Origin of the sequence: Streptomyces sp. NPDC002935, assembly GCF_040611295.1 — a bacterium.
Lineage (GTDB): Bacteria > Actinomycetota > Actinomycetes > Streptomycetales > Streptomycetaceae > Streptomyces.
This window is the reverse complement of sequence record NZ_JBEXNW010000022.1, coordinates 1-57671: the sequence shown is the minus strand read 5'-3', so window position 1 is coordinate 57671 and position 57671 is coordinate 1. Positions and strand designations below refer to the sequence as shown.

The window sequence follows — 57671 nt, the reverse complement described above, 5'->3', positions numbered from 1 at the left end:
CTCATGGGCCCCTCACACAGAAAGCAGAGTTTCCGACACATAAATGCGTCCTAACGTCTGCTGAATGCAAACCGAGTCCGCCATCGAAAACCATGCCCAGGTGCGTGGCCGCCGCCGCAAACGCGGCAGCGGGGCCGTGGACGGCCCCGTGTTCGTTGACAACTCCGGGCGCCGCGCCCGCCTGCTGCGCAGAATCGGCACGCTGGTCGGCGTCGTCTGCCTCGGCTACGCCGTCGTGCTCGGCATGGCCTTCATGGGCTATGGCACCTCGCTGACGCCGTCCTCACTCCTCCCCTTCGACGGCGGCCGGGCCGGCTCCGCACCCGGCGGGGGTTACGGCACGCAGCAGGGCGGCAATGCCCCCGGCGGCGCTCCGACCGGAGTGCCGACGGGCGCGCCGCCGTCGGGTGCGCCCACCGGGTCCGCGCCCTCCTCCGCTCCCACGACAACCGCCGGGGCGTCCGCCTCCACCGGCGCCAACTGACGGGGACGCACCCACCTCATGGCTACGAAGACGCCCGCACGCGGCCGTCGGCGCGCCCCCTCCAAGATGGAGCGGGCCGCCGGCAAGGCCGCGGCGCTGCAGAAACCACGTGTCATCCTCGCCCTGCTGCTCCTGCTGGCGCTCATCTGCGTGATGCTGCTCGACGGCTATCTGCGCTCCGAGATCGGCAACGACGCGCGGGTGCGTGACGGCGCGGCCTACGACAAGGTCCCCGAGAAGATCCTCGACGGCGGGCCCATCCTGAGCTTCGTCAACGGCGCCGCGAAGACGCAGTCCGTGCCGAAGAAGACCATCGTGCTGACCTTCGACGACGGGCCGACCGCGAACTGGACGCCCGAAGTCCTCAAGGTCCTGGAGGAGAACGACGTCGAAGCCACCTTCTTCATGGTCGGCTCGATGGTCTCCCGCTATCCGGGCGTGGTGAAGACCCTGGTGGACCAGGGCAACGAGGTCGGCATCCACACCTTCACCCACGTCGACCTCTCCTACCAGAGCACCGCGCGCCTCCAACGTGAGCTGAAGCAGACGCAGTTGGCCCTCGCGGGTGCGGCCGGCGTCACCACCACCCTGTTCCGCGCCCCGTACTCGTCGGAGATCAGCGCCGTCGACAACTACAGCTGGCCGGTCTACAAGGAGCTCGGCAGCCTCGGCTACACCAGCGTCTTCGTCGACACCGACAGCGACGACTGGAAGAAGCCGGGCGTCTCGAAGATCGTCCAGTGGGCGACACCGAAGAAGAATCAGGGCGCCATCGTCCTCTTGCACGACGCGGGCGGCGACCGCTCGCAGACGGTCGAGGCGCTCGGCGCGTACATCAAGAAGATGAAGGCGAAGGGCTACACCTTCACCACCGTCAGCGGCGCCCAGGCCAAACTGAACCGGTCCGCGGCCCAGGCCTCCGGCACCGGATCGGCCAACGGATCGGCCACCGGATCGGGCAACGGATCGGCCACAGGGTCGGCCACAGGGTCGGCCACGGGGTCGAACCTTCCTCCCGGTCAGCAGGCGGGCGGCGGGCAGGCGAACGGGCAGCAGGCGGGCCCCGGTTCGGCCGGCGCGGGCGCGAGCGGCGCCGCGCAGGCCGCCCAGCGGAAGGCCACCGGCGCGACCCTCTACGAGGGCAAGGCGCTCGTCTACGCCGTGGCGGTCGCCGAATGGGTCGTACCGGCGCTGTCCTGGTTCCTCGTCGTCGTCGGCGTCGCCGTCATGGGCCGGTTCGGGATGATGCTGATCCTGGCCCGCCGTCACTACCGGCAGCGCAACCGCAGTCGCGGCCCGGGCGGGAAGTTCAGCTGGGGGCCGACGGTCACCCGGCCGGTGACCGTGATCGTGCCCGCGTACAACGAGAAGGAATGCATCGCCAACACCCTGAAGTCGCTGGCGAAGAGCACGCATCCGATAGAGATCATCGTGGTCGACGACGGTTCCGAGGACAACACCTCCGAGATCGCCGAGTCGCTCGGCATGCCGAACGTCCGCGTCATCCGGCAGGAGAACGCAGGCAAGCCGGCCGCGCTCAACAACGGTGTCCGCAACGCGAGTTACGACATCGTCGTGATGATGGACGGCGACACCGTCTTCGAGCCGGACGCCGTGCACCAGCTCGTGCAGCCCTTCGCCGACCCGGAGATCGGGGCGGTCGCCGGCAACGCCAAGGTCGGAAACCGCGCCACCATGATCGGCGCCTGGCAGCACATCGAGTACGTGATGGGCTTCAACCTCGACCGCCGCATGTACGACCTGCTGCGCTGCATGCCCACCATCCCCGGCGCGATCGGCGCGTTCCGCCGGGACGCGGTGCTGGAGGTCGGCGGCATGAGCGAGGACACGCTCGCCGAGGACACGGACATCACCATCGCCATGCACCGGGCGGGGTGGCGGGTCGTCTACCAGGAGCACGCCAGGGCCTGGACGGAGGCGCCCGGTTCGCTCAAGCAGCTGTGGTCGCAGCGCTACCGCTGGAGCTACGGCACCATGCAGGCGCTGTGGAAGCACCGCAAGTCCCTGACGGACAAGGGGCCTTCGGGCCGCTTCGGCCGCGTGGGCATGCCGCTGGTGGTCCTCTTCCAGATCGTCACACCGGTCTTCGCGCCGCTCATCGACGTGTTCACGCTCTACTCGATGATCTTCGTGGACTTCCAGGCCGCGCTCCTCGCCTGGCTGGCCGTCCTCGCGGTCCAACTGATCTGCGCGGCCTACGCGTTCCGGCTCGACCGAGAGAAGTACCGCTACCTCGCGATGCTGCCGCTGCAGCAACTCGCCTACCGCCAGATGATGTACCTGGTTCTGATCCACTCCTGTGTCACGGCCCTGACCGGCGGCCGCCTCCGCTGGCAGAAGCTCAAGCGCACGGGCGAGGTCGGAACCCCGGCAGGAGTGAGCTAGATGAGCTGGGGCGCGGAACAACCGGGGCAGCAGGGGTACGGAGACGGGTACGGCCCCGGGTACGGGTACGGGTACGGCCCCGGGTACGGGTACGGCCCGGGGTACGGGTACGGCCCGGGGTACGGGCAGCAGTCCGAGCAGCCGGTGCCGTACGGGCCGCCCTACGAGCAGCAGGTGCCGTACGGACAGCAGCCCGAGCAGCCGATGCCGTACGGGCATCCCGTCCGGTACGAGGAGCCCGTCCCGTACACCCAGCCGGTGCCGTACGAGGAGCAGTGGCAGTACGGTCCCGAGACCCCTCGTGAAGGCGGTCCCGAGAGCCTTGCTGCAGAGGCTCCCGAGACCCCTCCCACGAATCCTCCTGACGACTCTCCCGAGGAGCCTTCGGAGGAGTCGCCCCCGAAGCCGGGAGCAGGGGGCCGTGACCGCTACTTCGACGCCCTCCGCGCCGTCGCCCTGGTCCGCGTCGTCACCTATCACACCTTCGGCTGGGCCTGGGCCGGCATGGTCTTCCCGTCCATGGGCGTGATGTTCGCGCTCGCCGGAACGCTGATGGCCAGGTCCCTGGAACGCCCCGCGGTGAAGGTGGTCAGAAGCCGGATGCGGCGACTGCTGCCGCCGTTCTGGTTCTGGGGCCTCTTCGTCGTGGTGGCGATGATGATCCACGGCTGGATGCCGGGCTGGCAGATCGTGTTCTGGATCGTCCCGGTCGGCGACCCGCCGGGCAACCAGTGGGGCGTCCAGGCCTGGGAGATCCTCTGGTACCTGCGGACGTACCTCTGGTTCGTGCTGCTCTCCCCCCTGCTGCTGAAGATCTTCCGCAAGGCCCCGATTCCGGTCCTGCTCCTCTCCCTCGTCCCGATCGTGGTCTTCCAGTACGGCTGGCAGCCGCCGTACGACCGCCTCGGCAGCGCCCTCACGGACCTCGCCACGTACCTCTTCTGCTGGCTCGTCGGCTTCGCGCACCGCGAGGGCGTGCTCCAGCGTCTGAAGCCGGGTGCGGTGGTCCTCGCGTCGCTGGCCGCCCTCGCCTACGGCGGCTGGTACGCCCTCGCGCACCAGGCGGATTTCGGCACCTACGACCTCGACGAGGTTCCCCTCGCGCAGGCCTTCTGGTCGGCGGGCTTCGTGACGCTGCTGATGTACTTCAAGGCGTACTACGACGTCGACTTCGCCTGGCTCGCCCGCTTCAAAAGGCTCGACCGTACGGTGACGATCTTCAATGGCCGAGCGGTGACGATCTACCTCTGGCACGAAATCGCGCTGATCCTGGCCGTCCCCTTGATCGACCAGTTCTGGAAGGTGCCCGCCTTCGAGAAATGGCTGCCGCTGGAGAGCCAGTGGTTCATGTTCGGCATCGGCTGGGTGCTGATCTGGATCGCGATCCCGCTGTTCGGCTGGGTCGAGGACGTGGCCGCCCGGAAGAAGCCGAAGCTGCTGCCGTGACGACGACGGCGGGCGGCCCCTGAGCCGGCCCCTGACGCCGCCCCCGACTTCCCCCGTCGGGCGAGCGGCACGGGTGAGGGGCCGACTGGACGTGGCCCGGCCGGTATCCGAGTGAACCTCGCCCCGGTTGGCCGTGCGAGGACGCGTACAACGCGCCGGGCGCGATCTTGGTTACGGAACATGAGGACAAATCCCCCACAGAGAGGCTGACGTACCTCATGCGTCGTTCCCTGCTCGCCGGCTCCACCGCGGCGACCGCCCTCACCGCCGCCTTGTCACTGGCCCTGAACACACCAGCCGCCGGAGCCGCCGCCGGCGGCGGGCATGAGCCCGAGCCGTGGGTGAAACGCAGCGCCGTGATGCGCACGGACGCCCGGGAGTTCCATTCACTGTGCCGTAAGCCGAAGGACGGGGTGCCCGAGGTCCGCACGTTCCCTCTCTTCAAGCACGGCAAGGGCTTCACGGCGATCGAGGACTTCAGACGCCTGGAACCGAACGGCACGGTGTTCTGGTCCGGCCATGACCCGAAGCACCCCGAGAACACCATTTCCGTGTCCGTCATCGGAGCCTGCACCGCCGGGCCGGTCACCCTCTCCGGCGAGATCGAGGCGGGCTTCCGCCAGTATCTGTACAAGCCGCTGGCCAAGCGGCCGGGCAGGTACCTGCTGCAGGAGATCGATGCCCTGAAGCTGCCCCCGAGCGGACAGGGCGTCGACACCGTGACCGCGGCGCCGACCCGGTCGGTCAAGCCGCACAAGCCGGGTCTGCGGATCGCCACTCCCGACAATCCCGCGGCCATCGACATCGTCGTCGCCTACACCCCGGCGACCGTCACCGAACTCGGTTCGGTCGCGGCGGTCCAGAGCCGGATCGACTACGGCGTGAACCAGCTCAACAAGGCACTCGCGACCAGCTTCGTGCCGGCCAGCGTGCATGTCGTCAACACCTACCAGACCCAGGCGACCGGCGTCGCCCGTGAGAACGCCGGAACCCTGCTGAGCATGATCAGCAACCCCACGAACCTGACCCTCGGTACCACGGCCGCCGCCCAGCGGGCCGCCTTCGGCGCCGACCTGGTGGCGCTCATCGCCGCCATCCCCGCGGAGGACAGTTCCGGCCAGGCCAACCTGCCCACCCCGGCGGGCCCGACGACCAGCAACAACGCCTTCTCGGTCACCAGCGCCTTCTCCATCACGGCGTGGGAGAACCTCGCGCACGAGATCGGCCACAACTTCGGTCTCAAGCACGACCGCAAGACGGTGGTGGCCCAGGGCGGCACGACTCCCGTGGGCACCGACAACTACGGCTGGGTCACCGCCGACCAGCGGCACCACACGATCATGGCCTACTCCAGCGCCTGCACCCTGGCGTGCACGGTCGTCAACCAGTACTCCAACACCGTCAACCAGCTCAACGGCCAGGCCCTCGGCGACGAGAACAACAACAACGCCGCCAACGCGACGAGGGCCGCCGAGTTTCTGGCGGGCTATCGGACCTCCCTGGTCACCAACCGGGTCTCCCTCACCATGGCCTCCAGCCCCGTCGCCGGAGGCAGTCTCAGGCCGAGTGAGTACGGCCCGTACGACCCCGGTGCGCAGGTCACCGTCACCGCCGAGGCAAACCCCGGCTTCCAGTTCAGAGGCTGGCAGGTCGACGGTGTGCTCCAGGCCGACACCACGCTCAACTACACGATCACGATGAACGCCAACCACACCATCACTGCGCTCTTCACCGAGATCCCGGAGCCTCCGCGGTAGTACCCGGCCGACGGCAGAGCCCGTCGGGCCGACGGCAGGAGCCCGCCCGACGGCAGGAGCCCGCCCGCCCGACGGCGGACACCGGAGCGCCGGACAGCGCCGCACCCGCCCCCGTGGTTCACGGGGGCGGGTACGGCGCTTTTCCCGTGTGCGGGGAACAGAGCCCGATTCCCGGCCGGGCGCCGGAGAGTCGTCCACCCCGTACTGCCACAATGGGGACCGTGACCCGCGCATCCCTGGACAAGCAGCCGCACGAAGTCGCCTCGATGTTCGACGACGTGGCGGAACGGTACGACCTGACGAACGACCTGCTGTCGCTCGGCCAGGACCGGGTGTGGCGCAAGGAGGTCGCGAAGGCGGTCGACGCGCGCCCCGCGCAGAAGATCCTGGACCTGGCGGCCGGTACCGCGACCTCGTCCCTCCCCTTCGCCCGCACCGGCGCGTACGTCGTCCCCTGCGACTTCTCCCTCGGGATGCTCCGCGTCGGCAAGCGGAACCACCCCTGGCTGCCGCTGACGGCCGGTGACGCGACCAAGCTGCCCTTCAAGGACGACACCTTCGACGCCGTCACGATCTCCTTCGGGCTGCGCAACGTGCAGGACACCGACACCGCGCTCAGCGAGCTGTACCGCGTGACGAAGCCCGGCGGACGCGTCGTGATCTGCGAGTTCTCGCACCCCACCTGGGCGCCGTTCCGCACGGTCTACACCGAGTACCTGATGCGCGCGCTTCCCCCGGTCGCCCGCGCCGCCTCCTCCAACCCCGAGGCGTACGTCTATCTCGCCGAGTCCATCCGCGCCTGGCCGACCCAGCCGGAACTGGCCCAGCGGCTGCTCAAGGCCGGCTGGTCGAAGGTCGCCTGGCGCAACCTGACGGGCGGCATCGTGGCCCTCCACCGGGGCTACAAGCAGGCCTGAACCGCCGGGACCGACCGCCTGGACAACCACCCGCGACCTGACGCCGGTGAACCCGAGGGCTTCCTACCTGAGGACCTCGAACGGGTCGCCGGGCTGGTCGAGTTCGCGGCGCAGCCCGCCCGACGGCGGACAGGGCGGCCGCGGTTCGCGGACCCCGGCGCCGCCCTCCGCGTCCCCGAGGTCGAACCACACGGTGACGACGGCTCCGCGTGGCACTTCGGCCCCGGGCTGCGGAAATTGCCGTACGACGTAGTCGACGACCGTCCGATGGAAGTCGGGCCGGTCGGGCGCGGCGAGCAGCACACCTCGCGCCTCTGCCGTCTCACGCGCGTCCACGGCCATCAGACCGACGAGCCGCGGTACGCGCACTTCGGGTGTCTTGGGTGTTATGCGCACAGACGTCACCCCCAGCGGTACCGGAAGGGTAAGCCTCGCCCGTGCCCTTCCGGAAGCCGTGAGAAGACCTGCGGGACTCCGTCAGAGGGCCAGCCGGTAGCGGTGGCCCTCCTGCCGCGACGAGGGCAGCGTGAACCGCTCGGCGAGCTCCATGCCGAGCCGCCGCGTCACGGCGATGGAACGGGCGTTGCCCGCGTTGACCATGGCGACGACATCCGTGACGCCCGCCGCGCGGACCCGCTCCAGGGTGGTCCGCGCGGCCGCCGTGACGTACCCCTTGCCCCAGTGCGCCCGTCCCAGCCGCCAGCCGATCTCGATCTGCCCGGTCGGCCCCCAGGCGTGCGGCCACGGCTGCGCGCCGGTGAAGCCCAGTACCTCGTCCTCGGGGCCGACCATCGTCCACAGGCAGAACCCGTGCTCCGCGTCGTGCCGCCGCTGGCGCGCCGTGAGTTCCTCATAGACGGACCGCTCGGCCGCGCGGCCCCCGTGGAACTCCATGACCTCGGGGTCGTCGAAGACCCGGTGCCACGCGAGAGCGTCCTCGTCGGTGGGGACACGCAGTCGTACTTGGGGGAGAGCTCGGTTCACGGGGCAGCCCTTCAGCCGGGTGATCGGTACCGCTGCATAGACTGCCCATGTCCAGTGCCCGTCGGCACGTTGATTTCGAGTCTTGGGGAGACCCCGCCGTGACCGAGCCCCAACCCCTCTCCGAAAACACCGCCGACGTCATCGTCGTCGGGGCGGGGCCAGCCGGTTCCACCACCGCGTACTACCTGGCGAAGGCGGGGCTCGACGTCCTGCTCCTGGAGAAGACCGCGTTCCCGCGCGAGAAGGTCTGCGGCGACGGTCTGACACCGCGCGCCACCAAGCAGCTCGTGTCGATGGGCATCGACATCTCCGAGGAAGCCGGCTGGCTCCGGAACAAGGGCCTGCGCATCATCGGCGGCGGTGTACGCCTCCAGCTCGACTGGCCGGATCTCGCCACCTTCCCCGACTACGGGCTCGTGCGGAAGCGGGACGATTTCGACGAACAGCTGGCGCGGCAGGCGCAGAAGGCGGGCGCGCGGCTCTACGAGCGCTGCAACGTAGGCGCCCCGATCGTCGACGACCGCACCGGCCGCATCACCGGCGTCCACGCGAAGCTGGGCGACGCCGACTCCAAGGAGAAGCGCGAGGTGACCTTCCACGCCCCTCTGGTGGTGGCCGCCGACGGCAACTCCACCCGCCTCTCCCTCGCGATGGGCCTGCACCGCCGCGAGGACCGCCCGATGGGCGTCGCCGTCCGTACGTACTTCACCTCGCCCCGTCACGAGGACGACTACCTGGAGTCCTGGCTGGAGCTGTGGGACCGCCGCGGCGCGGAGGACCGCCTGCTGCCCGGCTACGGATGGATCTTCGGCATGGGCGACGGCACCTCGAACGTCGGCCTCGGCGTCCTCAACACCTCCGACTCCTTCAAGGAGCTGGACTGGCGCGAGGTACTGAAGGCCTGGTGCGCCTCGATGCCGGAGGACTGGGGCTACACCCCCGAGAACATGACCGGCCCGATCCGCGGTGCCGCCCTCCCGATGGCCTTCAACCGTCAACCGCACTACACCAAGGGCCTGCTGCTGGTGGGCGACGCGGGCGGCCTGGTGAACCCCTTCAACGGCGAGGGCATCGCCTACGCCATGGAGTCCGGCCAGATCGCCGCCGACGTCATCGTCCAGGCCCACGCGCGCGCCACCCCCGGCCAGCGCGAACTGGCCCTCCAGCGCTACCCGCGCGTCCTCAAGGACACCTACGGCGGCTACTACACCCTCGGCCGCGCCTTCGTGAAGCTCATCGGCAACCCGAAGGTCATGAAGATCGCCACCCAGCGGGGCCTGACCCACCCGATGCTGATGAAGTTCACGCTGAAGATGCTCGCGAACCTCACCGACCCGACGGGTGGCGACGCGATGGACCGCATCATCAACGGCCTCTCGAAGGTGGCCCCCAAGGCCTGACCGGAGTAGCCGCCCGAGCGGTCACCGGGACAGCTCCGACTCCTCGGCGGCGCGACGGGCCACCACCCGCTCGCGCCGCCCGGCCATGCCTTGCCACCTGCCACCTGCCACAGGGCGTCGCGGGGCGTACGCGGACAGCCCGAAGGACCGCTCCCCGCACAGGAAGCGGCCCTCCGGGAAGACACCCGCGGGTCAGAGCACGCGCACCGCGCCCGTCGCCGGGTAGCCCGAAAGGTCCTGGATCACGACGCCCTTGGAAGGGTTGGCCGCGTCCAGGTACTGACCGTTACCGATGTACACACCGACGTGGTACGCCGAACCGGCAGAACCCCAGTACAGGATGTCGCCGACCTGGACATTCGACAGCGAAACCGGCGTACCGGACGTCGACTGGTCCTGCGAGACGCGCGGCAGGTCGACGCCGACCTGCTTGAACGCGGCCTGCACGAGACCGGAGCAGTCCCACGCGTTGGGTCCGGTGCCGCCCATGACGTACGCGTCGCCGACCTGCGCCTTGAGGAACGCGACCACGGTCGCGACGCTGCCGCTGGCCGGGGCCGCGACGTTCGTGGACGTCGATGCGCCGGCGGAGAGGACGGTCCGCGCCGAGGAGCGCGAGACGGCCTCGGCCGCTGCGGCCTTCCGTGCGGCCTCGGCGGCCTTCTTCTTGACCTCCGCCTTCTTCTTGGCGTCGGCCAGGTCGGCCTTGGCCTGCTTGGCGGCCTTGGCGGCGGCCGCGTCGCGCTCCGCCTGCAGCTCGTAGTTGGCCGCGGCCTGCTGCGTGGCGTCCGCGGACTCCGCGACCTGGGTGGCCAGGTCGGCCGTCAGGGTCGGCAGTTCGAGGGTCTGCGTCACGGGCTCGGCAGCGTTCGCCGAACCCGCCGCTCCGGCCACTGCCAGGGTGCTGAGGACGCCACCGGCAACTCCGGCGCGCATCGCGAGCGACGAGGCGTTGCGGCGGGGCTTCCGGTGGCTGCGTATGTGTGCGGTGTGGGACATGGGTACTAGCGGTACCAGGGGCTCCTCCATACCTTCAAGAAACGTGTGGTGCGCCACAGTTGTTCAATCGACGGCCGAATTCGTCGCGCGTCACTCTTTATTGACGCCGTAACGGGCATTGCGGACACCGTCCACCAAGCCCGTGATCATGGCCTTTCAGCATTACGTCCGAATTGCCCGCCACCTACCACCGGTTGAAGCCGATGGCCAAGCCCGGCTTATCTGACCCATAGGTAGATGTGGCGCAGGTCACGGAACGGTCACCCGGGCGGTCGCGTCCCGCGCGTGGACCCGGGCCGCTCCTCGCTCGTGAACGCGTGCACGTGTCCACACCCGTCCGCGGACCACCCCGGAAGTGTGAACGCGGTCCTCTATCAAGGGGGTGTGCCCAGCGCCAATTTGCATGCGGAGGAAGTCTCTTGATATTGAGACGCCCCCCTGGGCCTGCGGCGATGAGCGAAAATGTCACATCTGGTGATCGACCTGACGCTTCGCGTGTGAAGATCACTGCTCATCCGACTTCATGATCGTTCGTCAGGTGGTGGAGATCACAAAGCTTGTGCAATACCCCGTGTCGCAGATCACAGACCGCCGGGCATAAGATGCGAGGCAGTTGGGCTTGTGACCTGCTTCACATGTCCGCGATCTTCGCCGGGACGGGTGGGGTTCGTGGCGCTGACGAGGCAGGAGCGCAGGCTCGTCGAACCGCCACCAGTCAGTGCCGACTGAGAGGAGCGAGGAGCGTGAACGCGTATGCGCCGATCCTCGTACTGGGAGCCCTCGGGGCAGGCTTTGCGATCTTCTCCGTGGTCATGGCCACGCTGATCGGTCCGAAGCGGTACAACCGCGCCAAGCTCGAAGCGTACGAGTGCGGCATCGAGCCGACCCCCACGCCGGCCGGCGGCGGGCGGTTTCCCATCAAGTACTACCTGACGGCGATGCTCTTCATCGTCTTCGACATCGAGATCGTCTTCCTCTACCCCTGGGCCGTCACCTTCGACGCCCTGGGTGTTTTCGGGCTCGTGGAGATGTTGCTCTTCGTGCTCACCGTCTTCGTGGCGTACGCATACGTATGGCGGCGCGGCGGCCTGGAATGGGACTGAGGGGCCTTTAAGACATGGGACTCGAAGAAAAGCTGCCGAGCGGATTCCTGCTGACCACCGTCGAGCAGGCCGCGGGCTGGGTGCGCAAGGCGTCCGTCTTCCCCGCGACATTCGGACTCGCCTGCTGCGCCATCGAGATGATGACGACCGGCGCCGGGCGCTACGACCTGGCGCGCTTCGGCATGGAGGTCTTCCGCGGGTCGCCCCGCCAGGCCGACCTGATGATCGTGGCCGGCCGGGTGAGCCAGAAGATGGCGCCGGTGCTGCGACAGGTCTACGACCAGATGCCCAACCCCAAGTGGGTTATCTCCATGGGGGTTTGTGCGTCATCGGGCGGAATGTTCAATAACTACGCCATTGTGCAGGGAGTCGACCACATCGTCCCGGTCGACATCTATTTGCCCGGATGTCCGCCGCGGCCCGAGATGCTGATGGACGCGATTCTCAAGCTCCACCAGAAGATCCAGACCTCCAAGCTCGGCGTGAACGCCGAGGAGGCGGCCCGCGAGGCGGAGGAAGCGGCGCTCAAGGCGCTCCCCACCATCGAGATGAAGGGCCTGCTGCGGTGAGCGACGCGAACGGCAACGGGGTCAACCCCGAAAAGGACCTCGGCGCCTCCAACCTCCCGGGCCAGCGAGGCGACAAGGGCGAGGAGATCCGCGTCCAGCGCGGCATGTTCGGCGCCAGCAACGGCGGCGACACCTCCGGCTACGGCGGCCTGGTCCGCTCGATCCGGCTCCCCGGCGCGGCCACCCGCCCCTACGGCGGCTGGTTCGACGAGGTGGCCGACGAGCTGGAGGGCGCCCTGGAGGAACAGGGCCTCGTCCCCGAGAACGTCATCGAGAAGACGATCGTCGACCGCGACGAGATCACCTTCCACGTCGAACGCGAGTACCTGCTCCGCGTCGCCCAGACGCTGCGCGACGACCCGGCCCTCCGGTTCGAACTGTGCACCGGCGTCTCCGGCGTCCACTACCTGCACGACAAGGGCCGTGAGCTGCACGCCGTCTACCACCTGCGCTCGATCACCCACAACCGGTTGATCCGCCTGGAGGTCAGCGCCCCCGACGCGGACCCGCACGTCCCCTCGCTCGTCTCCGTCTATCCGACGAACGACTGGCACGAGCGCGAGACGTACGACTTCTTCGGGCTGATCTTCGACGGTCACCCGGCGCTGACGCGGATCATGATGCCGGACGACTGGCAAGGCTTCCCGCAGCGCAAGGACTACCCCCTCGGCGGCATCCCCGTCGAGTACAAGGGCGCCCAGATCCCGGCTCCGGACCAGCGGAGGTCGTACTCATGAGCACGCAGACCCCTTCCGGGGCATCAGCCGCTTCGGCCCGCGAGACGACCGAGGGCACCGTATATACGGTCACCGGCGGCGACTGGGACGAGGTCGCCCAGTCGGCGGTCAAGTCCGACGACGAGCGCATCATCGTCAACATGGGCCCGCAGCACCCGTCCACCCACGGCGTGCTCCGGCTCATCCTGGAGATCGACGGCGAGACGGTCACCGAGGCCCGCTGCGGCATCGGCTACCTCCACACCGGCATCGAGAAGAACCTCGAATTCCGTACGTGGACCCAGGGCACCACCTTCGTGACGCGCATGGACTACCTGACGCCGTTCTTCAACGAGACGGCCTACTGTCTCGCCGTCGAGAAGCTCCTCGGCATCACGGCCCAGATCCCCGACCGCGCCTCGATCATCCGCGTGCTCCTCATGGAGCTGAACCGACTCTCCTCCCATTTGGTGTGCATCGCCACCGGAGGCATGGAGCTGGGCGCCACCACGATCATGATCTACGGCTTCCGTGACCGTGAGCTCATTCTCGACATCTACGAGCTGATCACCGGCCTGCGGATGAACCACGCGTACATCCGCCCCGGCGGACTCGCCCAGGACCTGCCCCCGGGTGCGGTGGACCAGATCCGCGAGTTCGTGAAGAAGATGACGAAGAACCTTCCCGAGTACGACAAGCTCGCCACCGGGAACCCCATCTTCAAGGCCCGCATGCAGGACGTCGGCTATCTCGACCTGACCGGCTGCATGGCCCTCGGTGCCACCGGCCCGATCCTGCGCTCGGCCGGCCTCCCGCACGACCTGCGCAAGTCCCAGCCGTACTGCGGCTACGAGACCTACGACTTCGAGGTCCCCACCGCCGACACCTGTGACTCCTACGGGCGCTTCCTGATCCGCCTGGAGGAGATGCGCCAGTCGCTGCGGATCGTCGAGCAGTGCCTGGACCGGCTGCAGCCCGGCCCGGTCATGGTCGCCGACAAGAAGATCGCCTGGCCCGCCCAGCTCGCGCTCGGCCCCGACGGTCTCGGCAACTCGCTCGACCACATCAAGAAGATCATGGGCACCTCCATGGAGGCCCTGATCCACCACTTCAAGCTGGTGACCGAGGGCTTCCGCGTACCGCCGGGACAGGCGTACGCGGCGGTCGAGTCGCCCAAGGGCGAACTCGGGGTGCACGTCGTCTCCGACGGAGGCACCCGCCCCTACCGGGTCCACTTCCGTGACCCGTCCTTCACCAACCTGCAGGCCATGGCGGCGATGTGTGAAGGCGGCCAGGTCGCCGACGTCATCGTCGCCGTCGCGTCCATCGACCCCGTGATGGGAGGCGTCGACCGGTGACCACCACCCCCGAGGGCGTCAGCCTGGGCATGCCCCAACTGCCCGCGCCCGACTACCCGGCCGATGTCCGGGCCCGGCTGGAGGAGGACGCGCGCGAGATCATCGCCCGCTACCCCGACTCCCGCTCGGCGCTCCTTCCGTTGCTGCATCTCGTGCAGTCGCAGGAGGGCCATGTCACCCGCACAGGACAGCGGTTCTGCGCGGAGGTCCTGGGTCTGACGACGGCCGAGGTCGCCGCGGTCGCGACCTTCTACTCGATGTACCGGCGCAAGCCGAGCGGTGACTACCAGGTGGGTGTCTGCACCAACACCCTGTGCGCCGTCATGGGCGGTGACGCCATCTTCGAGGCCCTCCAGGACCACCTGGGTGTCGGCAACGGAGAGACCACCGGCGACGGACTGGTCACTCTGGAGCACATCGAGTGCAACGCGGCCTGCGACTTCGCGCCGGTCGTGATGGTCAACTGGGAGTTCTTCGACAACCAGACCGTGGACTCGGCCAAGCGCCTCGTCGACGACCTGCGCGCGGGAGCGGACGTCGAGCCGACCCGCGGCGCCCGTCTGTGCACCTTCAAGGACACCGCCCGGATCCTGGCGGGCTTCCCCGACGAGCGCGAGGGCGCGGTGGAGGCCGGCGGCAGCGCGGGCCACGCGTCACTGGTGGGGCTTCGCCTGGCCAAGGGGGAGAGCGGCCCCGCGCGCGTGGTGCATCCGCGGGGCGGAGGGGCACCTCAGAGCCAGCGGCCCGCCGAGCACCCGAGCTCGCACGACGCGCCGCAGGACACGTCGGCCTCCGACCCGTCCCACCCGGCGGGTCCTGTCGCAGAGGAGGGGGAGTGATGACGTTGGCAGCCGAGATCAACGAAACGAGTCCCGAGAAGCTGCTCGCACCCGTGCTGTCGGCCTTCTGGGACGAGGACAGGTCCTGGACGCTGGACGTCTACCGAAGGCACGAGGGGTACGAGGGCCTGCGCAAGGCGCTCGCGATGTCACCGGACGACCTGATCGCGTACGTCAAGGACTCCGGACTGCGTGGCCGCGGCGGGGCGGGATTCCCGACCGGAATGAAATGGCAGTTCATTCCTCAGGGCGATGGCAAACCACACTATCTAGTTGTCAACGCCGACGAATCGGAGCCGGGGACCTGTAAGGACATCCCGCTCCTCTTCGCGAACCCGCACAGCCTCATCGAGGGCATTGTGATCGCGTGTTATGCCATCCGGTCTTCGCATGCCTTCATCTATCTTCGCGGTGAAGTGGTCCCCGTATTGCGGCGGTTGCACGAGGCCGTACGTGAGGCCTACGCGGCGGGCTATCTCGGCGAGAACATCCTGGGCAGCGGCCTCGACCTCCAGCTCACCGTGCACGCGGGCGCGGGCGCGTACATCTGCGGTGAGGAGACCGCGCTGCTCGACTCGCTCGAAGGCCGCCGTGGACAACCGCGGCTCCGCCCCCCTTTCCCTGCTGTCGCGGGCCTCTATGCGTGCCCAACTGTTGTAAATAACGTCGAATCGATCGCGTCAGTTCCCGCAATTCTCCAAAAAGGCAAGGAATGGTTCAGGTCGATGGGCAGCGAGAAGTCTCCGGGCTTCACGCTCTACTCGCTCAGCGGCCACGTCACCAGTCCCGGCCAGTACGAGGCCCCGCTCGGCATCACGCTGCGCCAACTCCTCGACATGAGCGGCGGGATGCGCCCCGGTCACCGGCTGAAGTTCTGGACGCCGGGCGGCTCCTCGACCCCGATGTTCACCGACGAGCACCTCGACGTCCCTCTTGATTACGAAGGAGTGGGCGCCGCGGGTTCCATGCTCGGCACGAAAGCACTCCAGTGCTTCGACGAGACGACCTGTGTCGTACGCGCCGTCACCCGTTGGACCGAGTTCTACGCCCACGAGTCCTGCGGCAAGTGCACGCCCTGCCGCGAAGGGACCTACTGGCTCGTGCAGTTGCTGCGCGACATCGAGGCCGGCAAGGGCGTGATGTCCGACCTCGACAAGCTCAACGACATCGCCGACAACATCAACGGCAAGTCCTTCTGCGCTCTCGGCGACGGTGCCGCCTCGCCGATCTTCTCCTCGCTCAAGTACTTCCGCGAGGAGTACGAGCAGCACATCACGGGCCGAGGCTGCCCCTTCGACCCGGCCAGGTCGACGGCCTGGGCGGACAAGCACACGGAGGTGAACGCATGACAGTGACCACCAGCGCTCCCTCCGGAGGCGGGGAAGCGGCGGTCCCGCCGGAGGACCTCGTCGCGCTGACGATCGACGGCGTCGAGATCAGCGTGCCCAAGGGCACCCTGGTCATCCGGGCCGCCGAACAACTCGGCATCGAGATCCCCCGGTTCTGCGACCACCCGCTCCTCGACCCGGTCGGCGCCTGCCGCCAGTGCATCGTCGAGGTCGAGGGCCAGCGCAAGCCCATGGCGTCCTGCACGATCACCTGTACGGACGGGATGGTCGTCAAGACTCATCTCACCTCGCCGGTGGCCGAGAAGGCGCAGCACGGTGTGATGGAGCTGCTGCTCATCAACCACCCGCTGGACTGCCCGGTCTGCGACAAGGGCGGCGAGTGCCCCCTGCAGAACCAGGCGATGTCGCACGGAAACTCCGAGTCCCGCTTCGAGGGCAGGAAGCGGACGTACGAGAAGCCGGTCCCGATCTCCACACAGGTGCTGCTCGACCGCGAGCGGTGCGTGCTGTGCGCCCGCTGCACCCGCTTCTCCAACCAGATCGCGGGCGACCCCATGATCGAGCTGGTCGAGCGGGGCGCGCTCCAGCAGGTCGGCACCGGTGAGGGCGACCCGTTCGAGTCGTACTTCTCCGGGAACACCATCCAGATCTGCCCGGTGGGCGCGCTCACGTCGGCGGCGTATCGCTTCCGCTCGCGCCCCTTCGACCTCATCTCCTCGCACTCCGTGTGCGAGCACTGCTCCGGCGGCTGCGCGACGCGCACCGACCACCGGCGCGGCAAAGTGATGCGGCGCCTCGCGGCCCCGGACCCCGAGGTCAACGAGGAATGGCTCTGCGACAAGGGGCGGTTCGGGTTCCGGTACGCGCAACAGCGCGACCGCCTCGACACGCCCCTGGTGCGCAACGCCGAGGGTGTCCTGGAGCCCGCTTCCTGGCCCGAGGCGCTGGAGGCCGCGGCACAGGGGCTGACGGCGGCCCGCGGCCGGGCCGGTGTCCTCACCGGCGGCCGGCTCACCGTCGAGGACGCCTACGCGTACAGCAAGTTCGCGCGCGTGGCCCTCGACACGAACGACATCGACTTCCGCGCGCGCGTGCACAGCTCCGAGGAGGCCGACTTCCTGGCCGCCCGGGTCGCCGGACGCGGACGGGATCTCTGGGGGTCCCCCCGGACGGAGTCTGGGGGAAGCACAGGCGTCACGTACACCTCGCTGGAGAAGGCGCCCGCCGTCCTGCTGGCGGGCTTCGAGTCCGAGGAGGAGGCGCCCGGCGTCTTCCTGCGGCTGCGCAAGGCATGGCGCGGGCACGGGCAGAAGACCTTCGCCCTCGCCACACACGCCACCCGCGGTCTGACGAAGGCGGGCGGCACGCTGCTGCCGGCCGCGCCCGGCACCGAGACCGAGTGGCTGGACGCGCTCGCGAGCGGCGTCTGTCTCGAGGGTGACGGCGCCAAGGCCGCCGAGGCGCTGCGCGCCGAGGGCGCCGTGATCGCCGTCGGTGAGCGGCTGGCCGCCGTGGCGGGCGGGCTCACCGCCGCCGTACGGGCCGCCTCCGCCACCGGCGCCCACCTGGTGTGGATTCCACGCCGGGCCGGGGAACGCGGCGCGATCGAGGCGGGCGCGCTTCCGTCGCTGCTGCCGGGCGGACGCCCGGCCACCGACCCGCGCGCGCGGGACGAGGTCGCGGTCGCCTGGGGCGTCTCCGAACTCCCGCACCGCTACGGCCGCGACACCGGCCAGATCGTGGAGGCGGCCGCCGGAGGCGAACTGCGGGCCCTGGTCGTCGCGGGCGTCGAGGTCACAGACCTTCCCGACCCGGCACGCACGCGTGAGGCGCTGTCCGAGGTGAGCTTCCTGGTGTCGCTCGAACTGCGGCCCAGCGAGGTCACCGAGCACGCGGACGTTGTCCTGCCGGTCGCGGCGGTCGCCGAGAAGGCCGGAAGCTTCCTCAACTGGGAAGGCCGGGTCCGCTCCTTCGAGGCGGCCCTCAAGCCCGACCAGATGACCCGGCGTCTGGCGCCCACCGACGCGCGCGTCCTGCAGATGCTGGCCGACGCCATGGACGTACACCTGGGGCTGCCGGATCTGCGCACCACGCGCGGGGAGATCGACCGGCTCGGCGCCTGGGACGGGCCGCACGCCACCGACCCCCTGGAGACCGGCGTTCAGTTGCCGCGTCCGGCCGCCGGCGAGGCCGTACTGGCCGGGCACCGGCTGCTGCTCGACCTGGGACGGCTTCAGGAGGGCGACGACGCGCTCGCCGGGACCCGGCACGCCGCACACGCGCGCGTGTCGGCCGCCACGGCCGCCGAGTCCGGGGTCAAGAACGGCGACGTCCTCGCCGTGACGGGCCCGGCCGGAGTGGCCGAACTCCCGCTGCAGATCACCGAGATGCCCGACCGCGTGGTCTGGCTCCCGCTGAACTCGACCGGAGGGGGCATCGCCTCCGACACCGGGGCGCTGCCCGGCGCACTCGTCCGTATCGGCCCGGCGACCGTCGCCGCCGAGGCCCCCAAGGAGGTGGAGGCATGACGCCGTACCTCGCCGCTGAAGACCTCTCGATGTTCGGCCACGACCCCTGGTGGCTGGTCGTCGTCAAGGCGGTGTTCTGCTTCGCCTTCCTGATGGTGACCGTGCTCTTCTCCATCGTGTGGGAGCGCAAGGTCGTCGCCTGGATGCAGCTGCGCATCGGTCCCAACCGGCACGGGCCCTGGGGGATGCTCCAGTCGCTCGCCGACGGCGTCAAGCTGATGCTCAAGGAAGACCTCATCGTCAAGCGCGCGGACAAGGTGGTCTACGTCCTCGCGCCGATCGTCGCGGCCATCCCGGCCTTCATGGCGATCGCGGTGATCCCCTTCGGGCCCGCCGACGACCAGATCTCGATCTTCGGCCAGCGCACCTCGATGCAGCTCACCGACCTGCCGATCGCGATGCTCTACGTCCTCGCGGTGGCCTCGGTGGGCATCTACGGGATCGTGCTCGCCGGCTGGAGTTCCGGATCCACCTATCCGCTGCTGGGCGGGCTGCGGTCCTGCGCGCAGATGATCTCGTACGAGATCGCCATGGGTGCCGCGTTCGCCTCGGTGTTCCTCTACTCCGGGTCGATGTCGACCTCGACGATCGTCGAGCAGCAGCACGACCGCTGGTACATCGTCCTGCTGCCGGTCTCGTTCCTCATCTACATCGTGACGATGATCGGCGAGACCAACCGCGCTCCGTTCGACATGCCGGAGTCCGAGGGCGACCTGGTCGGCGGCTTCAACACCGAGTACTCGTCGATCAAGTTCGCGCTGTTCATGCTCGCCGAGTACGTGAACATGGTGACGGTCTCGGCCGTGGCGACGACGCTCTTCCTGGGCGGCTGGCGGGCCCCGTGGCCGATCAGCAGCTTCTGGGAGGGCGCCAACCACGGCTGGTGGCCGATGCTCTGGTTCGTGGTGAAGGTGCAGCTGCTGCTGTTCTTCTTCATCTGGCTGCGCGGCACGCTGCCGCGCGTCCGCTACGACCAGCTGATGAAACTGGGCTGGAAGGTCCTCATCCCGGTCTCCGTGGTCTGGCTGATGCTCGTCGCGACAGTACGGACGCTGCGGAACGAGAACTACGAGTTCGCGGACATCGCCCTGTACGTCGGCGGAGGCGTCCTCGTCCTGTTGCTGCTGTCGTTCGCGGCGGACATCTTCCGCGACAAGTCGGGAGCCCCGGAAGAGGCGCCGGCCGAGCCCGCCGCCTTCGACCCGATGGCCGGTGGATTCCCCGTGCCCCCGCTGCCCGGACAGGAGCTGCCGCCGGTGCCGCGGCGTCGCCCGCGCCGCGAGCGGGAGTTGATTGTCAGTGGCGGGTCCGATACTGCGAGTGATGGATCGATCACCGGATCTCGTGACGGAAAGGAGGGGTCCGATGGCTGAGGAGCCGAAGGAGACCAAACCGGGTTTCCAGAACCCCGTCGCCGGTTTCGGCGTGACCTTCAAGGCCATGTTCAAGAAGCGGCTGACCGAGCAGTACCCGGAGCAGCAGAAGGTCACCGCGCCACGGTTCCACGGCCGTCACCAGCTCAACCGTCACCCTGACGGCCTGGAGAAGTGCGTCGGCTGTGAGCTGTGCGCCTGGGCCTGCCCCGCGGACGCCATCTATGTGGAGGGCGCGGACAACACCGAGGAGGAGCGCTACTCCCCGGGCGAGCGCTACGGCCGCGTCTACCAGATCAACTACGCCCGCTGCATCCTGTGCGGCCTGTGCATCGAGGCGTGCCCCACGCGCGCGCTGACGATGACGAACGAGTTCGAGCTCGCCGACAGCAGCCGCGCCAACCTCATCTACACCAAGGAGCAGCTGCTCGCGGGCCTCGATGAGGGCATGGTCGAAACCCCGCACTCGATCTTCCCCGGCACGGACGAGCAGGACTACTACCGGGGTCTGGTGACCGAGGCGGCGCCCGGCACGGAGCGCCAGGTGGCCGTCTCCAAGGGCGAGTCGCATCCGTCGGCGCACCCGTCGGGCGCGGCTTCCGGAGAGGGGGCGGAGGCATGACCGACCTGGCCGCGTACTCGACCTCCACCGGAGAGGCCTTCCAGTTCTGGGTCCTCGGTACCGTCGCGGTGATCGGCGCCCTTTGCACCGTCTTCATGAGGAAGGCCGTGCACAGCGCGCTGTGCCTCGCCGGGACCATGATCGTCCTGGCGGTGTTCTACCTCGCCAACGGCGCGTACTTCCTGGGCATCGTCCAGATCGTCGTCTACACCGGCGCGATCATGATGCTCTTCCTCTTCGTCGTGATGCTCGTCGGTGTCACCGCGGCGGACTCGTTGAAGGAGACCATCAAGGGGCAGCGCTGGCTGGCCCTGGTCTGCGGTCTCGGCTTCGGAGTCCTGCTGTTCGCCGGTATCGGCAACGCTTCCATCAAGGACTTCAACGGTCTGGCGAAGGCGAACGCGAACGGCAACGTGGAGGGCCTCGCCGCCCTCATCTTCACGAAGTACGTGTTCGCCTTCGAAATCACCGGCGCCCTGCTCATCACGGCCGCCGTCGGCGCCATGGTGCTGACGCACCGCGAGCGCACCGAGCGTCCCAAGACCCAGCGCGAGCTGTCCGAGCAGCGCGTGCGCGACGGCAAGCACCTTCCGCCGCTGCCGGCACCCGGCGTCTACGCCCGGCACAACGCGGTGGACGTCGCGGGCCTGCTCCCCGACGGCACTCCCTCCGAGCTGACCGTCAGCAAGACGCTGCGCGACCGCGGGCAGATCCGTGACGTGTCGGCCGACGCGCTGAACGACCTGAAGGCGCTGGAGCAGCGTGCCGAGGAGCGCCTGGAGCGCACGAAGACGGAGGAGGCGTCCAAGTGAACCCGGTCAACTACCTCTATCTCGCCGCCCTGTTGTTCACGATCGGCGCCACCGGTGTGCTGATCAGGCGGAACGCGATCGTGGTGTTCATGTGCATCGAGCTCATGCTCAACGCCTGCAACCTCGCCTTCGTCACCTTCTCCCGTCTGCACGGCAATCTCGACGGCCAGATCATCGCCTTCTTCACGATGGTCGTCGCCGCCGCGGAGGTCGTGGTCGGGCTCGCGATCATCGTGTCGCTGTTCCGTTCCCGCCACTCGGCCTCGGTCGACGACGCCAGCCTGATGAAGTTGTGAGGGGTCGCTGAACCGTGACTACTGAGAACCTGATTGCGCTGCTGGTAGCGGCGCCTCTGCTCGGAGCGGTCGTCCTGCTGCTCGGCGGACGGCGGCTGGATGCCGTCGGCCAGTGGATCGGCACCGCGTTCGGGGCCGCCTCCTTCGTGATCGCCGTCGTCCTTTTCGCCGACATGCTGGGGAAGAGTCCTGAGGACCGGACCCTCACGCAGCATCTGTACAGCTGGATCGCTGTCGGGGACTTCCGGGCCGACGTCGGCTTCCAGCTCGACCAGCTGTCGATGACGTTCGTCCTGCTGATCACCGGCGTCGGCTCGCTGATCCACCTGTACTCGGTCGGGTACATGGAGCACGACGAGCGCCGCCGCCGCTTCTTCGGCTATCTGAACCTGTTCCTCGCGGCGATGCTGCTGCTCGTCCTCGCCGACAACTACCTGCTGCTGTACGTCGGCTGGGAGGGCGTCGGTCTCGCCTCGTACCTGCTGATCGGTTTCTGGCAGCACAAGCCCAGCGCCGCCACCGCCGCCAAGAAGGCCTTCCTGGTCAACCGCGTCGGCGACATGGGCCTGTCCATCGCCATCATGCTGATGTTCACGACCTTCGGGACCTTCGCCTTCGGGCCGTTGCTCGGCACCGAGGAGCACCCGGGGCTGGTCGGGGACGCCACCGAGGGCAAGCTCACCGCCGTCGCCCTCATGCTGCTGCTCGCCGCCTGCGGCAAGTCCGCCCAGGTGCCGCTGCAGTCCTGGCTCGGGGACGCGATGGAGGGCCCGACCCCGGTCTCGGCCCTCATCCACGCCGCCACCATGGTGACCGCGGGTGTGTACCTGATCGTGCGCTCGGCCGCCGTCTTCAACGCGGCGCCCGACGCGCAGCTCGTCGTCACCGTCGTGGGCGGGGTCACGCTCCTGTTCGGTGCGATCGTCGGTTGCGCGAAGGACGACATCAAGAAGGCGCTGGCAGGCTCGACCATGTCGCAGATCGGCTACATGGTGCTGGCGGCGGGCCTCGGCCCCATCGGCTACGTCTGGGCGATCATGCACCTGGTGACGCACGGCTTCTTCAAGGCCGGGCTCTTCCTCGGCGCCGGTTCGGTCATGCACGGCATGAACGACGAGGTCGACATGAGGAAGTTCGGCGGCCTCAGGAAGTACATGCCGATCACGTTCGTGACCTTCGGCCTCGGCTATCTCGCGATCATCGGCTTCCCGGGTCTGTCCGGCTTCTTCTCCAAGGACAAGATCATCGAGGCGGCCTTCGCCAAGGGCGGCACCGAGGGCTGGATCCTCGGCGGCGTGGCCCTGCTGGGCGCGGCGATCACCGCGTACTACATGACGCGCGTGATGATCATGACCTTCTTCGGGGAGAAGCGCTGGCAGCCCGACGCGGACGGCCACCAGCCGCACCCGCACGAGTCGCCCAGGTCCATGACGATCCCGATGATCGTGCTGGCCTTCGGGTCGGTGTTCGCGGGTGCCTACTTCAGCATCGGCGACCGCTTCCTTCACTGGCTGGAGCCGGTCACCGGGCACTCGGAGGGCGACTCGCCCGTCAGCGCCCTCACGGTCACCCTGGCCACCATGGTGCTGCTCGTCGTCGGCGCCGGCATCGCCTACCTCCAGTACGGTCGCAGCTCCGTCCCGGTCGTCGCCCCGCGCGGTTCCCTGCTCGCCCGGGCGGCCCGACGCGACCTGTACCAGGACGACTTCAACCATGTCGTCCTGGTGCGCGGCGGTGAGCACCTCACGCGCTCCCTGGTGTACGTCGACCACACCCTGGTCGACGGAGTCGTCAACGGGACGGCGGCCTCGGTCGGCGGCCTCTCCGGGCGGCTGCGCAAGCTGCAGAACGGCTATGCGCGCAGTTACGCGGTCTCGATGTTCGGCGGTGCGGCGATCCTCGTCGCCGCGACCCTGCTGATGAGGGCGGTCTGATACCGATGTCCTTTCCTCTGCTGACAGCGACGGCGGCGCTCCCGGCCCTCGGGGCGATCGCCACGGCCGCCGTGCCGGCCGCGCAGCGCGTCGCCGCCAAATGGCTGGCGCTGCTCGTCTCCCTCGGCACCCTGGTGTTCGCCGCGATCACCCTGGTGCGTTTCGACCCCGGTGGTGACCGCTACCAGCTCACCGAGTCCCACGCCTGGATCGCGGACTTCGGGGTGCGCTACGAGCTGGGTGTCGACGGCATCGGGGTGGCGCTCGTCGCGCTCACCGCGCTGCTGATGCCCTTCGTGATCCTGGCGGGCTGGCACGACGCCGACCCGCAGGAGACCGGGAACAAGCGCTGGCGGCCGACACAGGGCTTCTTCGCCCTGATCCTGGCCGTCGAGGCGATGGTGATCATCTCCTTCGAGGCCACCGACGTCTTCCTCTTCTACATCTTCTTCGAAGCCATGCTCATCCCGATGTACTTCCTCATCGGCGGCTTCGGGGACAAGGCCCACGAGCACGGCGACGAGGTGGCGGCGACGCAACGCTCGTACGCCGCGGTGAAGTTCCTCCTCTACAACCTGGTCGGCGGCCTCATCATGCTGGCCGCCGTGATCGGCCTCTATGTAGTGGCCGGGAACTTCTCGCTCCAGGAGATCGTCCAGGCCCGGACCAACGGGTCGTTGCACATGGCGACCAGCACCGAGCGGTGGCTCTTCCTCGGCTTCTTCTTCGCCTTCGCGGTGAAGGCGCCCCTGTGGCCGCTGCACACCTGGCTGCCCAACGCCATGGGTGAGGCCACCGCGCCGGTCGCCGTGCTGATCACGGCGGTCGTCGACAAGGTCGGCACCTTCGCGATGCTCCGCTTCTGCCTCCAGCTCTTCCCGGAGGCGAGCAAGTGGGCGACGCCCGTGATCCTCGTCCTGGCGCTGATCAGCATCATCTACGGGGCGCTGCTCGCGGTCGGACAGCGGGACATCAAGCGCCTGGTCGCCTACGCGTCGATCTCGCACTTCGGGTTCATCATTCTGGGCATCTTCGCGATGACCAGTCAGGGCCAGTCGGGCGCGACGCTCTACATGGTCAACCACGGGATCTCGACCGCCGCCCTGATGCTCGTGGCCGGCTTCCTGATCTCGCGGCGCGGCTCGCGTCTGATCGCCGACTACGGAGGGGTGCAGAAAGTCGCCCCGGTGCTCGCGGGCACCTTCCTGATCGGCGGCCTCGCGACCCTCTCGCTCCCCGGTCTCGCGCCCTTCGTGAGTGAATTCCTGGTCCTGGTGGGCACGTTCACGCGCTACCCGGCCGTCGGCATCATCGCCACCTTCGGCATCGTCCTCGCCGCGCTCTACACCCTCGTCCTCTACCAGCGGACGATGACGGGCCCGGTCAAGACCGAGGTGGCCGAGATGCCGGACCTCAGGGTGCGCGAGCTCCTGGTGGTCGCCCCGCTGATCGCTCTGCTGATCTTCCTGGGTGTCTACCCGAAGCCGCTCACCGACATCGTCAACCCGGCGGTACAGCAGACCATGTCAGATGTACACAAGACGGACCCCCAGCCCGAGGTGGAGGCGGCCAAGTGAGCGCATCAGCCGTCCACAGCCTGTGGACAACGGCGGCGACCGCCGCCGAGCCGATCTCCAAGATCGACGCACCGAAGATCGAATATGGGCAATTGTCGCCCACCTTGATCGTTATCGGTGCGGCGATCGTCGGGGTGCTGGTCGAGGCCTTCGTGCCGCGCAAGTCGCGTTACTACACACAGGTGTTCCTCGCCGTCGTCGCACTGGCCGCGGCGTTCGCCGCGGTCGTCGCGCTCGCGGCGGGCGGATACGGCACCACGAAGGCGCACATCGCGGCCATGGGCGCGATCGCGGTCGACGGACCGTCCCTGTTCCTCCAGGGCACGATCCTGCTGGCCGGCATCCTCGGCGTCTTCACCTTCGCCGAGCGACGCCTCGACCCGGAGGCACACGGAAACCGGGTCGACTCCTTCGCCGCGCAGGCCGCCTCGGTACCCGGCAGTGACAGCGAGAAGGCCGCCGTGAAGGCCGGGTTCACCACCACCGAGGTGTTCCCGCTGCTGCTCTTCGCGATCAGCGGCATGCTGGTCTTCCCGTCGGCGAACGACCTGCTGACGCTGTTCATCGCGCTGGAGGTCTTCTCCCTCCCGCTCTACCTCCTGTGCGCCGTGGCCCGCCGCAAGCGGCTCATGTCGCAGGAGGCGGCGGTCAAGTACTTCCTGCTCGGTGCCTTCGCCTCCGCGTTCACGCTCTTCGGTATCGCCCTGCTGTACGGCTACGCGGGCTCGGTGTCGTACGCGACGATCGCCCATGTCGTCGACGGCACGGTCACGAACGTCGACCCGGCGCTCGCCGGCACCATGGGCAACGACGTCCTGCTGCTCATCGGCACCGCCCTGGTCGTCATGGGCCTGCTCTTCAAGGTCGGCGCGGTGCCCTTCCACATGTGGACACCGGACGTCTACCAGGGCGCGCCGACCCCGGTCACCGGCTTCATGGCGGCGGCGACGAAGGTGGCCGCCTTCGGCGCGCTGCTGCGCCTGCTGTACGTCGTCCTGCCGGGCCTGCGCTGGGACTGGCGGCCGGTCATGTGGGCCGTGGCGGTCGTCACCATGCTGGGCGGTGCGATCGTCGCGATCACCCAGACCGACATCAAGCGGCTCCTGGCGTACTCGTCGATCGCGCACGCCGGATTCATCCTCGCGGGTGTCATCGCCGCCTCGCCGGACGGCGTCTCGTCGGTGCTCTTCTACCTGGGCGCGTACTCCTTCGTCACGATCGGTGCCTTCGCCGTCGTCACGCTCGTACGGGACGCGGGCGGCGAGGCCACGCACTTGTCCAAGTGGGCGGGTCTCGGACGCCGGTCCCCGCTGGTGGCAGCGGTGTTCGCGATCTTCCTGCTGGCCTTCGCGGGTATCCCGCTGACCTCGGGCTTCGCCGGAAAGTTCGCCGTGTTCAAGGCGGCGGCCGAGGGCGGCGCGGGCGCGCTGGTCGTCGTCGGTGTGATCTCGTCGGCGATCGCGGCGTTCTTCTACATCCGCGTGATCGTGCTGATGTTCTTCAGCGAGCCGAAGCCCGAGGGGCCGACGGTCGCCGTGCCGTCGCCGCTGACCATGACGGCCATCGCGGTGGGTGTGGCGGTCACACTGGTGCTGGGTGTGGCGCCCCAGTACTTCCTGGACCTGGCGAACCAGGCCGGGGTCTTCGTGCGCTGAGCAAAGCCCCGCGCGGCTCGGGCCCCGCTCCCTCCGAGGGAGCGGGGCCCGAGCCGTCTCAGTGGGCGGAGTGGGCCTTGCCCGGCGGGCTCGAATGGGTCGAGCCCGCCGGGCACTTCACCCGGGGGTTCCACCGGTTGAACAGGCCGCTGGGGTTGTGCTTCCAGAGCCAGACGTGCAGGTCGTAGTGGATCGGCATCCCGGGGTAGTGGCCCGGCATCGGACCCTCGAACTTCTGGCCGCCGAACATCGAAGGCCGGTCGCCGCTCGTCTTCAGGTTCTGGTCGGCGTCCACCACGATCCACTCCACCCCCGCGAGCCGGCGCTTTCCGTTCTTTCCGTCCTCGAAGAGCAGGGCCGCGGGCTTCGCCGGGTCGAGCGAGCCGTAGCGGGACTCGTTGAAGTAGTGGTAGCCCATGCTGCCGTGCCCGGCCGGGTCCGCCGAGCACTGATGGGGAACGTATCCGTCGGCGAGGGCGGTCTTCTCGTCGAGGTACTTGACGCTGGCCACGAAGGCCTTGACCAGATCCCGCATGGCCTTCGGATCGGCCGGGCCGTCCGCGGCCGGGGCGGGAACGGCGGCCAGGGCGAGCGACGCGGCAGCGGCTGTCACGAGGGTGATGGCGGTCCTGAGGGAACGCTGGGACATGCGAAGACTCCTAGAGGCGCGAGAGAGGCGCGGAGGGGCGTACGGAAGCGCGCCGGTCCGTCGGCTGCGGGCCCCCTCCTCCCGCCCGAGCAGCATGCCCCTCGGTCACGAAGTGCCGCCATGCAAGCGGGGCCAACGGGTTGAACCCCGCCGGGGCGCGTCGCCCAGGGGAGTGAGACGGGTCCGGGCGCCGGTGCGTAGGGAAGCCGGTCGCCCCCAGCCTGTGGACAACTCTCGGACTGTCGGCGCGGACCCCTATCGTGGACGCAGTGGTCGAGGCGCGACGTACGGGGGACAGGACGATGGGCGGGACGGGTGTGATGACCGAAGCGGACGCGACGGGGACGCTGGGCGAGAGCGAGGCACTGGCCACCCTCCACCGGGTCTTCGGGTACGACGCCTTCCGCGGCGAGCAGGAAGCGATCATCGAGCATGTGGTGGCGGGGGGTGACGCCGTTGTCCTGATGCCGACCGGTGGCGGCAAATCCCTCTGCTACCAGATTCCGTCCCTGGTCAGACCGGGTACGGGCATCGTGGTCTCGCCGCTCATCGCGCTCATGCAGGACCAGGTGGACGCGCTGCGCGCGCTGGGCGTGAACGCCGGGTTCATGAACTCCACGCAGGACTTCGACGAGCGGCGTGTGGTCGAGGCGGAGTTCCTGGCCGGAGAGCTCGACCTGCTCTACCTCGCCCCGGAGCGTCTGCGGCTGGAATCCACGCTGGACCTGATCTCCCGCGCGAAGATCTCCGTCTTCGCGATCGACGAGGCGCACTGTGTGGCCCAGTGGGGCCACGACTTCCGCCCCGACTATCTGGCGCTCTCGCTGCTCGGCGAGCGCTGGCCGGACGTTCCGCGCGTCGCGCTGACGGCCACGGCCACGCGCGCGACGCACAAGGAGATCACCCAGCGTCTGGGCATGCCCACGGCCCGCCACTTCGAGGCGAGCTTCGACCGCCCCAACATCCAGTACCGGATCGTTCCCAAGGCCGACCCGAAGAAGCAGTTGCTGTCCTTCCTGCGCGAAGAGCACGCGGGCGACGCGGGCATCGTGTACTGCCTCTCGCGCAACTCGGTGGAGAAGACGGCCGAGTTCCTCTCCCGCAACGGCATCGAGGCGGTGCCGTACCACGCGGGCCTGGACGCGGGCACCCGCGCCACCCACCAGTCGCGCTTCCTGCGGGAAGAGGGCCTGGTCGTGGTCGCCACGATCGCCTTCGGCATGGGCATCGACAAGCCGGACGTCCGGTTCGTCGCCCACCTCGACCTGCCGAAGTCCGTCGAGGGCTACTACCAGGAGACGGGCCGCGCCGGCCGTGACGGACTGCCGTCCACGGCCTGGATGGCGTACGGCCTTCAGGACGTGGTCCAGCAGCGCAAGATGATCCAGGGCTCGGAGGGTGACGAGGCGTTCCGGCGCCGGGCCGCCGCCCACCTGGACTCGATGCTCGCCCTGTGCGAGACGGCCCAGTGCCGGCGCTCCCAGCTGCTGGCGTACTTCGGTCAGGACCCGAACACCCCGGCCTGCGGCAACTGCGACACCTGTCTGACGCCCCCGGAGACCTGGGACGGCACGGTCGCGGCGCAGAAGCTGCTGTCCACGGTGGTGCGCCTCCAGCGCGAGCGGGGGCAGAAGTTCGGCGCGGGGCAGATCGTCGACATCCTGCTCGGGCGCCGGACCGCCAAGGTGATCCAGTTCGACCACGACCAGCTGTCCGTCTTCGGTATCGGCGAGGACCTGGCCGAGTCCGAATGGCGGGGTGTCGTACGGCAGTTGCTGGCCCAGGGTCTGATCGCCGTCGAGGGCGAGTACGGCACGCTGGTGCTGACCGACGCCAGCGGGACCGTGCTCCGGCGCGAGCGCGATGTGCCGCTGCGCAAGGAGGCGCCGAAGCCGGCCGCCTCCCGGTCGTCGGCACCCAAGGGTGAGCGCAAGGCCAAGGCGGCCGCGGCCGAGCTGCCCGCCGAGCTCGTCCCCGCGTTCGAGGCGCTGCGTTCCTGGCGCGGAGAGCAGGCGCGCGAGCAGGGCGTGCCGGCGTACGTCATCTTCCACGACGCCACGCTGCGGGAGATCGCCATGGTGTGGCCCACCTCCGTGAAGGATCTGGGCGGCATCAGCGGGGTGGGCGAGAAGAAACTGGCCACGTACGGGGAGGGCGTGCTCGGGGTGCTCGCCTCCCTGGGCGGCGGCACACCCGCGGCCGCCCCCACCGCCCCGGCCGCCCCCACCGCCCCGGCCGCCCCCACCGCCCCCACCGCCCCGGCCGCGGCGACCGGCGAGGGGCCTGACCCGGACTGGCCCGAGCTGGACCAGGAGCCGGAGCCAGAGGACTGGATGTAGGGGGATGGATGCAGGGGACCGGAAGTAGGAGACGGGAGTAGCGGCACCGCGCCGCCGTGGTGGCCCTGGGGTTCCCAGTCCGCTGTCGCGGGGTCACGGTGGTCAGGGACCCGACCACCGTGACGCGGACCGCGTCCTTACTGGGGGACGGCCTGCGTGATGCGGCCCCGGACCTCGCCGAGGCCCACCTGGGTCCCGCCCGGTCCGGGGGCCCAGGCCGTCAGGGTGACCTCGTCGCCGTCCTCCAGGAAGGTGCGCTTGCCGTCGGGGAGTTCGAGGGCGTCGCGCCCGTTCCAGGTGAGCTCGAGCAGCGAGCCGCGCTCGCCCTCGGACGCGCCGCTGACGGTTCCGGAGCCGTAGAGGTCACCGGTGCGCAGGGAGGCGCCGTTGACCGTCATGTGCGCCAGCTGCTGGGCGGCCGTCCAGTACATGGTGGAGAAGGGCGGCTCGGAGACGACGTGGCCGTTGATGGCGACGGAGATGCGGAGGTCGTAGCCGCCGGGGTCCTCGGAGGTGTCGTCGAGGTAGGGGAGGAGGGGGTGCGTGCGGGTGGGGGGTGCGACGCGGGCGTCGTCGAGGGCGTCGAGCGGAGTGATCCATGCCGACACGGAGGTGGCGAAGGACTTGCCGAGGAAGGGGCCCAGGGGGACGTACTCCCAGGCCTGGATGTCGCGCGCCGACCAGTCGTTGAGGAGGCAGAGGCCGAAGACGTGGTCGCGGTAGTCGCCCAGAGCCACCGGGCGGCCCATGTCCGAGGGGGTGCCGACCACGAAGCCGACCTCCGCCTCGATGTCCAGGCGGATCGAGGGGCCGAAGACAGGGGCGGCGTCCGCGGGGGCCTTGCGCTGGCCCGACGGGCGTACGACGTCCGTTCCGGAGACCACGATCGTGCCGGAGCGGCCGTGATAGCCGATGGGCAGGTGCTTCCAGTTGGGGGTGAGGGAGTCGGCGGCGTCGGGGCGGAACATCTGGCCGACGTTCCGGGCGTGGTTCTCGGAGGCGTAGAAGTCGACGTAGTCCGCGACGGTGAACGGGAGGTGCAGCGTCACGTCGGAGAGGGGGTGGAGATGCGGAGCGAGGGTCTCCCGGTGGGCCGGGACGGTCACCCAGGCCGTCAGCGCGCGCCGGACGTCCGACCAGGCGGTGCGGCCCGCGGCGAGCAGCGGGTTGAGAGTCGGCTGCGCCAGCAGTCCGGCGTACGGGGAGCCGAGTGCCCGGGCCGCGGCGCCCGCGTCGAGCACGTGGTCGCCGAGCCGTACGCCGACGCGCCGCTCGGGGGCGCCGGCCGGGTCGGCCAGGGAGAACACGCCGTACGGCAGGTTGTGCGGGCCGAAGGGGTCGCCCTCGGGGACATCGAAGGGGGGCATCGGTTGGTGCCTCGCTTTCGGATTCGTACTCGCCATGTGATCCATGCGTTCCACGCGTTTCATGTGGTCGGGGCACACGTTACGGGGGAGTGAGCGTGCTGTGGCAGGGCCTAAAGAGTTTGCAATGTCCGAATTGGTCTTGTCGGACGTGGCAATTCCGGCTTAGCGTCCTTTGGGGACACGGACGGGGTGGGTCCGGTCCGTAGGGGGGACATGTGGGGGGACCCGTGGCCAGGAGCTCCCGGAGTGTGCCGGTCGACGCCGACCGGGAAGTTCCGGGCCTCATCGTCAAGTTCGGTGACTACCCGCTGCACCACGGCGGCGTGGGCGCCATAAGGAGTCTGGGCAGACTCGGTATTCCGATGTATGCGATCACCGAGGACCGTTACACACCGGCCGCGAGTTCGCGCTATCTGCGGCGCGCCTTCGTATGGCCGACCACGGGCACGGAGGAACCCGAGCAGCTCGTCGAGGGGCTGTTACGCATAGGCCGGCGCATCGGCCGTCCCACCGTCCTCGTCCCGACGGACGAAGAGGCCGCCGTGCTGATCGCCGAGCACCAGGAGGAGCTGGCCGACCGCTTCCTCTTCCCGCGTGTGGATGCCAAGCTGCCCCGCCGGCTGGCCAGTAAGCAGGGACTGCACGAACTGTGCCTGGAGTACGGCATCCCCAGCCCCGCGGCGGCTTTTCCGCAGTCGTACGACGAGATAGAGGCCTTCGCCGAGAAGGCCCGCTTCCCCCTCGTCGCCAAGAACCGTGAGGCGTTCGTGCGCCGCAGCCGGCCCGCTGTGAACGGCACGACGAGGATCGCGACCCGCGAGGGGCTGCTCACCCTCGCCCGGGACTGGGGCGCGCAGCCCGGTGTGATCCTGCAGGAATACCTGCCGAGGGAGGAGGCGGAGGACTGGATCGTGCACGCGTACTTCGACGCGGACTCGGCGCCGCTCGCGATGTTCACGGGTGTGAAGGTCCGCTCCTGGCCGCCGCACGCGGGGATGACGGCGAACGCGTATGTCGTCGACAATCCGGAACTCGCCGACCTCGCCGCGCGTTTCATCAAACAGATCGGCTTCAGCGGAATCATCGACCTCGACCTGCGTTTCGACCGCCGCGACGGCCAGTACAAGCTCCTTGACTTCAACCCACGCATGGGCGCGCAGTTCCGGCTCTTCGAGAGCGACTCGGGGATCGACGTCGTCCGTGCCCTGCATCTGGACCTGACCGGGCGCGGCGTTCCGGACGGGGAACAGCGGGCCGGTCACCGGTACATCGTGGAGAACATCGACCTCCCGGCCCTGCTCGCCTACCGGCGCAGCGGCTACACGACCCCGCACGCGCCGACCAGCGCGAGCGGCACCGAGCTGGCGTGGCTCGCGGGTGACGACCTGCGGCCGTTCTTCACGATGCTGGCGCGCTTCGTGCGGCCGGGCGCGAAGCATCTCTATCAGCTGTGGCGAACCAACCGCCGCGGCAGCAGCAACAGTTCTACCGCGAAGTAGGCGTAGTACGTCCTGGGGAGGGACTTCGTGAATCATCCGGTAGCAGTCATCGGCGCGGGCCCGTTCGGCCTGTCGACCGCCGCCCATCTGCGGGCGCGTGGTGTCCCGGTGCGCGTCTTCGGCGAGCCCATGGTGAGCTGGCGCGACCACATGCCCGAGGGAATGCTTCTCAAATCGACTCCGGCCGCGTCCAGCATCGACGCCCCGCAGCGCGGACACACGCTCGCCGACTACTGCGCCGCGGCGGGGATACCGCGCCTGGTCACGGACGAGGACATCATCCCGGTCGAGACGTTCATCGCGTACGGGGAGTGGTTCCAGCAGAAGCTCGTGGCCGAGCTGGAGCGCGTGCGGGTCGTGTCGATCGACCGGAAGGGCGGCCGGGAGGGGGCCGGCCGGTCCGGCGGGTTCGAACTCAAGCTGGACTCGGGGGAGTTGTTCACGGCGCGGGCGGTGGTGGTGGCCACCGGACTGTCCGGTCTCGCCCATCTGCCTCCCGAGCTCGCGGGTGCGGCGGCCGACGGGCCCACGCCGACCGGCCCGGTCTCGCACAGCTCGCAGCAGCACGACCTGAGCCGTTTCTCCGGCAAGGAGCTGATAGTCGTCGGCGCGGGCCAGTCCGCTCTGGAGACGGCGGCGCTCGCGGCGGAGGCCGGCGCGCAGGTACGGGTGGTGTCCCGCGGCAAGGGCGCCGTCGACTTCGGTGCGCCGCCGTGGCGGCAGCCCAAGCTGCGTCCCGAGTCGCCGTTCGGGCGCGCCTGGTCCCTGTGGGCGCTGAGTTACTACCCGCAGCCCTACCGTCATCTGCCCGCCCAGGCCCGGCACTACCTGGTCCGCCGGGTGCTCGGCCCCCTCGGCGCCTGGTGGCTCCGTGACCGTTTCGAGGGCAAGGTCGCGGTCCGTGAGGTCCAGCGGATCGTCGGCGCCGCGGCGTCCGACGGGAGCACGGTCCTCACGGTGCGGACCCATGGCGGCCGGGTGGACGAGCTCTCCGCCGATCACGTCATCGCCGCGACCGGCTACCGCGTCGACCTCGCCGCGATGGACTTCCTCGGGCACGAACTCCGCGCGGAGCTCGCGGTGAGCCGCGGTGCACCGAAGCTGGGGGCCGGGTATCGGTCCTCCGTGCCCGGGCTGTACTTCACGGGTCTGCCGGCGGCGGCCTCGTACGGGCCGGTGATGCGGTTCGTGTGCGGCACGGAGTTCGCCTCGCCGCGGCTGACCAAGCATCTGGTGGCCGCGCACGGCTGAGGTGACGTAAGACGGTGACCCGTTCGGGCACCCGGGGCGCGCCGGCCGGCCTGCGGGCCCGTTGCCCCGGGTGTGCGGGTGCGGAGAGCTCAAAGGGCATGCCTCTCCCCGGACTTGGTCGGTGACGACCGGCGATTCACGCCGCGGGGTCTGTCGCCGTTGGGGTGCGCCGTCGCGAAGTCGGCCCGTCGCCAGGCGGTGTTGGGGTGTTGGGGTGTTGTGGTCGGTCATGTGCGGGAAAGTCGGTGTGGGCGGAAGCGGACCCTGTGTGATCCGAAGCGGTCGTAACGCGCTTACCACCGTACGGTGAACGGCGTTGCTGACGGGATACCGGACGTCGTCCGGTTCACGCCGGGCCGATGAGTCGTTCGATCCGTATTCTTCGGATCATGGCCGCTCCGACTGCATATTCACTCATCGCCACTGACCTGGACGGAACGCTGCTGCGCGGCGACGACACACTCTCCGACCGGTCACGGGCCGCGTTGGCGAAGGTGGCCCAGGCGGGTGCCCAGCACCTCGTGGTGACGGGCCGCCCCGCACCGCGCGTGCGACCGCTCCTCGACGAACTCGGCGGCGAGGGGCTGGCGGTGTGCGGGCAGGGGGCGCAGTTGTACGACGCCGGGGCGGACCGCATGCTGTGGTCGGTGACCCTGGACAGGGAACTGGCGGAGACGGCACTCGGCAAGATCGAGGCGGAGGTCGGCCTGCTGTACGCGGCGGTGGACCAGGACGGCGTGGACGGGCTGACGCTCATCGAGCCGGGGTATGTGATGCCGCATCCGACCCTGCCGGCGGTGCGGGTGCCGCGGCGGGACGACCTCTGGACGGAGCCGATCAGCAAGGTGTTGCTCCGTCACCCGTCCTTGTCCGACGACGAGTTGGCGTCGGCGGCGCGGGGAGTGGTCGGTTCGCTGGCGACGGTCACCATGTCCGGGCCCGGCACCGTCGAACTCCAGCCATGCGGGGTGACCAAGGCGACGGGTCTCGCCCTCGCCGCGGCGCACCTCGGACTCACCCCGTGCGCGACGCTCGCCTTCGGGGACATGCCCAATGACATCCCGATGTTCGACTGGGCCGCCCGCGGCGTGGCGATGGCCAACGCCCATCCGGAACTGAAGGCGGTGGCCGACGAGGTCACCCTCTCGAACGAGGACGACGGAATCGCGGTGGTCCTGGAACGCCTCTTCGGCTTCTAGGGCCTGTCCGGTCGATCACGGTGGAGGATGCCAACGGCGCCTGCCCCACGGGCCGCCTCGGCCGGCAACGCACGCGCCGGCGGACCGAGAAGGCGCCGCCGGCGAGTGGTGGTGCGGGTGGGATCAGTAGGCGCCGTTGACGTTGTCGATGGAGCCGTAGGTCTTGGCCGCGTAGTTGCAGGCCGCGGTGATGTTCGCGACCGGGTCGTAGGGGTCCATCGAAGTGCCGGGGACGTGGAAGGCCCGGAACGTGGGGTCGATGACCTGGAGCAGACCCTTGGAGGGGGTGCCCGCGACGGCGTTGGAGTCCCAGTTGTTGATGGCGAGGGGGTTGCCGGAGGACTCGCGCATCACGTTGCGGTAGATGCCGTCATAGCTGCCCGGTATGCCCGACTTGGCCATGATGTCCAGGGATTCCTTGATCCAGCCGTCGAGGTTGTTGGCGTACGTCTTGGCGGAGGCCTGGGTGGCGGTGGCCACCTTGGACGTGGCGGCGGCCGGGGTCGCCTTCGCCGTCGACTTCAGCGTCTTCGTGCCCAGGGTCAGCTTCAGGCCCGGACGGATCAGGGCGGGGTTGTCGCCGATGACCGCGCGGTTCGCCTTGTACAGCTTCTTCCAGCCGCCGCTCCCGGGGTGCTTCTGCGCCACCTTGGAGAGGGTGTCGCCCGCGACCACCTTGTAGGTGACGAGCTGGACGTTCGGGACCACCGCGGTGTGCGCGGCCTTCGTGAGCTGAGGCGCCTGCGCCGGGGTCGCCGCGGAGGCGCCGGTCGCGCTCACGAGCGGGAGGGCGAGGGCGATGCCGCCCGTTCCGGCGGCGATCATGCCCCGGGTGATGACGTTGGTCTTCGTGCGGCGGTGCTTGCCTCGTACGGGCATGACGAATGTCCTCTCCGACGCCTGCGAGGTGAGCTGTCGGGTTCGGGCGGGAGATGCCCGGCCGCGTTATGGGCGCGGCTTCACCCCTAGCCGGTCCGGTGTCCGGATCGGCGGCTTACCTGTGGTTCCCCCGCTCCTGCCGTGCGTGGGTGGGTGGGTTGCCGGGCGGCGGCAGGATTCGGCGATCCGCCCGGGATCGACGAGAACGTATGCGAGAGCACATGTCGGGAACAAGGCCAGATGTGGCCCCGAAGATCCCTTTCGCCTGTTTGGAGCCAGGGTGAAACGTCCGATTGCGCCGGAATTGGATCCTCAACTTGCCTTTGGCAAATGGGTTGGCGGGGAAGCGGTGCGAGGTGGCACCCCAGCTCGCGCGTGACTCAATTCACGAGACCAAGGGTCATTAAGGCGGCATGCCGGGCAACTCGGGCATTGTGCTTCCGTTGTCCAGGGGGTGCCGCCTTCCCGGACGGTGCCGGGCGGACCTCCCGCGGGGCGAGATCCGCGCCGTGGGACCGGTCGGGAGAGCGGCACCCGTCGGGCCGAAGCGCAGGCCGGCCGGCCGTCGGTCGAGTCGGGGCGGGCGCAGTCCGAGCCGGGCCGGACGTAGGCCGAGTCAGGGCGAGCGCAAGGTGAAGTGCGGTCTGTGGCACCGGTGTTCGGCGTACGGCGAGACGTCGGCGTCGGTCCGCGCGGCATGGTGGGGTGTCGGAACCCTGCGGTGCGTCGGGGCCGGGACGCGCGGCCGTCAAGGGCCTACGGAGGGCGAACTCCCGTCCCCGTAAGCCCGTAAGCCAGTAAGCCCGTAGGCCCGTAAGCCGTGTGGCCCCGCAGGCCCGTAAGCCGTGTGGCCCCGCAGGCCCTCAGCCGGCTGTGCGCGGGGTTCTCTTCTCCCAGGTCCGGTGGAAGACGACCTCGTCGCCGTCCTTGCAGACGACCTCATTGGACGTGATGAAGTCCTGCGCGTCGCAGGTGATGGCGGACACGGTCTCTACGCGGGCGTCCCAGGGCAGGTCCGGGCGGTGCAGGCGGATCGACCAGGTCGAGCGGGCGCGGGCGGACAGCGGGTCTGATTCGTCGATCGTGTACGTCTCCCGCGCGTCCTCCGTGCATTCGAGGCCGTCGGGGTAGACGCGCGTGCCGTCGTGGCGCGGGTCCACCTCCAGACGCCAGGTGCCCGCGGCCACGTCGCGCAGGACCAGGCGTTCCGGCCGGGGTTCGTCGAGTGTCGCGGAGACGGTCACGCCGAGGGGTTCGGACTCCTCCGGTTCCCCGAAGGTGATCGAGGGGTCCGACTCCGTTGTCCGTACGGGGAGTTCGAGGGTGCTGCCCATAGGGTCCAGGGTGAAGCCCGCCTCCGAGCCGGGCTGGGGCCAGATCCAGGGCCAGTACGCCGAGGAGACGCTCAGACGGATGCGGTGGCCCGCCGGGAACGCGTAGCCGATGCCGTTCAGGTCGAGGACCACGTTCTCCGTGGTACCCGGTGTCCAGGGAACCGCCTGGTCGCGGCCCCGGCGCGCCGACAGGTTCAGGGCGCCCCGGGTGACGAGCGTGGACGCTCCGTCGGGGGTCACGTCGCACAGGCGGGCGATCACCTGGCCCCTGGGTGCCGCGGACGTCAGCCGCAGATTGACCCGTGGGCGTCCCAGTACCCAGGTCTCCTCCGGTACCTCGAACTCGAAGCAGGCCGACCGGGCGTCCTCCTCCCGCTGGTCCGGCGGCAGGTCGGCGTCGTTGCCGAAGGGGAAGAAGCGGCCCGCGTCGACCCCCGTGTGCTGCGGGGACCGCACCGGCACCGGGGCGCCCTGGAGGGCGTACGCGATCGGCTTCACCGTGGGTGAGGGCCAGGCCGGGTCGCCCACCCAGCGGCCGGGGATCTCTCCGTACACGGTCGCCGGAGGATGCGCGTCCATCACGTACGAGCGCAGGAGGGGGACGGAGAGCGCGTCCGTGTCCTCGTCCCGGAGCCAGTGGTCCCACCAGCGCAGCGTCTCCTGGAGGAAGCCGATCGCCGGTCCGGGCGGCAGGCCGCGGTCCGGGTACTGGTGCGACCAGGGGCCGATGAGACCTCGTACGCGATCCGGCGGGAGGTGCTCCACCAGGCGCAGCACCGTGTCGCGGTACGGGTCGTGCCAGCCGCCGACCGCGAGGACCGCCGCGCGGATCGCTCCGTAGTCCTCGCAGACGCTGCCGTGGCGCCAGTACGCGTCCCGGGTCTGGTGCGCCAGCCAGGTGTGGACCAAGGGGTCGACCGCCTCCAGCCGCCTCACCCACATGTCGCGCCACATCACCTCCCCTACATGCACCGGGTCCGGCGGGCGGGCGGCGAAGGCGAGCATGGCGGCCGCCCGGGCGTGCATGTCGACGGCGAGGACGGAACCTCCCGCGTAGTGCACGTCGTTGTCATAGCGGTCGTCACTGGAGCAGACCGTGACGATCGCCTTGAGCGGCTCGGGAGCGCGGGCCGCGATCTGGAGGGAGTTGAAGCCGCCCCACGAGATCCCGAACATGCCGACCCTGCCGGTGCACCAGGGCTGGGCGGCCAGCCATGTCACCACCTCCACCCCGTCGGCCAGCTCGGTCTCGGAGTACTCGTCCGTCGGCACACCCTCCGAGTTGCCGTGGCCGCGCATGTCCACTCGGACGGAGGCGTAGCCGTGGCCGGCGTACCAGGGATGGCGCTGCCGGTCGCGCGGTGCCGTCCAGTCGGTCAGGCGGTACGGGAGGTACTCCAGGAGCGCCGGCACGGGCTCCTCGGTCAGCGGACGCCAGATCCGGGCGTACAGACGGGTGCCGTCCGGGAGAGGGACGAGGACGTCCTCGTGAGTGGTCTCGTAGGGGAAGGACGTACGGATGTGCATGAGCGTCACCTCGGCGGACGGGGTGCATCGTGTGGCGCGGCCAGGAGACGAGGGCCGTCCCGGCCGGACCGGACGCGGATCCGGCGGAGCTGCGGGACACGGTCACCCTTTCCCGGCCCTTCTCGGCATGTCGTCACATTTCACCGAATACCGTCTCACATCGGCTGATCATGAACATACCGCCGGTGATCGGGTGGCGCCCGCGCGTCGGGGTATCCGTCGTTGGGGCACGCAGGTGCTTCCCGTGTGCCTTCCGGGTGTACTCCCGCATACCTGCTGGCGGAGCGAAGTCGGCCGGGGGACGGTGGGCGCTCGTGGTGATCGAAACGTGACCGGATACGCTGACTTGAGTGATGGCAGCGACACATCGACAAACCGTGTCATCGACCGAATGATCGACCGAGTTCGCCATGTGATCGTCAGCAGACAGGAGAACCTCTCGTGACCGTCGTCGGGCCGTTCGGGCTGAGCGTGCGGGACCAGGCTCTCGAAGCCGATGTCCAGGCCGGATTGACGGCCGTCGAGGAGGGTTTGCTCGAAGCCACCAAGAGCGAGGTCCCCTTCATCACGGAAGCCGCCCAGCACCTCGTGCGGGCCGGCGGGAAGCGGTTCAGGCCGCTGCTCGTGATGCTCGCCGCGCAGTTCGGTGATCCCTACGCGCCGGGTGTCGTGCCCTCGGCCGTCGTCGTCGAGCTGACCCATCTCGCCACGCTGTACCACGACGACGTGATGGACGAGGCGGAGGTACGGCGTGGGGTGGACAGCGCCAACGCGCGCTGGGGCAATTCGGTGGCCGTCCTCACCGGTGACTTCCTCTTCGCCCGCGCCTCCTACATCCTGGCCGACCTCGGACCCGAGGCCGTCCGGATCCAGGCCGAGGCGTTCGAGCGGCTCGTGACCGGACAGATCCTGGAGACCGCGGGGCCGCGCGACGGGCGCGATCCGGTCGATCACTACCTCGATGTGCTCGGCGGCAAGACCGGGTCGCTGGTCGCCGTCGCGTGCCGGTTCGGCGCGATGATGTCCGGGGCCGACGAGACGGTCGTGGACGTGCTGACGCAGTACGGCGAGCGGCTGGGTGTCGCCTTCCAGCTCGCGGACGACGTCCTCGACATCGCGTCCGATTCGCACGAGTCCGGCAAGACGCCGGGGACCGATCTGCGCGAGGGCATCGCCACGCTGCCGGTGCTGCGGCTGCGTGAGCGCGCGGAGCGGCTGGGGCTCGCCGAGGACATCGCGCTGTGCGAGCTGCTGGAATCCGACCTGACGGACGACGCGCGGCACGCGGAGGCGCTGGCCCGGCTGCGGGAGCATCCCGCGCTGGAGCAGGCGCGCCGGGACACCGTGCGCTATGCGGAGGAAGCGCGGGCCGCGCTGGCCCCGTTGCGCGAGTGCGACGCGAAGGCCGCGCTGGTCGAGCTGGTGGACGCCGTGGTGCACCGGGCCGGCTGAGACGGCCGATCGGTCACTGGGTCGGCCGGGTCGGCCGGGTGGTGCGACCGTGGGTCGGCTGGGGCGGCCGTTTGGTGCACCGGGTCGGCCGAGACGGCCGGATGGTGCGACGGGGTCCGCTGAGACGGCCGGGTGGTGCGACCGGGTCCGCTGAGACTGCCGGGTGGTGCGACCGGGTCCGCTGAGACTGCCGGGTCGTGCGACCGGGTCGGCTGTCAGTACCCTCCGATGCCTCCGGTGCTCGTGGATGTCGGTGCCGGTGACGATGCCGGTGTGGTGATCTTCGCTCCGGTGGGTGTCACGGCGAACCACGTTCCGTCCACTCCCTGGCCGTAGGCCTCCTTCGGCTCGTCGTCCTTGGCGTAGCGGTAGAGGGGCCAGCCGGCGAGGGTCAGCTGGGTGCTGCCGTCGGTGCGCTTCACCGTGGAGACCAGGCTCTTGTCGATGCCGTTCGTGGTCACGCCGCCCTGGGTCGTGGCCGGCGGCCACACCTTGGCACAGGTGTCGTAACAGCTGACCCTGGTCGGGTTCGCCGAGTCCGCGTCGAAGCGGTACAGGACGTACCCCTTGCTGTCGGTCACGACCGTGCCCAGCTTTCCGACCTCGGCGGTGGTCAGCGTCGCCGTCGCCGGCCCCGTGGAGCCGCTGCTCGTCGCGGAACCGCCCCCGCTGCTGCTGCCGTCCCCTCCGCTCCCCCCTCCGCTTCCGCCTCCGCATCCGGAGAGCGTGAGTGCCAGGACGGCGGCGCCCGTGGCGGCGTATCCCGTGACATGCCTGATGGTGAGCATGGCGATCCCTCGATCCCTCGATCCGCGGGTCCCTGGAGTACTGGGTGATCCCGATCGTTGCCACCCGTAAGTACGGATTCGTGGCGGTTTTCACTCGAATCGCCGCCGGATTTGTTGGGCTCTGAGTGATGTGACCGGCGTCACACTCTTGGATTGAGTCCAGGATCGGATCAGGTCCGTACTCATGCACAGAAGCTGACGCAGGGGGCGTCAGCCGAGTTACGGGGAGAAAACAGAATCATGGGATCGAACGCCACGTTCACGACGCGTCGCAAGAGCCTGATCCTGACCGGTGTCGCGGTGGCCGCCGCGGCCGGTGTCGCCGCCGCCGTCATCCCGGCGGTCGCCGCCGACCACGGCGGTCACGGCGGGAACCACGGCACGAGCCACAGCGAGAGCAGCGCGACGAACCACTCCGGGCACGGCGACTCGACCGTCGTCACGCAGCACGGAGTCTTGGGCGGCAGCGGTGGCACCATCCTCGCCGCGAGCCTGCGCGGGGCCAGTGAAGTGCCCGTCCAGGGCGGCCCTGCCGTCGGTGACAAGGACGGCGCGGCGCTGGAGTTCATCAAGGTCAAGGGCGACAAGGTGTCCGTCGCCGTGACCTGGCGCGGTACCGGCAGGCCCACCCTGCTCCACATCCACCAGGGCGCCAAGGGCACCAACGGCGGCGTCAAGGTCGACTTCGGCAAGCTGCTCGACCGGATCAAGGGTCACAGCGTCGTCGGGACCGTCAAGGTCGATGACGCGGCGCTGCTCGACGCGCTGAAGACCGACCCCGGTTCGTTCTACGCCAACCTGCACACCGCCGAGTTCCCGGGCGGGGCCGTCCGCGGCCAGCTCCACAAGGTCACGAGCACCTTCGACTTCAGGAACGCCCTCCACAACTTCCAGGCGTCCGTGGTCAAGGGCAAGCAGATCTACGAGTGCAAGCCGGCCGAGGGCGGTGGCTATGCCTTCGCCCAGCGTGATGTCGCGGCCCGGCTCGGCGGTCACATCGCCCACTCGTTCGTGAAGCCCAACTCCGGTACCCCGCAGTGGGTCGCGCCCGACCGCAGCGCGGTCACCGGCGCGCTGATCGCGAAGACCCCGAACGGCGCAACGAACATCCCCGAGCTCGACCTCAGGGCCACCCAGTCGGGCAGGCACCACGGTCTGCTGGCCGACACGCAGGAGATCCTGCGCCTGAACACCGTGGGCGGCGTCGCCCCGGCCGGCTCCTGCTCGCCGGGCACGATCGTGGGCGTCCCCTACCAGGCGGACTACGTGTTCGTGCAGCGCTGAGGCCCGCGACCGGTGCGGCGCCGAGCCGGGCCGGTCGGTGCGGCGCGCAGCGATGCGCTCCGCGGCGCATGAAGCCGGACGGGCGGAACTCCGGCGGGAGTCCGGCCGGAGTCCGGCCGGAGTCCGGCAGGACTCTCCGGCCCGGCGCGCGGCCAGGGCGGCGCCCTTCCCTGCATGACCCTTACGGGTCCGGGGAGGCGCCGCCCTCTCACGTCATACCGCAGGACTACGCGGAGTTGAGCCCGGGGGTTGACGCTTCCATCCGGCCGATTTGGTCAGATGGAGAACACCACTCCTCACCGGTTCGGGTGAGAATGGCGGCTTAGGGGTGGAGCAGGGCACGAGGGCAGGGCCGCCGCCGACGACGGAGGTAAGGCACACATGGCACCGTACGAATCCGACGACAGCGCGAGGGCCGCGGAGGCCGACGACATGAGCGCCGGCCGGCGCAAGGCCGCGCGGTACGTCGTTCCGGTCGCGGTGGTGGGGGTGGCGGCGGCGACCATCGGGCTCGTCCCGGCGCTCGCCGACTCCGGAGACCCCGACCTGCCGAAGGTCACCGCTCAGCAACTCATCGAGAAGATCGCCAAGTCGGACGTCCAGCAGCTGTCCGGCACGGTCAAGATCAGCACCGATCTCGGACTGCCCAACCTGGGTGGCCTGGAGAGCAGCTTCGCGTCGGGCGCCGCCCGGGGCGACGGGGGTTCCTCCGCCGACCCGCAGTCCAAGCTCCTCGAACTGGCCTCGGGCACGCACACACTGCGCGTCGCCGCCGACGGCCCGGACAAGGGCAAGGTCTCCCTCCTCGACAGCGCCGCCGAGTACAGCGTCATCCACAACGGCAAGGACGTGTGGGGGTACGACAGCAAGTCGAACGAGGTCTACCACGCCACGTCCGCCGAGTCCGGGGACGCGAAGGGGAAGGCGCCGCGGGATGTCCCGGCCACGCCCAAGGACTTCGCCGACGAGGCCCTCAAGTCCGTGGACGACACGACCTCCGTGACCGTCGACGGCACGGCGCACGTCGCAGGCCGCGACGCCTACAAGCTGGTCATCAAGCCCAAGCAGTCCGGTTCCACGGTCGGCGCGATCAGCATCGCGGTGGACGCGAGGACGGGGCTGCCGCTGAAGTTCACGCTGACCCCGGCCGGCGGCGGCGCGGCCGTCGTGGACGCGGGCTTCACCAGGGTCGACTTCTCCAAGCCTGCCGCGTCGACGTTCGCCTTCACCCCGCCGAAGGGCGCGAAGGTCACCGAGGGTGACGACCTGAAGGGTGCGAAGGGCGGCGACCTGAAGGGCGCGGAGGACGGCCGGCTGAAGGGGCTTCCGAAGGGCGCGGAGAAGGGGCTGCCGAAGGGCGACGACGGACTGGGCCAGGGTCTCGACGGTCTGAAGACCATCGGCGAGGGCTGGAACTCCATCGCCGTGTTCGACACCGGCGGCCAGGGCATGCCGTCCGGCGCGTCCGGTTCGACCGGCAACAGCGACGTCGACGGCTTCCTGAACTCCCTCGGCGACCACGTCACCGGCAAGTTCGGCTCGGGCACGGTCTTCTCGACCCGCCTGGTCAACGCACTGATCACGGACGACGGCAAGATGTACGCCGGTGCCGTCACCAAGGGCGCGCTGGTGAAGGCGGCCAACGCGGCCCAGTAGGTCCCCAGGAAAGCGAACCGAGGGAGCCCATGGAGGAGCTGTCCGCCGTCGAGCCCGATCCGGCCCAGGCCGGGGGCGGCGTCGTGCCCGCCGAGGACGCGGTGATCGCCACCCGCGCGCTGAGCAAGCGCTACCGCGGCGGACAGCTCGCCGTCGACGGCCTGGACCTGACCGTTCCGGCGGGCAGCGTCTTCGGCTTCCTCGGGCCGAACGGCTCCGGCAAGACCACCACCATCCGCATGCTGATGGGCCTGATCGAGCCGACCTCGGGCACGGCTCGCGTGCTGGGGCAGCCCATGCCCCGGTCGGCGCGGGCCGTGCTCCCGCACGTCGGGGCGCTCATCGAGGGCCCCGCCCTGTACGGCTTCCTCTCCGGGCGGGACAACCTCATCCGGTACGACGCCGCCGATCCGACCGCCGATCCCCGTACCCGGCGGACACGCGTCGCGGCCGCCCTCGACCGGGTCGGGCTGACCGCCGCCGCGGGCAAGAAGGCGAAGGCGTACTCCCTGGGCATGAAGCAGCGGCTCGGCCTCGCGGCCGCGCTGCTCCAGCCCCGCCGACTGCTCGTCCTGGACGAGCCGACCAACGGTCTCGACCCCCAGGGCATGCGCGAAATCCGCTCGCTGGTCAGAGAGTTGGCCTCCGACGGTACGACCGTATTCCTCTCCTCGCACCTCCTCGACGAGATCGAGCAGGTCTGCACGCACGCTGCCGTGATGGCGCAGGGGCGGCTCATCACCCAGGGCGCGGTGGCCGACCTCGCGGCGGGTGCGCGGGGCCGGCTGGTGGTGACCACCCCGGACGCGGGGGACGCCGCGCGGGTCCTCAAGGAGCAGGGCGTCGTCGATCTCGTCGTGACCGACACAGGGGTGACCGCGGAGCCGCCCGACCGCGAACTCGCCGAACTGAACGCCGCGTTGGTCACGGCAGGCGTCCGGGTTCGCGGGTTCGGGGTCGAACGGGCCTCGCTGGAGGACGCGTTCGTGGCGCTGACGGGGGAGGGCTTCGATGTCGCCGGCTGAGAGTCTGCCGAACGCGGTCACCGAGACAGGGCAAGTGGCAGCGGGAGCAGGAGCAGGAGCAGGAGCAGGTACGGAAGAGGGGACCGGCTCAGCGGTTGGGGCTGCGGCTGCGGCTGTGGCAGTGGCAGGTACGGAGGCGCCGGGCGGGGGCGCGGGGCGGGCGGCGGTGCGCGTGGGGGCGAAGAGCGGGCGGGCGCCGAGCCCGCTGTGGACGCTCGGGCTCTTCCGCAGTGAACTCGTCACGACCTTCCGGCGCTGGCGGACGATCGCCCTGCTCGGTGTGCTCGCGGCCGTGCCGATCCTCATCGGCGTCGCGATCAAGGTGGAGACGAGCGACGGCTCGACCGCGGGCGGTGGCGGCGGTGAGGGACCCGCGTTCATCGCGCAGATCACCAACAACGGCCTGTTCCTGGTGTTCACCGCGCTCGCCGCGACCCTCCCCTTCTTCCTGCCGATGGCGATCGGTGTCATCGCGGGCGACGCGATCGCCGGTGAGGCCAACGCCGGCACCCTGCGCTATCTCCTCGTCGCGCCCGCCGGCCGCACCCGGCTGCTGCTCACGAAGTACGCGACGACGATGACGTTCTGCCTGGTCGCGACCCTGGTGGTGGCGGTCTCGGCGCTCGTGGTGGGCGCGCTGCTGTTCCCGCTGGGCGAGCTGACCACCATCTCCGGGACCCGCATCGGTTTCACCGAGGGGCTCGGACGCGCGCTGCTCATCGCCCTCGTCGTCGCCGCGTCACTGACCGGCGTCGCCGCACTCGGCCTGTTCGTCTCCACCCTCACCAACAGCGGCATCGCGGCCATGGCGACGACGGTCGGCCTCCTCATCACCGTCCAGATCCTCGACCAGATCCCCCAGCTGCACGCGCTCCAGCCGTACTTCTTCTCCCACTACTGGATGTCCTTCGCCGACCTCATGCGCGACCCGGTCTACTGGGACGACCTGGTCCGCGATCTAGGCCTCCAGGGGCTGTACGCCGCCGTGTTCGGATCGGCGGCGTGGGCGCGGTTCACGGCGAAGGACATCAACACCTAGACGGGGACAGCACCGGCCCGGGCGGACATCACCGCGCGGACATCACCGTCCGGGCGGGCAGGGGCGCGGGCGCCTCACGCCTTGTACGGGAAGTGGGCGAGCGGCGGTTCCTGCGCGAAGAAGGTCTTCGCGCGCGTCAGTGCCTCGGCGTCGTTCAGCACATCGCCGCGCCCGCTGCCGTTGCCGAGCAGGACCCCGCCGAAGCGCATCCGCATGTACGCCGCCGAGTGGTTCAGGGTGCCGATCAGCGGGTCGGCGACCTCCTGCTCCTCGTGCGCGAGCGCGGTGACGCCCCAGAGAGTGCGTCCGGCCAGGGTGGCCTTGAAGTCGATGCCGGGCGTGCGCAGCCAGCCCGACCAGTAGTCCAGGTAGCGCTTGGTCAGTCCCGACACCGAGTACCAGTACAGCGGTGAGGCGATCACGATGTCGGTGGCCGCGAGTGTGGCGTCGAGCAGCATGGCCGGGGCGCTCCCGGCGGGAGGACGCACATGGTCGCTGTCCCGGCGCAGGTCCACGAAGTCGGGGAGCGGATGCTCGGCCAGGCTCAGCCAGCGCTGCTCGACATCGGCGGGCAGCTGCTCGGCGGCCTTGCGGGCCAGCAGTTCGGTGTTGCCGCCGGTGCGGCTGCTGCCGAGCAGGAACAGGAAATGGCGGGTCATGGTTCCCCCTGGGGTGCGCGCCACGAACGGCGTCGACTACATGCGTGCACAATATATGCACACGCAAGCAATCGTCCAGGGCCGAGAGCCGCACGTGCACCCGCCCCCGGCCACACCACAGTCAGCGTCCAGGCGCGCCGCCAGGCTTCGGAGGGCGCGGCACCCGCGGCGGCTGCCCCGGCGCGACGGGCCCGGGCGCCGAACCGGGAACGGGGCCGCCAGGGGTGGCCGAACCCCGGACGGACTGACGGCGGGCCGCGCCGGCGACAGGGTTGGTGGGCCCTCCGGGACCCGCGGTCGGCACCCCGGGTGTCGCCGCGGCCGTCGCACCCGCCACCGCGGGCCTGCGCCAGCTCTCCGGAACCGAGGTGTGCCGTTCCACCGTCCCGTGCTCGCGTGCCGAGGCCAGCCGGGCGGCCTGCTGGGCCGTGGGGGCGAAGCCCGGGGCCGCGTTGCCGCTCTGGAAGGGGACCTGGCGGGCGGCCATGGCGTTCAGGGCGGCCTGGGTGTCGCGAGGAAAGACATCGCGGGGCAGCAACTGCGAGGCCGCGCCGGTCACCTCGACGCGGTGCTGCCCGCCCCCCGTCTCGAAGGTGACGCCGTAGCCGAGGTACTGCCGGTCCTGGTCGAACATCAGGTCCCCGCGTACCCGCCCGCCCCCGGCCCTGGTCCGCTCACTCAGATCCTGGAGGGCCTCCGGCATCGGCGCGGTCCGTCCGAGGCTCGCCACATACGCCTCCGCCTCCACGTGGCCCTCCCGGAACCGGGGCTTCCCGTCGGGCCCGGTGCGCATCTGCACCGCGCCGACCCGGTTGTCGGGGTGGATGTCGATGGTGAGGCGGCCGTCACCCCCGTACTCGCTGACGAACCGCTCGCGCATCGCGGTGAACTGCACCTGGTTCTCAAGCGCCGGCGGAAGGTTCGGCCCGTAGAGGGTGACCCGAGCCTCGGGGTCGGCCTCCAGGATGATCTCGGCGTTGGCCACCCCCGTGCCGCCCGCGCCCGCGACCAGCCAGGTCTTCGGGGCGCCCTCGGCGCTGACGTCGAAACGGTTCTCGGCGATCTCGTCCCCGATGAAGACCCGCCCGGGAGCGGCCGCCCTCGCCCGCTCCCACCGAGCGGTGGCGTCGAGCGTCTGGAGCGCCGCCCGCGCCCCGCCGGCCGCGCGCAGTCCGTCCAGCACCCCTTCTTCCCGCAGGACCTGGAGTGTCCGCTCGGCGCCGGTCGCCCCGGTCAGCCGGGCGTGCACCGGGGAATCTGCGGGCAGTTGTCCGCGTACGGCGTCGAGGGCCTCCGGCAGGTTCACCACGTCCCGGCGGTCGACGCCGGGGACCATCTCCGGCGGCAGTCCGGTGGCGACGGTCGGGGTGCCCCGGACCTTCACGTAGACGTCCGAGGAGCCGTCGCCGGGCCGGATGTGCGCGTACAGGTGGCCGTCCCGCGCCGGGACCAGCCGCGCGGTCCCGTCGACGACCGGTCCGCGTACCGCGAGCTGGTCCTCCCACAGGCGTACCGCGTCGCGCGGCACCCGCGCGGTCGGGTCGGCGAACTGGTGGGCGTCGCCGAGCCCGGTCGTGCGCATGTCCCGTACCTGGTCGGGGGATTGGACGATGCCCTGGCCCGGGTCCAGGTGCCAGCGGCCGCGCGCGTCGACGAGCAGGGCGTCCGGATCCCGCCCGACGAGGCTGGCGCCACCGCCGATGACGATCTGACGGGCGGGCCACTCGCCCGTCGCGGCGGACTCCGCGCGCAGCTGGTCCAGGGTGGCGGCGGCGGCCCGGGTGCGCCGGTCGGCCGCTCGCGCCGCCGCCGCGGCCAGTTCCTCACGGGGGACGGGGGAGCCGTCGGGCCGCACGCCCGGCAGGGGAGGGGCGCCGGCGGACGTCCCGAGGGGCCGGGCGTGCTCGGAACGCGACCGGAACTCCCGTAGTTCGGCCCCATCGGCGGCGCCCAACCGCTCGACGGGTACGGCCAGTTCACGCAGGGCGTCGGTCGCCATCGGGGTCAGGTGCTGGTCGAGGACATCGCGGCGGATGTCGGCGGCCTGGAGTTCCAGCGCGTACCGCTCGGAACCGGCCGCAGCCTGTGGCCGCAGCCCGCTGTGGTCGATGAGCGCCGACAACTCGCCCCGCGCCTCCGCGCGTCGGGTGGCGTCGAGCGTGGCGTCGTTCATGCGGGCGGCCAGATAGTTGAGCTCGCCGACCCGGCCCAGGTCCTCCTCGGTGAGGCCCAGACGCCGTTCGGCGGTGCCGAGTCGGCCACGGGCCAGCAGGTCGTCGTGGCTCGGCGCGACGCCCGCGACCTCGGGGTCACCCGCGGCCGCACGGGTCGCCCGGTCGCGCACCGCGAGCAGTTCGCCGACCTCGTGGCTGAGCGCCCGGCCGACCTGGCGCGGGTCCATCCGGTCGGAAAGCTGGACGACGTGCTGGTCCGAGGTGGTGTTGACGTGCGTCCGGGCGACCGTTCCGGAGGGGAGCGGTACGGCGTCCAGGCGCAGGGTGAGATCTCTGCCCCGGTCGTCGGTGAGCGCGAAGAAGCGGTCGCCCGCGGCGCCGGGCCGCAGCTCCACCGAGCGCAGTCGCTCCGCGTACAGGTTCCGCACCACCGTCGGCAGGGCGCTCTCCGCCTGCGCGACGACGGCCGCCTGCCGCCCGGGATCAGGGGCTCGGCCGGTGCCCGAGACGAAGCGGCTGCCCGCGATGTCGGTCGCGGTGATCACGGCCGGCTCCGGCCGCGGCGCCGGGGCCGTGGCCGGACTGTCCGAGTGGGCGCCCCGCAGCGGGTCCCGCCGCGCGTCTCGCAGGGGGTTCGGCCGGGTGTCCGCCGGGACGGTGGGGCCGGTGTCCCCGCGGTCGAGCGGTTCCTGGTCCACTGGCACTCTCCCCCTTGGCCGGCCTCGCGGCACGTAAGATCTCGGCATGCTGATCGCCCGTTCGACGCAGGAAGCACACCTCTACATGGACCTGCACGCGTGTGTGTGCGGGGCGGAGGACTTCGAGCGCGAGCACCGTCTCGACGAGCGTGACGGTGTACTGGTCGCGGTGTACGAAGGGGTCTGCCCCCGGTGCGGCCGCGCCCGCTCCTTCGCGTTCCGGCTCACCGACGAACTCCCGCCCGCGCCACCGGCGTTCGGCGGAGCCGAGCCCTCGCGGATCATCGACCCGGGGGAGTTCCTGTGGGTCGCCGACCAGATCGCCACGGACACGGGGCTGCGGCTGCTGCACACGCCCCCCGCCGAGCGGCGCGACCAGCGCGAGGGTTCCGCGTTCGCGCTCGCCGCGGTGGAGGAGGTCCTCAAGTTCCTTCCGGAGGGCGCCGATCGTGTCCCCGAGGAGCTGATCACCTCGGAGCGGGGCCGCGAGGTCTTCCACAGGAACCCGCACCGCTTCGAGCGTGCCGCGCTCCTCGAGAACATCGCCCGCAAGCGCCGCATCCTGGAGGGTGTCGACCACTTCAGCCCGCCGCCGGGCGCGTAGGACCTGTCCGCAGCGCTTCACGGCGTACGCGGGGGCCGGGGCGCGCGGCTCGGCACGGCCGAAGCGCCCGGGGGCAGGGCTCCGGGCGCGGTCGGCGCCCGTCCGGCCGCCGGGGCCGCGCTCCCGCCTCCGGACCGCAGCCGTCCCGCGGCGGCGACCCGGATCGTGGCGTCGCCCTGCCGGTGGGCGGCGGAGGCGCCGAGCCCGGACACCGCGGCCGTGCCCGTTCCCCGGCCGGCGGTGAACGTGCCCCGCTCCGAGGTGATCAGCCCGGTGGCCAGTCCTCCCTCGACCAGCTTCTCGGCGTTCTCGCGGCCGACGGAGAAGCCGCGGCCCGAGGTGCTCCGCGCGTACAGGTCCTTGATCATGGCCTCGGGAGCCATACGGCCGCCGTACAGGTCACGCCCCGCGTCGAACTCGGTGCGGCCGTGCTGCCAGCGGCCGGCGTTCTGCGCGAGGCACTGCTCGACGGGGACCTCGACCGAGAGCAGGACGCGTCGGTCGTAACCGTCGGCGCGGAGATCACCGAGGAGCTTCTCGTTCCAGCGCTGGTCGCGCAGGGTCGCGTCGTAGAGGAGGTTGTAGCCCTCGGCGCGCGCCCACTGCTCGAAGGTCCCCTGCAGGAACGCCGACTCGCGGTGCGTGAGCGAGGCCGTCTCGGACGGAGAGACCCGCCGCCCGTCGGACAACTCGCGGGCGTGTGCGGGCAGTCGGGGCGTGCCGCCGTGCTCGAAGAGCGCCACCTTGAAGTCGTCCGGGTCCAGGACCACATAGTCGCGTACGTCGATACCGTGCACCCGGTGCAGGGCGCGCCCGAGTTCGTCGTCGCGCCCCTGCCACGCGGCGAGCCCGCGCAGCGCGCCGCCCTTTCCGGCACCGGGGGCCCCGGCGGTGAGCAGCGCGGCATGCCCGTCGCGCGGCAGGCCCGCGCAGCGCGCCGTGAAGTCCTCCAGGATCGCCGCGTGCATCCGCTCGCGGTCCGGCGTCCACAGCGCACCGTGCCGGAACTGGCCGAACGTGTCCGCGTCCCCCGGCGCGAGATCGCCGCCGGGCGACATCCGGGTCTGCAACTCCCGGTACAGCGAGCGGTATTCAGGTCTGAGCCCCGCCTCCGGCCCGTCGCTCCTGGTCATGGCCGCCGCTCGGCCCCGTCCGCCGGGTCGTCCGGCGGGCCGTCGATCCGGCGCTGGATCTCCGCCACGTCCTCGCGGGTCACCTGGCCGAGCAGCCGTGCCGCGGCGAGCACCGACAGCGTGTTGTCCTGGTGGGTCGGCTCGGGGTGGCCCTCGTCCAGTCCCTCCTCCGTCTCGAAGGGCCAGGCGGCGACGGTCGCGATCATCTGCTCGCGTTCGACGAACCCGGCGGCGTAGAGGCCGAGGTAGGCGCGCAGGGAGGGGGCCGAATCGGCGGCTGAGGCGCCGGGTGCGGGGGTGTCGTTCATAGCGGAGTATTCCTCGTCTACCAAAGACTGGTCTCGTACGGATCCGGGTCGGGCTGCCGGGACGCCGTGACCGCATCCTCGTACGACTCGACCGCGGGCGGCGTCTTCGGGCGGTGGCCCCCCGTCCTGCATCCCGCGAACGGGCCGCTGGGAGACCGGAGTTCGTTCAGTACGGCGCCGAGGTGGTCGCGGTGCCAGACGGCGGGTCCGGACGCGCCCGCCGCCGGGTCGGTGTGCTCCTGCCAGGCCAGCCACAGTCCGTGCAGCCGGGCGACCGCCTCGGGGTGCTCCCACCAGCGGGGGCACCAGGGCTGCTGTGAGGTGACCTCGCGGCCGTAGACGGGAAGGAGCAAGTCGCTGACCCAGACGGCCAGTCGGCTCATCTCCTCGGCGTATTCCGGGCCGTCGAGACAGAGGATGAACGGCGGAGCGGCGCCGGGCTGCTCCTCGGCTGCGGTGGTCGTCATCGGGGAGACTTCCTTTCGGCGGCGGATGTCATCGGGTCGTGTTCCGTCCGGCGGGTCGTGATCCTTTCGGCCGCGCGGGCGGTGATGGCCTTCACCTCGGCCTGCGCCGCCGTCGCGATGCGGTCGGCGCCCGGTTCGGCGTACCAGGGCCGGAGCCGGACCAGGGCGGGCCTGATGCCGGTGGCCAGGAGCAGCGCCGTCCCCTTGGGCAGCGCGCGGATGCGGTCGGCGGGCAGGATGCGTTCCAGGCGGTACGAGGTCGACCGGGACCGCCCGTCCCTGCCCTTGGACCAGCTGACCGTCGACACGTCGTGCTCGCCGACCAGCCGGGAGATCTTCTCCACGAAGTCGGCGTCGTCCAGGCCCGCGCCGAGCAGCTTGATGGTGGCGGCGGACCAGAGCGTGTCCATGCCGGCCTCGCCCCACACCCGTGAGCCCTGCCGGTAACTCTGCAGCAGCGTCACGATGTTGATGCCCCGCGAGCCGAAGTGCGAGTACAGGTCGGGGAGATCGGCGATCCGGCAGACGTTCGCCGCCTCGTCGAGGACCGCCGTCATCGGCGGTTCGAGACGTCCGCCCATCCGCTCGGCGGCGACGACCCCCGCGCGCAGCACGGAGTCCGCGGCCGCCGCGACGACACCGGCCGCCGAGCCGCCGCCGTCCTTGGAGAGCAGATAGAGCGTGTCGGTGGACAGGACGTGACGGTCGGGGAAGAACTGCGGCAGCCCCGGATCGGGTGTCACCCACGCCGCGATCGACGGGTCGAGCAGACAGGCCACACACTGGCGGGCGGTCTCGTAGATGCCGTCCCGGGTCTCCACCGCGCCCTGAACGGTGCCCTGCAACTGGTCGGCGAGGGCGGTCATCCCGGCGTCGCGCAGCAGGTCGACGGGGGTGCGGTCGGCCGGGTCGGCCAGCCAGCCGAGCACCTCGCCGATCCGCCGATCGCCCCGATGGGCCGCGTGGAACAGGGCGGTGAGGGTGTTCTGGGCGGCCGAGATCCAGAAGTCGCGGCGGGACGCGTCGTCGTTGACCGCGCCCACGAAGTGCCCGGCCAGCCGGCGGGCGCCCTCGATCGTGGCCGCGTCGGCGAGCATGTCCCACCACAGGGCACGCGGAGAGTGGGCGATGCCCTGGGGGTCGAACGTCCAGACCCGGCCCACGCGTTCACGCTCCGCGCGCGTCACGCTGTACACGTCCGCCTTGTTCGACGTCAGCAGCACACTGCCGCGGGCCCGCAGGACGCGTGGCACCGCGATGCCGGTGGACTTGCCCGCGCGCGGCGCCATCAGGTCGAGCTCGACATCCTCGTAACTGGAACGGAGTTCGGGGCCGCGGGGCTCCAGGTTGCCGATCAGGTTCCCGGTGTCGTCCGGGGTGACCTTCGGCAACTTGGCCAGCCCCGGGCGGAGTCGGCGGGCCCGCCGCGCGGCGCCCTTGGGCAGGAGGACTGCCAGTTCCTTGCGGCCGGCGAGGCCGGTGGGCGCGGTGATCCGGCGCCGTACGAGCGTGATCAGGGCGACGATCACCGCCACGACGGTGCCGAAGACCGTGGCCATGCCCGCGGCGAGCGCGGTCGGTGAGGCCGTCGGCCATACCGTGCCGGGACCGTCCTTCACCAGCGTCGACAGGGTGGACAGACTGAACGGCGGCGGGTGCCAGCCGGCGCCGCTCACCGCCGCGCCCAGCGTTCCGCCGAGCCACGCCCCGAAGAACACGGTGCCTATGAGGAAGGCGGCCCCCGGCACGATCCAGGGGAGGAAGTCCTCCCCGCTGCCAGATGCCGTCCTTTTCGTGCTGCTCATCTCTGGTCCCCCCGTTGATGGTTGTCACCCCCGCCGCCCCTGGAATGTCCGACGGCCGGGTCTCAACTCCCCGACGGCGACGGGTCGGTGGCTCTCACCGCAGGCCGCCCTCCCGCTTGGACAGCGACGGCTTGCCCGCCTCCGACCAGCGGGTGTTCGTGTTGTGCAGGGCCCGCTCGGTGTCGGTGATGGACACCTTGATCGGGATGCCTGGGCGGCCGCCCACCTTGATCAGGAAGCGTCCGCGCCCGGGCGGCTCCTCGTTTCCGCCGGTGCTGGCCCAGCCGGGCGGGGACGACCACGAGGAGACGAGTTCGATCTCGCGCTCGGACATGCCGACGATCTCGCCGAGTTCCCGCATCTCCGACCGCGGAAGCCCGGCGCAGACGACCATGCCCGCCCGCTCCACGAAGCCGCGCGCCTTCGCGCGGTCGGACTCGCTGCCGAGGGCCTCGGCGTCCTTCAGGGTGTGGGTGATCTTCGCGTCGCCGAGGCCGAGCGAGCGGTTCAGCCGGGTCAGCGCGTCGATCCGTTCCACGATGCCGGAGGCGGCCCGCAGCGGACGCCACAGTTCGTCGAGGACGGTGAAGAACCAGCGCTGCGGGGCGAGTCCGGCATCCGCGAGCGCGTGCGCGGCGGCCACCGTACCGAGCCCGTCGGACCAGGCAGCGAGCATCGCGGCGGCGGTCAGCTGGGTGTCCGCCTCGCCGATCCGGGAGATGTCCACGCAGACCGCGGGGGAGGCGGGGTTGATCCGGGTCGAGGTCTCGGTGGCGAAGGTGTCGCCGAGCGGCCCGTCGAGCACCCCAAGGAGCGAGCGGTGCAGAGGGTCCACGGCCTCCTGGTAGCGGGCCATGTTCCCGCGGTCGAGCGTCACCGCGCGGACCCGGTCCGGACCCTCGTCCAGCACTTTCAGCAGATCCGGCAGGATCGGCGCCCGCCCTGGCTTCGTCCGCTCCGCGAGATGGTGCAGACAGGCGGACAGGACCGACTGCTCGTGGTCGTCCATCGGACGTCCGCGCACGATGGTGATCAGCGCCGCGACCATGTTCAGGACCCGGCCGTGCGCCTCCGCCGCGAGGATCCGGCCGCGCTCGCCCCCGATCCGGACCGCCGCCTCGCCCATCGCGCCCGGGTCGAGGACGTTGATGCCGCCGACCCCGCGGCCGATGGAGATCACCTGGCCGCCCAACGCCCGTACCGTGTCGGCGTAGTCGGGCTTCAGGTCGCCGAGGACCAGGGGCGTGATGCCCGTCGCGGACATCCCGATCAGCATGCGGTTGACCAGGGTCGACTTGCCGAGGCCCGGCATGCCCAGCATGAAGAGCGACGGGTTGGAGATGTAACGGGCCCGCGTGAACCAGGAGATGGGGTCGCCGCACACCGTCGCCCCGGTGTGCAGATGCTGCCCGAGCGGCACCCCGGTCATCGGCGCGCCGGAGCCGGCCGCGAACGGCCACAGCCCGCAGGCCTGCACGGTGGTCGCGCGCCACAGCGCGGGCGGGTCCACATGCCCGACCTGGCCGCCCGCGGGGCCGTACCAGCCACGCGGCGGGGCGGTGGGCGAAGTCCCCGGGGTCCGCCGCGTCGACTGCTTGCTCACAGCGCCTCCCTGATCTGGTACGGAACGAGGGTGTGTTCCCACGGCAGCAGGCCGACCGGCAGCGTGCAGGTGAAGGCGGAGGCCTGCATACGGTCCGCGGGGCGCATGAGGATGCGTGACGAGGCCTGGAGGTTGCGCACGGTGATGCCCGCGTCCTGCAACTGCTCCTCGTCGTCCACGGTGACCGTCACCATCAGCGAGAACTCCACGAGCCCCGCGCCCGCCGCCTCCTCGGCCGCGGTCTGCTCGGCGGCCTGCATCTCCGAACTGGCCCGCGCCTGGACGAGACCGCGCCGCGAGCCCGCCATGAAGTGCGCGGTGCGCCGGTCGGACTCGACGATGCGGGCGGAGGTCGCCGGGTCGATGGGCCGGTAGATCAGCGAGACCCGCTTGCGCCGGGTTCCCGGAGCCGGCTCAAGGAGCCCGCGCAGCACACTGGAGCGGACCGTGCCGCGCGGCGCGAGCGTCAGCATCCAGGTGCGCGAGACACCCGAGTCGTGCTTGTACGAGGTGACGGTCTCGACGGCCGCGGCCGGGCCGGCGTCGCTCCACTCCAGACCGGTCGTGGCGTGCTCGGCGCGGGCGCTGAGCACATCGGGCGCGATGGCGGGGTCGTACGCCACCCGGACGATCTCGGCGAGCCGGTCGGCCGACAGCGGGTAGGCGCTGCCGCCGCCCGCCGCGACCAGCCCGGACAGCAGGCCGGGCAGCCGCATCGACAGATCGGTGACGATGTCGTCCGTGCCGCGCTTGGGCCCGCCCGTCGGGCCGTAGGTGAGGGCGATGTACGTGTGCATCTCGGAGGACGCCGACGGGTAGCGCTCGACGACCTCCTCCATCACGGCACGCGCGGCCGCCGGGGCGTCCGGCACGATACGGGGAAGCACCTCGGCCGCGAGCCGCGTCCCGGTGTCCGGGGCGGTCTCCACGACGACCTGGGCGCCGCGCAGGCCCGGCTCGTGCGAGAGCCGCGCGAGCCAGTCGCCCCAGGAGGCCACCCAGATGTCGACCTGAGCGGGGTCGACGAGCGAACCGCCGTCCGGTTCGCAGGCCAGCACCACCGTGTACAGGCCGCGGCCCGGGTGGTGCAGCACGCCGAAGGAACGGTTGTAGGCGTCGCGGCCCTCGTGCATCCGGGTACGCGCGAGCAGTCCCGGCGGCTGGTAGTGGCCGCCGCTCCGCCTGGACAGCGGTCCGGAGAGGTAGGTGTGCGAGCCGTTGGCCTTCCGTCGCATCCAGCCGAGGCGGATCGCGAGGACCTGGTAGACATTGCGGCCGTCGACCGTACGCAGCGCCAGCGGGGCGAGGAAGAGCCCGACCGGCACCAGGACGACGATCGCGGCGGCCAGCGAGACCAGCGACGCCAGCAGCGCCACCAGCAGTCCGCCGAAGGCGACGACGGTGCCGAGCAGACCCAGCGGACCGAGTCCGGGACGGCGGGGCCTGCGCCAGTTCCCGTACGTGGGACGCGTCATGGCGTCGGTGGACATGGGGTTCCTTCTTCCGGCTCGAAGCGCTGGATACGTACAGGGGTCGGAGTCCGGGGCGGCGGACCGGCGGGAACACGGTGATCGCTCCACCGGGACACCGCGGCTGTTCGCGCGGACATGCCGCGGTGGGGCCGAGGAGGCGCCGCCCCGAACTCCCGGGGCCTCGTGGCCTATTGGTTGTGGCCCTTCATCCCGTCGTTGTCGCCGAGGGAGTTGGTCACCTCGCTCGCCGCCGCGACACCGGTCTGGACGGCGACCGCCGCGGCCCAGTCGGCTGTACGTCGCCTCGTCGTCCGTGGACAGCGTGGCGACCAGCGC

The 57671-nt window shown here is 70.4% G+C and carries 46 protein-coding genes and 1 riboswitch; of the genes, 30 read left to right on the top strand and 16 right to left on the bottom strand.

The genetic code is table 11. From position 1 onward, the window contains the following. The first annotated feature begins 64 nt into the window (after positions 1 to 64). The 5 genes from ABZX90_RS27275 (at position 65) to ABZX90_RS27255 (ending at position 7010) form a co-directional block, all read left to right on the top strand. On the top strand, positions 65 to 484 hold the full coding sequence (locus ABZX90_RS27275) for a hypothetical protein (RefSeq protein ID WP_351124525.1): 420 nt from the start codon (positions 65 to 67) through the stop codon (positions 482 to 484). Between the two features lie 18 nt (positions 485 to 502). Further along, positions 503 to 2890 (top strand): bifunctional polysaccharide deacetylase/glycosyltransferase family 2 protein, encoded by a 2388-nt coding sequence (locus ABZX90_RS27270; protein WP_355208972.1) that lies wholly within the window; start codon positions 503 to 505, stop codon positions 2888 to 2890. Then, the gene (locus ABZX90_RS27265) at positions 2891 to 4336 is read left to right on the top strand and encodes an acyltransferase (protein WP_355208969.1); all 1446 of its coding nucleotides are present in this window, start codon (positions 2891 to 2893) and stop codon (positions 4334 to 4336) included. Between the two features lie 218 nt (positions 4337 to 4554). Beyond that, positions 4555 to 6093: a M12 family metallo-peptidase gene (locus ABZX90_RS27260; RefSeq protein ID WP_351124534.1), complete on the top strand. Its 1539-nt coding sequence runs from the start codon at positions 4555 to 4557 to the stop codon at positions 6091 to 6093. Between the two features lie 221 nt (positions 6094 to 6314). Then, positions 6315 to 7010: a demethylmenaquinone methyltransferase gene (locus tag ABZX90_RS27255; RefSeq protein WP_355208966.1), complete on the top strand. Its 696-nt coding sequence runs from the start codon at positions 6315 to 6317 to the stop codon at positions 7008 to 7010. Positions 7011 to 7073: 63 nt separating this feature from the next. Here the strand turns inward: ABZX90_RS27255 and ABZX90_RS27250 are convergent, their stop codons facing one another. Then, positions 7074 to 7406, bottom strand: coding sequence for a PASTA domain-containing protein (locus ABZX90_RS27250; RefSeq protein WP_355208963.1), 333 nt, complete (start codon positions 7404 to 7406; stop codon positions 7074 to 7076). A gap of 81 nt (positions 7407 to 7487) precedes the next feature. Beyond that, positions 7488 to 7994, bottom strand: a complete 507-nt coding sequence (locus tag ABZX90_RS27245) for a GNAT family N-acetyltransferase (protein WP_355208960.1) — start codon at positions 7992 to 7994, stop codon at positions 7488 to 7490. A 98-nt stretch (positions 7995 to 8092) separates the two neighbouring features. On the opposite strand from ABZX90_RS27245, the gene ABZX90_RS27240 reads away from it, so the two are divergent. Further along, entirely contained in the window at positions 8093 to 9394 is a 1302-nt protein-coding gene (locus ABZX90_RS27240) for a geranylgeranyl reductase family protein (RefSeq protein ID WP_351124544.1), read from the top strand. A 192-nt stretch (positions 9395 to 9586) separates the two neighbouring features. On the opposite strand, the gene ABZX90_RS27235 is transcribed toward ABZX90_RS27240, so the two are convergent. Next, positions 9587 to 10423, bottom strand: a complete 837-nt coding sequence (locus ABZX90_RS27235; RefSeq protein ID WP_355208956.1) for a C40 family peptidase — start codon at positions 10421 to 10423, stop codon at positions 9587 to 9589. Positions 10424 to 11136: 713 nt separating this feature from the next. On the opposite strand from ABZX90_RS27235, the gene ABZX90_RS27230 reads away from it, so the two are divergent. From ABZX90_RS27230 to nuoN, 14 genes are read left to right on the top strand one after another with little or no spacing between them, the layout of a single operon-like run. After that, the gene (locus ABZX90_RS27230) at positions 11137 to 11496 is read left to right on the top strand and encodes an NADH-quinone oxidoreductase subunit A (RefSeq protein ID WP_007383963.1); all 360 of its coding nucleotides are present in this window, start codon (positions 11137 to 11139) and stop codon (positions 11494 to 11496) included. Positions 11497 to 11510: 14 nt separating this feature from the next. Then, positions 11511 to 12065: an NADH-quinone oxidoreductase subunit B gene (locus tag ABZX90_RS27225; RefSeq protein ID WP_003998928.1), complete on the top strand. Its 555-nt coding sequence runs from the start codon at positions 11511 to 11513 to the stop codon at positions 12063 to 12065. After that, on the top strand, positions 12062 to 12802 hold the full coding sequence (locus ABZX90_RS27220) for an NADH-quinone oxidoreductase subunit C (RefSeq protein WP_351124550.1): 741 nt from the start codon (positions 12062 to 12064) through the stop codon (positions 12800 to 12802). The genes ABZX90_RS27225 and ABZX90_RS27220 overlap by 4 nt, the downstream gene beginning before the upstream one ends. Next, positions 12799 to 14139 (top strand): NADH-quinone oxidoreductase subunit D, encoded by a 1341-nt coding sequence (locus ABZX90_RS27215; protein ID WP_355208952.1) that lies wholly within the window; start codon positions 12799 to 12801, stop codon positions 14137 to 14139. The genes ABZX90_RS27220 and ABZX90_RS27215 overlap by 4 nt, the downstream gene beginning before the upstream one ends. Continuing rightward, complete coding sequence (gene nuoE / locus ABZX90_RS27210) at positions 14136 to 14978, top strand: NADH-quinone oxidoreductase subunit NuoE (protein ID WP_355208949.1); 843 nt, start codon at positions 14136 to 14138, stop codon at positions 14976 to 14978. The genes ABZX90_RS27215 and nuoE overlap by 4 nt, the downstream gene beginning before the upstream one ends. Beyond that, positions 14975 to 16327 (top strand): NADH-quinone oxidoreductase subunit NuoF, encoded by a 1353-nt coding sequence (gene nuoF / locus ABZX90_RS27205; RefSeq protein ID WP_351124558.1) that lies wholly within the window; start codon positions 14975 to 14977, stop codon positions 16325 to 16327. Before nuoE ends, nuoF begins: the two co-directional genes overlap by 4 nt. Next, positions 16324 to 18855, top strand: coding sequence for an NADH-quinone oxidoreductase subunit G (locus tag ABZX90_RS27200; RefSeq protein WP_355208945.1), 2532 nt, complete (start codon positions 16324 to 16326; stop codon positions 18853 to 18855). The genes nuoF and ABZX90_RS27200 overlap by 4 nt, the downstream gene beginning before the upstream one ends. After that, entirely contained in the window at positions 18852 to 20228 is a 1377-nt protein-coding gene (gene nuoH, locus ABZX90_RS27195; RefSeq protein ID WP_351124564.1) for an NADH-quinone oxidoreductase subunit NuoH, read from the top strand. The genes ABZX90_RS27200 and nuoH overlap by 4 nt, the downstream gene beginning before the upstream one ends. Then, the gene (gene nuoI / locus ABZX90_RS27190) at positions 20221 to 20850 is read left to right on the top strand and encodes an NADH-quinone oxidoreductase subunit NuoI (protein WP_351124567.1); all 630 of its coding nucleotides are present in this window, start codon (positions 20221 to 20223) and stop codon (positions 20848 to 20850) included. Before nuoH ends, nuoI begins: the two co-directional genes overlap by 8 nt. Then, complete coding sequence (locus tag ABZX90_RS27185; protein WP_351124569.1) at positions 20847 to 21662, top strand: NADH-quinone oxidoreductase subunit J; 816 nt, start codon at positions 20847 to 20849, stop codon at positions 21660 to 21662. The genes nuoI and ABZX90_RS27185 overlap by 4 nt, the downstream gene beginning before the upstream one ends. Next, complete coding sequence (nuoK, locus tag ABZX90_RS27180; protein ID WP_313742718.1) at positions 21659 to 21958, top strand: NADH-quinone oxidoreductase subunit NuoK; 300 nt, start codon at positions 21659 to 21661, stop codon at positions 21956 to 21958. The genes ABZX90_RS27185 and nuoK overlap by 4 nt, the downstream gene beginning before the upstream one ends. Positions 21959 to 21972: 14 nt before the next feature. Continuing rightward, positions 21973 to 23892, top strand: a complete 1920-nt coding sequence (nuoL, locus tag ABZX90_RS27175; RefSeq protein ID WP_355208940.1) for an NADH-quinone oxidoreductase subunit L — start codon at positions 21973 to 21975, stop codon at positions 23890 to 23892. A 5-nt stretch (positions 23893 to 23897) separates the two neighbouring features. Continuing rightward, positions 23898 to 25469 (top strand): NADH-quinone oxidoreductase subunit M, encoded by a 1572-nt coding sequence (locus ABZX90_RS27170; RefSeq protein ID WP_355208937.1) that lies wholly within the window; start codon positions 23898 to 23900, stop codon positions 25467 to 25469. Then, entirely contained in the window at positions 25466 to 27124 is a 1659-nt protein-coding gene (gene nuoN / locus ABZX90_RS27165; RefSeq protein ID WP_351124577.1) for an NADH-quinone oxidoreductase subunit NuoN, read from the top strand. Before ABZX90_RS27170 ends, nuoN begins: the two co-directional genes overlap by 4 nt. A 58-nt stretch (positions 27125 to 27182) precedes the next feature. Here the strand turns inward: nuoN and ABZX90_RS27160 are convergent, their stop codons facing one another. After that, positions 27183 to 27773, bottom strand: a complete 591-nt coding sequence (locus ABZX90_RS27160; protein WP_355208934.1) for a hypothetical protein — start codon at positions 27771 to 27773, stop codon at positions 27183 to 27185. A gap of 302 nt (positions 27774 to 28075) precedes the next feature. Between ABZX90_RS27160 and recQ the strand changes: the two genes are divergently transcribed. Further along, positions 28076 to 30112, top strand: coding sequence for a DNA helicase RecQ (recQ, locus tag ABZX90_RS27155; RefSeq protein ID WP_355209137.1), 2037 nt, complete (start codon positions 28076 to 28078; stop codon positions 30110 to 30112). Between the two features lie 137 nt (positions 30113 to 30249). On the opposite strand, the gene fahA is transcribed toward recQ, so the two are convergent. Then, complete coding sequence (gene fahA / locus ABZX90_RS27150) at positions 30250 to 31479, bottom strand: fumarylacetoacetase (protein WP_355208931.1); 1230 nt, start codon at positions 31477 to 31479, stop codon at positions 30250 to 30252. A 248-nt stretch (positions 31480 to 31727) separates the two neighbouring features. Between fahA and ABZX90_RS27145 the strand changes: the two genes are divergently transcribed. The 3 genes from ABZX90_RS27145 to ABZX90_RS27135 all read left to right on the top strand — a co-directional run bounded on the left by ABZX90_RS27145 (position 31728) and on the right by ABZX90_RS27135 (position 35428). Beyond that, entirely contained in the window at positions 31728 to 32978 is a 1251-nt protein-coding gene (locus ABZX90_RS27145) for an ATP-grasp domain-containing protein (RefSeq protein ID WP_351124585.1), read from the top strand. Positions 32979 to 33005: 27 nt separating this feature from the next. Further along, complete coding sequence (locus ABZX90_RS27140) at positions 33006 to 34229, top strand: FAD-dependent oxidoreductase (RefSeq protein WP_355208928.1); 1224 nt, start codon at positions 33006 to 33008, stop codon at positions 34227 to 34229. Between the two features lie 389 nt (positions 34230 to 34618). Beyond that, positions 34619 to 35428, top strand: a complete 810-nt coding sequence (locus ABZX90_RS27135; RefSeq protein WP_351124591.1) for an HAD family hydrolase — start codon at positions 34619 to 34621, stop codon at positions 35426 to 35428. Between the two features lie 123 nt (positions 35429 to 35551). Here the strand turns inward: ABZX90_RS27135 and ABZX90_RS27130 are convergent, their stop codons facing one another. Together ABZX90_RS27130 and ABZX90_RS27125 are read right to left on the bottom strand one after the other, a co-directional pair. Further along, positions 35552 to 36307, bottom strand: coding sequence for a LysM peptidoglycan-binding domain-containing protein (locus ABZX90_RS27130; RefSeq protein WP_351124594.1), 756 nt, complete (start codon positions 36305 to 36307; stop codon positions 35552 to 35554). A gap of 3 nt (positions 36308 to 36310) precedes the next feature. Next, positions 36311 to 36469, bottom strand: a riboswitch (cyclic di-AMP (ydaO/yuaA leader). Positions 36470 to 37170: 701 nt separating this feature from the next. Further along, the gene (locus ABZX90_RS27125) at positions 37171 to 39168 is read right to left on the bottom strand and encodes a CocE/NonD family hydrolase (protein ID WP_351124597.1); all 1998 of its coding nucleotides are present in this window, start codon (positions 39166 to 39168) and stop codon (positions 37171 to 37173) included. Positions 39169 to 39609: 441 nt separating this feature from the next. Between ABZX90_RS27125 and ABZX90_RS27120 the strand changes: the two genes are divergently transcribed. Then, positions 39610 to 40620 carry a polyprenyl synthetase family protein gene (locus tag ABZX90_RS27120; protein WP_351124600.1) on the top strand — a complete coding sequence of 337 codons (1011 nt, stop codon included), beginning with the start codon at positions 39610 to 39612 and terminating at the stop codon, positions 40618 to 40620. A 215-nt stretch (positions 40621 to 40835) separates the two neighbouring features. Here the strand turns inward: ABZX90_RS27120 and ABZX90_RS27115 are convergent, their stop codons facing one another. Continuing rightward, a complete protein-coding gene (locus ABZX90_RS27115; protein WP_355208923.1) occupies positions 40836 to 41408 on the bottom strand; it encodes a hypothetical protein in 573 nt (190 codons plus the stop codon). 240 nt (positions 41409 to 41648) lie between these two features. Here ABZX90_RS27115 and ABZX90_RS27110 point away from each other — a divergent pair, with 240 nt between their 5' ends. The 4 genes from ABZX90_RS27110 (at position 41649) to ABZX90_RS27095 (ending at position 46412) form a co-directional block, all read left to right on the top strand. Continuing rightward, complete coding sequence (locus tag ABZX90_RS27110; protein ID WP_355208920.1) at positions 41649 to 42692, top strand: CHRD domain-containing protein; 1044 nt, start codon at positions 41649 to 41651, stop codon at positions 42690 to 42692. Between the two features lie 381 nt (positions 42693 to 43073). After that, positions 43074 to 44348 (top strand): DUF2092 domain-containing protein, encoded by a 1275-nt coding sequence (locus ABZX90_RS27105; RefSeq protein WP_355208918.1) that lies wholly within the window; start codon positions 43074 to 43076, stop codon positions 44346 to 44348. A 29-nt stretch (positions 44349 to 44377) separates the two neighbouring features. Continuing rightward, positions 44378 to 45373, top strand: coding sequence for an ABC transporter ATP-binding protein (locus ABZX90_RS27100; RefSeq protein WP_355208915.1), 996 nt, complete (start codon positions 44378 to 44380; stop codon positions 45371 to 45373). Between the two features lie 166 nt (positions 45374 to 45539). Then, the gene (locus ABZX90_RS27095; RefSeq protein WP_355209134.1) at positions 45540 to 46412 is read left to right on the top strand and encodes an ABC transporter permease; all 873 of its coding nucleotides are present in this window, start codon (positions 45540 to 45542) and stop codon (positions 46410 to 46412) included. Positions 46413 to 46486: 74 nt separating this feature from the next. Here the strand turns inward: ABZX90_RS27095 and ABZX90_RS27090 are convergent, their stop codons facing one another. Together ABZX90_RS27090 and ABZX90_RS27085 are read right to left on the bottom strand one after the other, a co-directional pair. After that, a complete protein-coding gene (locus tag ABZX90_RS27090; RefSeq protein ID WP_355208912.1) occupies positions 46487 to 47071 on the bottom strand; it encodes an NAD(P)H-dependent oxidoreductase in 585 nt (194 codons plus the stop codon). Between the two features lie 121 nt (positions 47072 to 47192). Further along, entirely contained in the window at positions 47193 to 49943 is a 2751-nt protein-coding gene (locus ABZX90_RS27085; protein ID WP_355208909.1) for a hypothetical protein, read from the bottom strand. A 46-nt stretch (positions 49944 to 49989) separates the two neighbouring features. Here ABZX90_RS27085 and ABZX90_RS27080 point away from each other — a divergent pair, with 46 nt between their 5' ends. Next, positions 49990 to 50547: a hypothetical protein gene (locus tag ABZX90_RS27080; RefSeq protein ID WP_355208906.1), complete on the top strand. Its 558-nt coding sequence runs from the start codon at positions 49990 to 49992 to the stop codon at positions 50545 to 50547. A gap of 17 nt (positions 50548 to 50564) precedes the next feature. On the opposite strand, the gene ABZX90_RS27075 is transcribed toward ABZX90_RS27080, so the two are convergent. The 6 genes from ABZX90_RS27075 to ABZX90_RS27050 all read right to left on the bottom strand — a co-directional run bounded on the left by ABZX90_RS27075 (position 50565) and on the right by ABZX90_RS27050 (position 57353). Then, on the bottom strand, positions 50565 to 51680 hold the full coding sequence (locus ABZX90_RS27075; RefSeq protein ID WP_355208903.1) for a zeta toxin family protein: 1116 nt from the start codon (positions 51678 to 51680) through the stop codon (positions 50565 to 50567). After that, entirely contained in the window at positions 51677 to 51988 is a 312-nt protein-coding gene (locus ABZX90_RS27070) for a hypothetical protein (RefSeq protein ID WP_355208900.1), read from the bottom strand. The genes ABZX90_RS27075 and ABZX90_RS27070 overlap by 4 nt, the downstream gene beginning before the upstream one ends. Before the next feature lie 17 nt (positions 51989 to 52005). Next, positions 52006 to 52455 (bottom strand): DUF4913 domain-containing protein, encoded by a 450-nt coding sequence (locus ABZX90_RS27065; protein WP_355208897.1) that lies wholly within the window; start codon positions 52453 to 52455, stop codon positions 52006 to 52008. Next, a complete protein-coding gene (locus tag ABZX90_RS27060) occupies positions 52452 to 54260 on the bottom strand; it encodes a TraM recognition domain-containing protein (RefSeq protein ID WP_355208894.1) in 1809 nt (602 codons plus the stop codon). The genes ABZX90_RS27065 and ABZX90_RS27060 overlap by 4 nt, the downstream gene beginning before the upstream one ends. A gap of 94 nt (positions 54261 to 54354) precedes the next feature. Further along, entirely contained in the window at positions 54355 to 55863 is a 1509-nt protein-coding gene (locus tag ABZX90_RS27055; RefSeq protein WP_355208891.1) for an ATP/GTP-binding protein, read from the bottom strand. Further along, positions 55860 to 57353 carry an SCO6880 family protein gene (locus tag ABZX90_RS27050; RefSeq protein WP_351124634.1) on the bottom strand — a complete coding sequence of 498 codons (1494 nt, stop codon included), beginning with the start codon at positions 57351 to 57353 and terminating at the stop codon, positions 55860 to 55862. Before ABZX90_RS27050 ends, ABZX90_RS27055 begins: the two co-directional genes overlap by 4 nt. Positions 57354 to 57671: the final 318 nt, after the last annotated feature.

Coding starts and splice junctions, on each gene's coding strand:
- ABZX90_RS27275 (WP_351124525.1), top strand. CDS start 65: ATGCAAACCGAGTCCGCCATCGAAAACCATGCCCAGGTGCGTGGCCGC.
- ABZX90_RS27270 (WP_355208972.1), top strand. CDS start 503: ATGGCTACGAAGACGCCCGCACGCGGCCGTCGGCGCGCCCCCTCCAAG.
- ABZX90_RS27265 (WP_355208969.1), top strand. CDS start 2,891: ATGAGCTGGGGCGCGGAACAACCGGGGCAGCAGGGGTACGGAGACGGG.
- ABZX90_RS27260 (WP_351124534.1), top strand. CDS start 4,555: ATGCGTCGTTCCCTGCTCGCCGGCTCCACCGCGGCGACCGCCCTCACC.
- ABZX90_RS27235 (WP_355208956.1), bottom strand. CDS start 10,423: ATGGAGGAGCCCCTGGTACCGCTAGTACCCATGTCCCACACCGCACAC.
- ABZX90_RS27225 (WP_003998928.1), top strand. CDS start 11,511: ATGGGACTCGAAGAAAAGCTGCCGAGCGGATTCCTGCTGACCACCGTC.
- ABZX90_RS27215 (WP_355208952.1), top strand. CDS start 12,799: ATGAGCACGCAGACCCCTTCCGGGGCATCAGCCGCTTCGGCCCGCGAG.
- ABZX90_RS27200 (WP_355208945.1), top strand. CDS start 16,324: ATGACAGTGACCACCAGCGCTCCCTCCGGAGGCGGGGAAGCGGCGGTC.
- nuoH (WP_351124564.1), top strand. CDS start 18,852: ATGACGCCGTACCTCGCCGCTGAAGACCTCTCGATGTTCGGCCACGAC.
- nuoI (WP_351124567.1), top strand. CDS start 20,221: ATGGCTGAGGAGCCGAAGGAGACCAAACCGGGTTTCCAGAACCCCGTC.
- ABZX90_RS27185 (WP_351124569.1), top strand. CDS start 20,847: ATGACCGACCTGGCCGCGTACTCGACCTCCACCGGAGAGGCCTTCCAG.
- ABZX90_RS27170 (WP_355208937.1), top strand. CDS start 23,898: ATGTCCTTTCCTCTGCTGACAGCGACGGCGGCGCTCCCGGCCCTCGGG.
- ABZX90_RS27160 (WP_355208934.1), bottom strand. CDS start 27,773: ATGTCCCAGCGTTCCCTCAGGACCGCCATCACCCTCGTGACAGCCGCT.
- recQ (WP_355209137.1), top strand. CDS start 28,076: ATGGGCGGGACGGGTGTGATGACCGAAGCGGACGCGACGGGGACGCTG.
- fahA (WP_355208931.1), bottom strand. CDS start 31,479: ATGCCCCCCTTCGATGTCCCCGAGGGCGACCCCTTCGGCCCGCACAAC.
- ABZX90_RS27135 (WP_351124591.1), top strand. CDS start 34,619: ATGGCCGCTCCGACTGCATATTCACTCATCGCCACTGACCTGGACGGA.
- ABZX90_RS27130 (WP_351124594.1), bottom strand. CDS start 36,307: ATGCCCGTACGAGGCAAGCACCGCCGCACGAAGACCAACGTCATCACC.
- ABZX90_RS27125 (WP_351124597.1), bottom strand. CDS start 39,168: ATGCACATCCGTACGTCCTTCCCCTACGAGACCACTCACGAGGACGTC.
- ABZX90_RS27115 (WP_355208923.1), bottom strand. CDS start 41,408: ATGCTCACCATCAGGCATGTCACGGGATACGCCGCCACGGGCGCCGCC.
- ABZX90_RS27110 (WP_355208920.1), top strand. CDS start 41,649: ATGGGATCGAACGCCACGTTCACGACGCGTCGCAAGAGCCTGATCCTG.
- ABZX90_RS27105 (WP_355208918.1), top strand. CDS start 43,074: ATGGCACCGTACGAATCCGACGACAGCGCGAGGGCCGCGGAGGCCGAC.
- ABZX90_RS27100 (WP_355208915.1), top strand. CDS start 44,378: ATGGAGGAGCTGTCCGCCGTCGAGCCCGATCCGGCCCAGGCCGGGGGC.
- ABZX90_RS27090 (WP_355208912.1), bottom strand. CDS start 47,071: ATGACCCGCCATTTCCTGTTCCTGCTCGGCAGCAGCCGCACCGGCGGC.
- ABZX90_RS27080 (WP_355208906.1), top strand. CDS start 49,990: ATGCTGATCGCCCGTTCGACGCAGGAAGCACACCTCTACATGGACCTG.
- ABZX90_RS27075 (WP_355208903.1), bottom strand. CDS start 51,680: ATGACCAGGAGCGACGGGCCGGAGGCGGGGCTCAGACCTGAATACCGC.
- ABZX90_RS27070 (WP_355208900.1), bottom strand. CDS start 51,988: ATGAACGACACCCCCGCACCCGGCGCCTCAGCCGCCGATTCGGCCCCC.
- ABZX90_RS27065 (WP_355208897.1), bottom strand. CDS start 52,455: ATGACGACCACCGCAGCCGAGGAGCAGCCCGGCGCCGCTCCGCCGTTC.
- ABZX90_RS27060 (WP_355208894.1), bottom strand. CDS start 54,260: ATGAGCAGCACGAAAAGGACGGCATCTGGCAGCGGGGAGGACTTCCTC.
- ABZX90_RS27050 (WP_351124634.1), bottom strand. CDS start 57,353: ATGTCCACCGACGCCATGACGCGTCCCACGTACGGGAACTGGCGCAGG.